Source organism: Streptomyces sp. R33 (assembly GCF_041200175.1).
In the GTDB taxonomy this organism is placed as follows: Bacteria; Actinomycetota; Actinomycetes; order Streptomycetales; family Streptomycetaceae; genus Streptomyces; species Streptomyces katrae_B.
This window is the reverse complement of sequence record NZ_CP165727.1, coordinates 6,468,275-6,524,248: the sequence shown is the minus strand read 5'-3', so window position 1 is coordinate 6,524,248 and position 55,974 is coordinate 6,468,275. Positions and strand designations below refer to the sequence as shown.

Sequence of the window (55,974 nt, the reverse complement as noted above, 5' to 3'; positions counted from 1 at the left end):
CGGCGTCCCCGTCTCCGGGTCGTCGATGATCTGGCAGCGCAGCCCGAAGACCTCCTCCACCAGCTCCGCCGTGACCACCTCGGCCGGCGGCCCCTGCGCGACGACCTCGCCGCCCCGCATCGCGATCAGGTGCGTGGCGTACCGGGCCGCATGATTCAGGTCGTGCAGCACCGCCACCAGCGTCCGCCCCTGCGTCTCGTGCAGCTCCGCGCACAGGTCCAGCACGTCGATCTGGTGCTGGATGTCCAGGTACGTGGTCGGCTCGTCCAGCAGCAGCAGCGGCGTCTGCTGCGCCAGCGCCATCGCGATCCACACGCGCTGCCGCTGCCCGCCCGACAGCTCGTCCACCGACCGGTCCGCGAGCTCGGCGACCCCGGTCGAGGCCATCGACTCGAGGACGATCCGCTCGTCCTGCGGCGACCACTGCCGCAGCAGCCCCTGGTGCGGGTAGCGGCCCCGCGAGACCAGGTCGGCGACGGTGATCCCGTCCGGCGCGATCGAGGACTGCGGCAGCAGGCCCAGCGTCTTGGCGACCTTCTTGGCCGGCATCGACCCGATGGCCTGCCCGTCCAGCAGCACCTGCCCGGCGGAGGGCTTCAGCATCCGCGACAGGGCCCGCAGCAGCGTGGACTTGCCGCACGCGTTGGGGCCGACGATCACCGTGAACGAGTGGTCGGGGATCTCCACCGACAGGTTCTCGGCGATGACCCGCTGCTCGTAGCCGAGGGTCACGTTCTGCGCGGTCAGCCGCTGCACGTGCGTACTCCTTGAGTTGCTCATATACGTGCTCGTGGATGTGCTCGTGGACCTGCTCATATGCGTCCCGCCCTGCGCTCGGTGACGAGCAGCCAGAGCAGGTAGACACCGCCGACCAGCCCGGTCACCACGCCCACCGGCAGCTGGTCGGCGCCGAAGGCGCGCTGCGAGGCCCAGTCGGACACGAGCAGCAGGACGGAGCCCATCAGCGCGCCGGTGAACAGGTTCGACCCGGGCGAGCGGGTCAGGCGCCGGGCCAGCTGGGGGGCGGCCAGGGCGACGAAGGAGATGGGCCCGGCGGCCGCGGCGGCCGCGGTGGTCAGCAGGACGGCCGCCAGCATCAGCAGCATCCGCGTACGTTCCACCCGTACCCCGAGGGCGTACGCGGCGTCATCGCCCATCTCCATCATGCGCAGTGCCCGGCCCTGCCCGAGGACCAGCGGGAACAGCACCGCGCAGGTCCCCAGCAGCGGCCAGACCTGGCTCCAGTCCCGGCCGGCGAGCGAGCCGGTCAGCCAGACCATCGCCCGGGTGGCCTCGACGAGCTGGGCCTTGGTCAGCAGGTAGTTGATGACGGCGACGAGCATCGCGGAGGCGCCGATGCCGACCAGCACCAGCCGGTAGCCGTGGATGCCGCGCTTGTACGACAGCAGGTAGACGAGGACGCCGGTGAGCAGCCCGCCCACCAGCGCGCCCGCCGCCACCTCGGTCGCTCCGCCCTTGAACAGGACGATCACGGTGAGCGCGCCGACCGACGAGCCGTAGCTGAAGCCGAGCAGGTCCGGGGAGCCGAGCGGGTTGCGCGAGACGGACTGGAAGACCGAGCCGGCCATGCCGAGCGCCGCGCCCACCAGCAGGGCGACCAGCACCCGCGGCAGCCGCAGGTCGTTGACGATGAAGTCGTGCGCCGGAGTGCCGTTGCCCAGCAGGGTCCGTACGACGTCCCACGGCGCGATCTCGAAGTCGCCGGTGCCGATGAGCACGACGCCCATCGCCAGCGCGGCCACGGTGAGCAGCAGCCCGACCGCCAGCGCACGCGGCTCCATCCGCAGGGACAGCCCGCCCGGGCCGCGCAGGGGACGGGATCCGGGCTTGTCCGCCCGAAGGTCGACGGTCACAGCTGGGCCATCCTCTTGCGCCGGACGAGGTAGATGAAGACGGGTCCGCCGATCAGCGCGGTGACGATGCCGACCTGGAGCTCGGCGGGCCGGGTGACGACCCGGCCGACGACGTCCGCGCCCAGCAGCAGCACCGGCGAGAGGACCGCCGAGTAGGCGAGCACCCACCGCATGTCGGGCCCGGTGATGATCCGCACCAGGTGCGGGATCATCAGCCCGATGAAGACGATCGGCCCGCAGGCTGCGGTCGCCGCCCCGCACAGCAGGGTGATCGCCACCATGGCGCCGATCCGGGTCCGCGTCAGGTGGGCGCCGAGGGCCCGGGCGGTGTCGTCGCCCATGGCCATCGCGTTGAGCGGCCGGCCCAGCGACAGCGCGATCACCGCGCCGACCAGCAGGAAGGGCGCGACCTGGCGGACGGTGTCCATGTTCGCGGAGGCCAGCGAGCCCACGGTCCAGAAGCGCAGCTTGTCCAGCGCCTTGCTGTCCATCAGCTGAACGGCGTTGATGTAGCCGACCAGGGCCGCACTGGCCGCCGTACCGGCGAGCGCGAGGCGCACCGGGGTCGCGCTCCGGCTGCCGCCGAGCACGTACACCACGACGGAGACGACGGCGGCGCCGAGGAAGGCCCACCACACGAACTCGCTGAGCGAGGAGGCCCCGAGGAAGGTGATCGCCGAGACCACGGCGGCCGCGGCGCCCGCGTTGACCCCGAGGATCCCCGGCTCGGCCAGCGGATTGCGGGTCAGCGCCTGCATCACCGCGCCGGACAGGCCGAGCCCGAGCCCCACCATCAGCCCGAGCAGGGTGCGCGGGACCCGCAGATCGCGCACCACCACGTCGGAGGGCGTCCCCGCGTAATGGAACAGGCCGTGCCAGACCTGGTCGAGGGGCATTTGCTTGGCGCCCACGGCGATGCTCGCCACCGCGATCAGCGCCAGCACCGCAAGGGCGCCGAGCAGACCGGCGGCGCGCGCCGCATGGCGCGGGCGGGCGGCGGCGACCGGCGCCGCGCTCTGTTCAGGGGGACTCTCGACCAACACGGAGGTTAGGTTAGCCTACCCTGCATCCGATCTGGCCTGCAGGATCCGCCTACAACCCGATCCGGGCCAGCGCCTTCCCCGCGTCCAGCGCACACGAGCCGTCCCCCGCCTGCGTCCAGGCCGCCGCGCACAGCGCCCGCAGCCCGTCGACCGGATCACCCTCGCCCCGCAGCTCCAGTACGCCCTCGCCCGCCACCGCGCTCCAGCCCCCGCAACGGAAGTCCTCCCCGGCCGCCACGACCTCCGGCTGGCCCGTCAGCAGCCCGCGCAGATCCCGGTCCACGTACGTCGGCCGGTGCCGCGGCGCGGCCCGCAGCAGCTGCGCCGCGTCCGTCACCCCGGTCAGCACCAGCAGCGAGTCCACCTCCCCGTTGAAGGCCCCCTCGATGTCCGTGTCCAGCCGGTCCCCGACCACCAGCGGCCGCTCCGCCCCGGTCCGCAGCACCGTCTCCCGGTGCATCGGGGGCAGCGGCTTGCCCGCCACCTGCGGCTCCGCGCCCGTGGCGATCCGTACGACCTCCACCGCGGCCCCGTTCCCGGGCCCGATCCCGCGCGCCCCCGGAATCGTCAGATCGGTGTTCGACGCGTACCACGGCACCCCGCGGTGGATCGCGTACGAGGCCTCCGCGAACCGCGACCACGGCAGGTCCGGGCCCCCGTACCCCTGGACCACCGCAGCGAGGCCCTCCTCGTCCGCGGACTCCACCGGTACGAGCCCCCGCTCGCGCAACGCGACCCGCAGCCCCTCGCCACCGATCACCAGCACCTTCGACCCCGGCTCCACCTGCTCCGAGATCAGCCGGGCCACGGCCTGCGCCGAGGTGATCACCTCGCCCGCCTCGGTCGGGATCCCCAGCTCGCCCAGGTGCTCGGCAACCGCGCCGGGAGTGCGCAGCGCATTGTTCGTGACGTACGCGAGGTGCATCCCGCCGGCCCGCGCCGCGGCGAGGGACTCCGCCGCGTACGCGATGGCCTCACCGCCCGCGTACACGACGCCGTCCAGGTCCAGCAGGGCCGTGTCGTACGCCTGGTGCAGGCTGCGCTCGCTGCCCGCCGGACTCGTCCTGCTCTGCCGGGTCATCCTGTCGGCTCCCTGTCCGTTCGGTCCTCGATCGGCCTCGTTGCATTTGCGCCGAGGTCTTGCTCACCCGATCATCCCGCATCGCGAGACGCGTCTTACCATGCACCAATGACCACATCAGGTACTGCGGACGACGGGCTGCGTCTGATCCCCTTCCATGGACTGCGCTACGTCCCGGAGCGTGTCGGCAGCCTGGCCGCCGTCACCTCACCGCCGTACGACGTGGTCGTACGGCCCGACGGCGTCGACCACCTCGAGTCCGCCGACCCGCACAACATCGTCCGCCTGATCCTTCCGCAGGCCGACACCCCCGCCGCGCGCAACGAACAGGCCGCACGCACCCTGCACGACTGGCTCGCCAAGGGCATCCTCAGCGCCGACCCCGAGCCTGCGCTCTACGTCTACGAGCAGCGCAAGGGCGGCCTGCTCCAGCGCGGCGTCATCGGCGCCCTCGCCCTCACGCAGCCCGACGCCGGCATCGTGCTCCCGCACGAGGACGTCATGCCGGACGTGGTCACCGACCGGGCCGGCCTGATGCGTGCCGCATCGGCCAATCTCGAGCCCCTCCTCCTCACCTACCGCGGCGACGATCCCGCGGCCGGCGCCGCGGAGGTCGTCGAGCGGACCGCCGGGGGCCCGCCCCTGCTGGCCACCACCACCGAGGACGGCTTCCGGCACCGGCTCTGGGCCATCACCGACCCCGCCGACCTGGCCGCCGTCACCGCCGACCTGGGCCACCGCCAGGCCCTCATCGCCGACGGACACCACCGCTGGGCGACGTACCTGCGCCTCCAGGAGGAGCACCAGTCCCCCACCGCCTGGGACTTCGGCCTCGTCCTCCTCGTCGACACGGCCCGCTACCCGCTCCAGGTCCGCGCCATCCACCGGATGCTGCGCCGCCTCCCGCCCGCGGACGCCCTGGCCGCAGTCCAGGGCCGCTTCCGGGTGCGCCCGGTCGACGGCCCGCTGCCGCTCGCCCTGGAGGCCCTCGCCGACGCCGCGGAGCGGGGCAACGCCTTCCTCCTGACCGGCGACGGCACCTTCCACCTGGTCACCGACCCGGACCTGGACCTCCTCGAGCGCACCGTACGCCGCGACCGCCCCGAGGCCTGGCGCCGGCTGGACGCGACCGTCCTGCACGCGACGCTGCTCGACGCCCTGTGGCAGATCCCCGACACCCCCGACCAGATCACGTACATCCACGACGCGGCGGCCACCGTCGCCATGGCCGAGCGGCACGGCGGCACCGCGGTCCTGCTGCACCCCGTACGGGAGGAAGTCGTCCGGGACCTGGCCCGCCAGGGCGTCACGATGCCCCGCAAGTCCACCTCGTTCGGCCCGAAGCCGGCCACCGGCCTGGTGCTGCGCAGCCTGGACTGACCGCGGACGCGAAAAAGGGCGGCACCCCCGGAGGGGTACCGCCCTTTCTCATGCGAGCCGATTCAGCACTCAGGCCTTGTCGCCGGCCTGGCCCTGCTCGTCGTCCCGGTCCTCGTCCTCGACGACGACGATCTCGTCGGTGACGTCGACGTCGGCGTCCGCCTCGGAGCGCTCGAGGGGCTCGTACTCCTCGTCGTCCTCGTCGTAGTACTCGGCCTGGTCGGACGCGCGCTCGGCAGCGGCCACCTCGGCGTCGTCCTGCCCGTCGTCCTCGTCGTCGATCTCGTCCGGCTCATCGCTGTCGAGCGCGTCGACGAACTCGACCCCGTCCAGCTCGGCGAGCCGGTCGGAGGCGTCCATCGAGCCGTCCTTGTCCGCCTCGACGGTCTTGGCGAACCATTCGCGCGCCTCGTCCTCACGGCCGGCCGCCAGCAGGGCGTCGGCGTAGGCGTAGCGCAGACGCGCCGTCCACGGCTGGACGGAGTGGGAGGCCAGCTCCGGGCTCTGCAGGGTCACGATGGCGGCTTCGAGCTGCCCCATGTCCCGCCGCGCACCGGCGGCGACCAGACGCATCTCGACCTGGCCGGCCTTGTCCAGCTTCTGCACCTCGGGCTCGCCGGCCATGGCCAGCGCGCGCTCGGGGCGGCCGAGGCCGCGCTCGCAGTCGGCCATCACGGGCCACAGCTCGACGGATCCGGTCATGCGCTTGGCGGCGCGGAACTCCGCGAGCGCCTCGCTGTACTTCTGCGTGGCGTACGCGGCGAAGCCGGCGGCCTCGCGCACGGCGGCGACACGGGAGGCCAGGCGCAGGGCGATGCGCGAGTACGCGTACGCCTGCTCCGGGTCCTCGTCGATCAGCCGGGCCACCATGACCAGGTTCCGGGAGACCTCCTCGGCCAGCCCCTTGGGCAGGCTCAGGAGCTCCTGGCGCACATCGGCGTCGATCTCGAGACCGGTGACGTCCTCGTCGATCGGAAGCCGCTTGACCGGGTCCCGGTCGCGGTCCGCACGGTAGTCGCGGTCGCCGCCGCGGTCGTCACGGCCGCCGCGGTAGCCACCGCGGTCGCCGCCACGGTCATCACGGCCGCGGAACCCGCCGCGGTCGCCACCGCGGTCGTCGCGGCGCGGGTAGGACGGACGGTCGCCACCGCGGTCGTCACGACCACCGCGGAAACCACCACGGTCGTCGTCCCGACGCGGGTACGAAGGACGCCCACCACGGTCGTCATCACGGCGCGGGTAGGACGGCCGGTCGCCCCGGTCGTCGCGACGGAAACCGCCGCCGGCGGGACGGTCACCGCGGTCGTCGCGGCGCGGGTAGCTCGGGCGGTCACCGCCGCGGTCGTCACGACCACCGCGGAAACCACCACGGTCGTCGTCCCGGCGCGGGTACGAAGGACGCCCACCACGGTCGTCATCACGACGGGGGTACGAGGGACGCTCGCCCCGGTCGTCGCGACGGAAACCGCCGCCGGCGGGCCGGTCACCGCGGTCGTCGCGGCGCGGGTAGCTCGGGCGGTCCCCGCCACGGTCGTCACGACGCGGGTAGGACGGACGGTCGCCACCACGGTCGTCACGACCGCCACGGAAACCACCACGGTCGTCATCGCGACGGGGGTACGAGGGACGCTCGCCCCGGTCGTCACGGCGGAAACCGCCGCCACCGCCACCGGAGGGACGGTCACCGCGGTCGTCGCGGCGCGGGTAGGACGGACGGTCCCCGCCACGGTCGTCACGACGCGGGTAGGAGGGACGGTCCTCGCGGCCGCGGAAGCCGCCGCCGGTCGGGCGGTCGCCACGGTCGTCACGGCGGAAACCGCCGCCACCGCCACCGGAGGGACGCTCGCCGCGGTCGTCGCGGCGCGGGTAGGACGGACGGTCGCCACCACGGTCGTCACGACCGCCACGGAAACCACCACGGTCATCGTCCCGACGCGGGTACGAAGGACGCCCACCACGGTCGTCATCACGACGCGGGAAGCTCGGACGGTCGCCACCGCGGTCGTCACGGCGGAAACCGCCGCCACCGCCACCGGAGGGACGGTCACCGCGGTCGTCGCGGCGCGGGTAGGACGGACGGTCGCCACCACGGTCGTCACGACCACCGCGGAAACCACCACGGTCGTCGTCCCGGCGCGGGTACGAAGGACGCCCACCGCGGTCGTCATCACGACGCGGGAAGCTCGGACGGTCGCCACCGCGGTCGTCACGGCGGAAACCGCCGCCACCGCCACCGGCGGGACGCCCACCGCGGTCGTCACGGCGGAAACCGCCGCCGCCACCGCCACCGGCGGGCCGGCCACCGCGGTCGTCGCGGCGGAAGCCACCACGGTCACCGCCACGGTCGTCACGGCCCCCGCGGTAGCCGCCCCTGTCACCGCCGTCGTTGCGCCGAGGCTCGCGCTCCGGACGATCGTCGGGAGAGTTGGACATGGGTGTGACTCCTGTCTTCGGGGTACCGCTAGTCATTCTCGCGCAACCAACCCATGGCCGCGCTTCGGCGTAAAGAGATGAAAAACAAAAAGGACCCTTGGTCCAGCGTTGAACGCTGGACCAAGGGTCCTTTGAAAGATTGTTCGGCGGCGTCCTACTCTCCCACAGGGTCCCCCCTGCAGTACCATCGGCGCTGAAAGGCTTAGCTTCCGGGTTCGGAATGTAACCGGGCGTTTCCCTAACGCTATGACCACCGAAACCCTATCGGTTTCGAGCGAACAAGCACACTTTGTAGTTGTGTTCCAGCTCTAGAAACCAGCAACTGTTCGTTGCTTCAGAACTAACACAGTGGACGCGAGCAACTGAGGACAAGCCCTCGGCCTATTAGTACCAGTCAGCTCCACCCGTTACCGGGCTTCCACATCTGGCCTATCAACCCAGTCGTCTACTGGGAGCCTTACCCTCTCAAGGAGGTGGGAATACTCATCTTGAAGCAGGCTTCCCGCTTAGATGCTTTCAGCGGTTATCCCTCCCGAACGTAGCCAACCAGCCATGCCCTTGGCAGGACAACTGGCACACCAGAGGTTCGTCCGTCCCGGTCCTCTCGTACTAGGGACAGCCCTTCTCAATATTCCTACGCGCACAGCGGATAGGGACCGAACTGTCTCACGACGTTCTAAACCCAGCTCGCGTACCGCTTTAATGGGCGAACAGCCCAACCCTTGGGACCGACTCCAGCCCCAGGATGCGACGAGCCGACATCGAGGTGCCAAACCATCCCGTCGATATGGACTCTTGGGGAAGATCAGCCTGTTATCCCCGGGGTACCTTTTATCCGTTGAGCGACGGCGCTTCCACAAGCCACCGCCGGATCACTAGTCCCGACTTTCGTCCCTGCTCGACCCGTCGGTCTCACAGTCAAGCTCCCTTGTGCACTTACACTCAACACCTGATTGCCAACCAGGCTGAGGGAACCTTTGGGCGCCTCCGTTACCCTTTGGGAGGCAACCGCCCCAGTTAAACTACCCATCAGACACTGTCCCTGATCCGGATCACGGACCGAGGTTAGACATCCAGCACGACCAGAGTGGTATTTCAACGGCGACTCCACCCCAACTGGCGTTGGGGTTTCAAAGTCTCCCACCTATCCTACACAAGCCGAACCGAACACCAATATCAAACTGTAGTAAAGGTCCCGGGGTCTTTCCGTCCTGCTGCGCGAAACGAGCATCTTTACTCGTAGTGCAATTTCACCGGGCCTATGGTTGAGACAGTCGAGAAGTCGTTACGCCATTCGTGCAGGTCGGAACTTACCCGACAAGGAATTTCGCTACCTTAGGATGGTTATAGTTACCACCGCCGTTTACTGGCGCTTAAGTTCTCAGCTTCGCACGCCCGAAAGCGCACTAACCGGTCCCCTTAACGTTCCAGCACCGGGCAGGCGTCAGTCCGTATACATCGCCTTACGGCTTCGCACGGACCTGTGTTTTTAGTAAACAGTCGCTTCTCGCTGGTCTCTGCGGCCACCCCCAGCTCACGGAGCAAGTCCGATCACCAGTGATGGCCCCCCTTCTCCCGAAGTTACGGGGGCATTTTGCCGAGTTCCTTAACCATAGTTCACCCGAACGCCTCGGTATTCTCTACCTGACCACCTGAGTCGGTTTAGGGTACGGGCCGCCATGAAACTCGCTAGAGGCTTTTCTCGACAGCATAGGATCATCCACTTCACCACAATCGGCTCGGCATCAGGTCTCAGCCTTATATGAGGGACGGATTTGCCTACCCCTCGGCCTACACCCTTACCCCGGGACAACCACCGCCCGGGCTGGACTACCTTCCTGCGTCACCCCATCGCTTACCTACTACAAGTCTGGTTCGTCGGCTCCACCACTTTCCTTTCCCCGAAGGGTCCGGAACGGCTTCACGGACTTAGCATCGCCTGATTCGATATTGGGCGTTTCAAAGCGGGTACCGGAATATCAACCGGTTGTCCATCGACTACGCCTGTCGGCCTCGCCTTAGGTCCCGACTTACCCTGGGCAGATCAGCTTGACCCAGGAACCCTTAGTCAATCGGCGCACACGTTTCTCACGTGTGTATCGCTACTCATGCCTGCATTCTCACTCGTGAACCGTCCACAACTAGCTTCCGCTGCTGCTTCACCCGGCACACGACGCTCCCCTACCCATCACAGCGGGCGTTGGCCCTATTGCTGCAATGACACGACTTCGGCGGTACGCTTGAGCCCCGCTACATTGTCGGCGCGGAATCACTTGACCAGTGAGCTATTACGCACTCTTTCAAGGGTGGCTGCTTCTAAGCCAACCTCCTGGTTGTCTCTGCGACTCCACATCCTTTCCCACTTAGCGTACGCTTAGGGGCCTTAGTCGATGCTCTGGGCTGTTTCCCTCTCGACCATGGAGCTTATCCCCCACAGTCTCACTGCCGTGCTCTCACTTACCGGCATTCGGAGTTTGGCTAAGGTCAGTAACCCGGTAGGGCCCATCGCCTATCCAGTGCTCTACCTCCGGCAAGAAACACACGACGCTGCACCTAAATGCATTTCGGGGAGAACCAGCTATCACGGAGTTTGATTGGCCTTTCACCCCTAACCACAGGTCATCCCCCAGGTTTTCAACCCTGGTGGGTTCGGTCCTCCACGAAGTCTTACCTCCGCTTCAACCTGCCCATGGCTAGATCACTCCGCTTCGGGTCTAGAGCGTGCAACTCAATCGCCCTATTCGGACTCGCTTTCGCTACGGCTTCCCCACACGGGTTAACCTCGCTACACACCGCTAACTCGCAGGCTCATTCTTCAAAAGGCACGCAGTCACGACGTTGCATGCAAGCATGCAACGCGACGCTCCCACGGCTTGTAGGCACACGGTTTCAGGTACTATTTCACTCCGCTCCCGCGGTACTTTTCACCATTCCCTCACGGTACTATCCGCTATCGGTCACCAGGGAATATTTAGGCTTAGCGGGTGGTCCCGCCAGATTCACACGGGATTTCTCGGGCCCCGTGCTACTTGGGAGATGAGCAAGCAAGCCGCTGATGTTTCGTCTACGGGGGTCTTACCCTCTACGCCGGACCTTTCGCATGTCCTTCGACTACATCAACGGTTTCTGACTCGCCGACCGGCCGGCAGACCGATCAAGCTCATTCCCACAACCCCGCATGCGCAACCCCTGCCGGGTATCACACGCATACGGTTTGGCCTCATCCGGTTTCGCTCGCCACTACTCCCGGAATCACGGTTGTTTTCTCTTCCTGAGGGTACTGAGATGTTTCACTTCCCCTCGTTCCCTCCACACTGCCTATGTGTTCAGCAGCGGGTGACAGCCCATGACGACTGCCGGGTTTCCCCATTCGGACACCCCCGGATCAAAGCTCAGTTGGCAGCTCCCCGGGGCCTATCGCGGCCTCTCACGTCCTTCATCGGTTCCTGGTGCCAAGGCATCCACCGTGCGCCCTTAAAAACTTGGCCACAGATGCTCGCGTCCACTGTGTAGTTCTCAAACAACGACCAGCCACCCATCACCCCACCAGACAAGCTGGCGAGTTCACTGGGGCCGGCACTGAAGACAAGACCATACGGCCGTACCTTCAGGACCCAACAACGTGCCAAGCACCAGTCAGTCTTCCGTCTCCTCTTTCCACGCCGAAGCAGTACTCGAGAACCATCAGACCGTCTGGTGCCAACTAATCAACGTTCCACCCATGAGCTGACCGTGCAGAACGTTTGTCTGCAATCGGTACTGTGCTCCTTAGAAAGGAGGTGATCCAGCCGCACCTTCCGGTACGGCTACCTTGTTACGACTTCGTCCCAATCGCCAGTCCCACCTTCGACAGCTCCCTCCCTTACGGGTTGGGCCACCGGCTTCGGGTGTTACCGACTTTCGTGACGTGACGGGCGGTGTGTACAAGGCCCGGGAACGTATTCACCGCAGCAATGCTGATCTGCGATTACTAGCGACTCCGACTTCATGGGGTCGAGTTGCAGACCCCAATCCGAACTGAGACCGGCTTTTTGAGATTCGCTCCACCTCACGGTATCGCAGCTCATTGTACCGGCCATTGTAGCACGTGTGCAGCCCAAGACATAAGGGGCATGATGACTTGACGTCGTCCCCACCTTCCTCCGAGTTGACCCCGGCGGTCTCCTGTGAGTCCCCATCACCCCGAAGGGCATGCTGGCAACACAGGACAAGGGTTGCGCTCGTTGCGGGACTTAACCCAACATCTCACGACACGAGCTGACGACAGCCATGCACCACCTGTATACCGACCACAAGGGGGGCACTATCTCTAATGCTTTCCGGTATATGTCAAGCCTTGGTAAGGTTCTTCGCGTTGCGTCGAATTAAGCCACATGCTCCGCCGCTTGTGCGGGCCCCCGTCAATTCCTTTGAGTTTTAGCCTTGCGGCCGTACTCCCCAGGCGGGGAACTTAATGCGTTAGCTGCGGCACCGACGACGTGGAATGTCGCCAACACCTAGTTCCCAACGTTTACGGCGTGGACTACCAGGGTATCTAATCCTGTTCGCTCCCCACGCTTTCGCTCCTCAGCGTCAGTAATGGCCCAGAGATCCGCCTTCGCCACCGGTGTTCCTCCTGATATCTGCGCATTTCACCGCTACACCAGGAATTCCGATCTCCCCTACCACACTCTAGCTAGCCCGTATCGAATGCAGACCCGAGGTTAAGCCTCGGGCTTTCACATCCGACGTGACAAGCCGCCTACGAGCTCTTTACGCCCAATAATTCCGGACAACGCTTGCGCCCTACGTATTACCGCGGCTGCTGGCACGTAGTTAGCCGGCGCTTCTTCTGCAGGTACCGTCACTTTCGCTTCTTCCCTGCTGAAAGAGGTTTACAACCCGAAGGCCGTCATCCCTCACGCGGCGTCGCTGCATCAGGCTTTCGCCCATTGTGCAATATTCCCCACTGCTGCCTCCCGTAGGAGTCTGGGCCGTGTCTCAGTCCCAGTGTGGCCGGTCGCCCTCTCAGGCCGGCTACCCGTCGTCGCCTTGGTGGGCCATTACCCCACCAACAAGCTGATAGGCCGCGGGCTCATCCTTCACCGCCGGAGCTTTCAACCCCCGCCCATGCAGGCAGGAGTATTATCCGGTATTAGACCCCGTTTCCAGGGCTTGTCCCAGAGTGAAGGGCAGATTGCCCACGTGTTACTCACCCGTTCGCCACTAATCCACCCCGAAGGGCTTCATCGTTCGACTTGCATGTGTTAAGCACGCCGCCAGCGTTCGTCCTGAGCCAGGATCAAACTCTCCATGAATGTTTACCGGTAATCCGGTGCACACACACGTTGAGCGGGCCAGTCATGGTCGGAATATGACCGACTGACCACTGCGTCCTCGCTGTGTTGTTGCCTGCAAGCATCACCCGAAGGCGACCTCACAGGTCTTTTTCAAAGGAACCTCATCCACCGAAGTGGACGGGGTATCAACTTCTGGCGTTGATTTTTGGCACGCTGTTGAGTTCTCAAGGAACGGACGCTTCCTTTGTACTCACCCTCTCGGGCTTTCCTCCGGGCTTCGTTCTTCGTTTCCAACTCTACCAGATCATTTCCGTTGTCGTTTCCGACTTGGATTTGAATTCCGGTGGCCGTTGGGGGCCTTTGCCTTTCGGCGTTCCACTACTTTAGCGCTTATCCCTTGCGACTCATAATCGAGCCAACGGATTCGAATTCGGGCATGCCGAAATCGACCCCGCCAGGGGTACGTCGTAGGTAGTGGGTTGGCCGCTCCGGGGGTCTGCTGATGGCAGTGCCCCGTTCAAGCGGCTCGGGCTACGTTAGGCGTCCGCCAAGGGCGAGTCAAGTTGAGCGGCGGCGTGGCGCGTGGGCGCGATACGGGCTCACCGTCGGGTCGTGGGTGATCCAGTAGCGGTAGGGGTGGCCCGCGCCGGCTCCGCCGACTCCCGTGCGCGGGCCGTTGCTCACCAGGTCGGGTGAGGTGGCGGTGCCCGTCAGGAGTGCCAGGGGGGATTCCGGGCCGGCGCAGAGGTCGGCGCCGTCCAGGGAGCGGTCCACCGCCAGGGCCGTGGCCAGGCGGGCCGGGCCTTTGGCCAGTTCCTTGTCGCTTCTGGCGGAAACTCGACGTTTGCGGGCCAGGTCGGCGCCCACGGTGATCTCACCCGCCCGCAGCAGTACCCCGCTCGCGTGGCCCGGCGGGCCGCACACCAGGTTGAGGCTGAACCACATGCCGTAGATGAAGTAGACGTACGCATGTCCGGGCGGACCGAACATCGACGCGTTGCGCAGGGTACGCCCCCGGTAGGCGTGGGAGCCCGGGTCGGCCTCGCCCTCGTACGCCTCCACCTCCGTGATGCGCAGTTCCATGGGGCCCTCGGGCGTACGGCGGACCAGGATCCGGCCGAGGAGGTCCGGGGCCACCGTCAGGACCGGCCGGTCGAAGAAGGACCGGGCCAGGGGCGTACGGTCGGGGCGCGCGCTCATCCGGTCGAGCGTAGTGGAACGCGCGCGCCTGCAACCGGGGCCTAAGGTTCCGCGTTTGTCAGTGTGTACTCGTAAGCGGTAGTCGCACGAGCCTTCAAGGGGAGTCAGAGCATGGGGTTCAAGAAGCTGTTCGCGGCGCTGGGTGCCGGCGGTGCTTCGGTGGACACGGTCATCACCGAGCCGAACGTGGTGCCGGGCGGGATCGTCCAGGGCGAGGTCCGCATCCAGGGCGGGTCCGTGGAGCAGCAGATCGAGGGCCTGTCCGTCGGCCTGCAGGCGCGGGTCGAGGTGGAGGGCGGCGACCAGGAGTACAAGCAGGACATCGTCTTCACCAAGCAGCGCCTCGGCGGTGCCTTCCAGGTCCAGCCGGGCGCCCTGCACGTGGTGCCGTTCGGGCTGGAGATCCCGTGGGAGACGCCGATCACCCACTTCGGGGGTCAGCACCTGCACGGGATGAACATCGGGGTCAGCACCGAGCTGGAGATCGCGCGTGCGGTGGACGCCGGCGACCTCGACCCGATCAACGTGCACCCGGTGCCGGCGCAGCAGGCGATCCTGGATGCCTTCCGTCAGCTCGGCTTCGGTTTCCGCAGTGCGGACATGGAGCGCGGGCACATCCGCGGGACGCGCCAGACGCTGCCGTTCTACCAGGAGATCGAGTTCCTGCCGCCGTCGCAGTACCGCGGGCTGAACCAGGTCGAGCTGACCTTCGTCTCGGACGGCCGTGAGATGGACGTCGTCCTGGAGATGGACAAGAAGTCCGGGCTGTTCTCCGAGGGCAGTGACACGTACCGCTGCTTCCAGGTGGGTCTGCAGTCGTACCAGGAGACCGACTGGGCGGCTTACCTCAACCAGTGGATCGCGTCCGTGGGTTCGCAGCGCAACTGGTTCTAGGCTCGGGCCCGGTACCGGTCCGGTACTGGTTCGCGATCAGGAGGTTCAGCAGTGGCCGAGCAGAAAAGGGCACCTCTTCCGCACGACTTCCACCCTCAGGTGCACGCGTTCTCCGTGGAGAGCGTGGACCTCGAGCCCGGTGGGGAACTGGGTGACGCCCAGGTCCTGCGGGGCGGGAACATCTCGCCGCACCTGCGGTGGGAGGGGTTCCCGGAGGGGACGAAGAGCTTCGCGGTGACGTGCTTCGACCCGGACGCCCCGACGGGCAGCGGGTTCTGGCACTGGGTGCTCTTCGATCTGCCGGCCTCGGTCACCGAGCTGCCGGCCGGGGCGGGGAGCGGGAAGTTCGAGGGTCTGCCCGCCGGGGCCGTGCACGTACGGAACGACTACGGCACGAGCGACTTCGGCGGGGCTGCTCCGCCGGCCGGTGAGCGGCACCGGTACGTGTTCACCGTCTATGCGGTGGACCAGGAGAAGCTGGGCCCCGGTGCGGACGCCTCGCCGGCGGTGGTCGGATTCAACCTGCGCTTCCACGCGTTGGGTCGGGCGCAGCTGATCGGTGAGTACGAGGGTCCTGCGAGCTGATCGTTCGCCGTGCGTTTGCCCGGTCCTGGTCTAAAGGCGACCAGGACCGGGCATTTTTATTGCGTTGTCCCGCGTGGCGCGCGCGGCCAGAGTGGTTGCGGGCCCTGCCGCCGGTGTGGTTGCGGGCCTGCACACGGGAGGTGGGCGAGATGCGGGACACGCTGGTGCTGAATGCGAGCTTCGAGCCGCTGTCGACGGTGACGCTGAACCGGGCGGTGGTCCTCGTGCTCCAGGACAAGGCCGTCGTCGAGCAGTCGCATCCGGAACTCCGTGTGCGCGGCGCCTCCATGGATCTTCCGCTGCCCCGGGTGATCAGGCTGTGCCGGTACGTACGGGTGCCGTTCCGAAGACATGCCCCCTGGTCACGGAGGGGGGTGCTGGTCCGGGACCAGCACCGGTGCGCGTACTGCGGGAAGCGCGCGACGACCGTGGACCACGTGCTGCCTCGGGCCCAGGGCGGTGGGGACACGTGGTTGAACACGGTGGCCTCCTGTGCCGAGGACAATCACCGCAAGGCGGCCCGGACTCCGGAGGAGGCGGGGATGCCGCTCCTGCGGAAGCCGTTCGTACCGTCTCCGGCGGACGCCATGCTGCTGGCCCTGGGGGTGGGGGGCCGCGATGCGCTGCCCGACTGGCTGGAGCGGACCGCCTAGTACGGCCGGTCCGGCTGGTTCCGCCGCATGATCGCCGGGGCGCTGGGCGGCGTAGAGGCGCTACGTCGCTCAGCGCAGCAGCAGCTGGACGATCGCGATGACGCCGACGGTCACGATGACCGCGCGGAGCACGGTCGGCGACAGCCGGCGGCCGACCTTGGCGCCGACCTGGCCGCCGAGGGTGGAGCCGACGGCGATCAGGAGCACGGCCGTCCAGTCGAAGTCCGCGACGAAGAGGAAGAAGACGGCCGCGATGCCGTTCACGAGGGCGGCGATGACGTTCTTGACTGCGTTGATGCGTTGCAGGTCCTCGTGGAGCAGCAGGCCCATCAGGCCGATGTAGAGCACGCCTTGCGCGGCGCCGAAGTAGCCCCCGTACGCGCTGGAGAGCAGCATTCCGGAGAGCAGGGCGGGGCCGCCGTCGGGGTGTCCGGTGTCTCCTCCGGCGGCTTCCTGGCGCTTGCGCAGGGCCGCGGCGAGCCGGGGCTGGAGGATGACGAGCACGAGGGCGAGTCCGATGAGGACGGGCACGATCGTGTCGAACGAGTCCGACGGCAGGGTGACGAGCAGGACGGCGCCCGCGAGTCCCCCGACGAGGGAGACGGCGCCGAGCCGGATGATGCGGCCGCGCTGGCCCTGGAGTTCCTTGCGGTAGCCGATGGCCCCGCTGATGGAACCGGGCACCAGGCCGAGGGTGTTGGACACGTTGGCGGTGACCGGCGGGAGTCCGGTGGCGAGCAGCACCGGGAAGGTGATGAGCGTGCCGGAGCCGACGATGGTGTTGATGGTGCCGGCGCCGATGCCGGCCGCGAACACCGCTGCTGATTCCCAGATGGACATGGACATGGACTGGGCCATCCCCTTTGCATGAGTGAGTCGCCTCCCCGCCATGAAGGTCGAGGGGCCTCACTGATCATGCAGGAGGGGATGCCGGTCCGCAGCGGTCGGGGGGTCAGTCGATCGGGGGCTGCTCGCGCCGGTCCGTGCCGTTCGCGCCGCTGCCGGCACCGGTCCCGTCGACTCCGGCGGGCTTGCCGGCGTTCTGCGGGTTGAAGCCGGAACCGCCGCCCATGGGGCCGAAATTGCCCATGGCTCCGGACAGGCCCTTGAGCGCGTCTCCGATCTCGCTGGGCACGATCCAGAGCTTGTTGGCGTCGCCTTCGGCGATCTTCGGGAGCATCTGGAGGTACTGGTAGGCGAGGAGCTTCTGGTCGGCGTCGCCGGCGTGGATGGACTCGAAGACCGTACGGATGGCCTGCGCCTCGCCCTCGGCGCGCAGGGCCGCGGCCTTGGCCTCACCCTCGGCGCGCAGGATGGAGGACTGCTTCTCGCCCTCGGCGCGCAGGATCTCGGACTGGCGGACACCTTCGGCCTGGAGGATCGCGGCGCGCTTGTCGCGGTCGGCGCGCATCTGCTTCTCCATCGAGTCCTGGATGGAGGTCGGCGGCTCGATCGCCTTGAGCTCGACGCGGTTGACGCGGATGCCCCACTTGCCGGTGGCCTCGTCGAGGACTCCGCGCAGGGCCGCGTTGATCTCCTCGCGGGAGGTCAGCGTCCGCTCGAGGTCCATGCCGCCGATGATGTTGCGCAGGGTGGTGACGGTGAGCTGCTCGATGGCCTGGATGTAGCTGGCGACCTCGTACGTCGCGGCGCGGGCGTCGGTCACCTGGTAGTAGATGACCGTGTCGATGTTGACGACCAGGTTGTCCTGGGTGATGACCGGCTGCGGCGGGAACGGCACGACCTGCTCGCGCAGGTCGATGCGGTTGCGGATCGAGTCGATGAACGGGACGACGATGTTGAGGCCCGCGTTGAGGGTGCGCGTGTAGCGGCCGAAGCGTTCGACGATGGCGGCGCTGGCCTGCGGGATCACCTGGATCGTCTTGACCAGTGCGATGAAGACCAGAACCACCAGAATGATCAGGACGATGATGATCGGTTGCATGCGGTTCCCCGTGCCCTTCCGGCTGTCTGTGCTGCCCCGTTGGGCGAGTCTCGCAGACCTCGCCGCCGCGGGTCGGCTCCTTGGCTCACAAGCTCACATCACGACCGCGGTGGCACCGTCGATCTCCACGACGTCCACCTGCTGGCCGGGTTCGAAGCTGCTGTCCGCGTCGAGGGTGCGGGCGGACCAGATCTCGCCGGCAAGTTTGATCCGGCCTCCGCTGCCGTCGACGCGTTCGAGGACGAGCGCGCTTCTGCCCTTCAACGCGTCGATTCCGGTGCGGTGTTGGGGCCGCTGCTCGCGGTGGTGGTTCGCGATCGAGCGGACGACGGCGATGAGCGCCACCGAGACGAGGACGAGCGCGCTTCTGCCCTTCAACGCGTCGATTCCGGTGCGGTGTTGGGGCCGCTGCTCGCGGTGGTGGTTCGCGATCGAGCGGACGACGGCGATGAGCGCCACCGAGACGATGACGAAGACCAGGACTTGGGCGACGACTCCCCCGCCGAACGCCGCCGTGACGGCGGCCGCGACCGCGCCGACGGCGAACATGCCGAACTCCGGCATCGCCGTCAGGACGAGCGGGATGCCCAGTCCGACCGCGCCGATGAGCCACCACAGCCACGCGTCGATGTCCACATGGTCATGGTAGGTCGGGCGGGCGCGGTCGGGACAGGGTGCGACCGTGCCCGTACCGGCGGTGCCTGCCCGGGCTCGGGCGGACGCCCCCGGCGCAGCGGGAGGTCCTAGCGCAGCGGGAGGCCCTGGGCGGTCCAGCGGTCGTGGTCGTTGCGCTCGACGACGAGCGGGAGGCCGAAGCAGAGGGACAGGTTGCGGGAGGTCAGCTCGAGTTCGATGGGGCCCGCGGTGACGACCTTGCCCTGGCGGATCATCAGGACGTGGGTGAAGCCGGGGGCGATCTCCTCGACGTGGTGCGTGACCATCGCCATGGACGGCGCGAGCGGGTCGCGGGCGAGGCGGCCGAGGCGGCGTACGAGGTCCTCGCGGCCGCCGAGGTCCAGACCCGCGGCGGGCTCGTCGAGAAGGAGCAGCTCGGGGTCGGTCATCAGGGCGCGGGCGATCAGGGTGCGCTTGCGCTCGCCCTCGGAGAGGGTGCCGAACTTCCGGTCGAGGTACTCCGTCATGCCGAGGCGGTCGAGGAAGGCGCGGGCGCGCTGCTCGTCGATCTCCTCGTACTCCTCCTGCCAGGTCGCCGTCATGCCGTACGCGGCGGTGAGGACGGTCTGCAGGACGGTCTGGCGCTTGGGGAGCTTGTCGGCGAGCGCGATGCCTGCGACGCCGATGCGCGGGCGCAGCTCGAAGACGTCGCTGCCGGGCTTGCCGAGGGTGCTGCCGAGGATGGTGGCGGAGCCCTTGGTGGGGAAGAGGTAGCTGGAGGCGAGGTTCAGCAGCGTGGTCTTGCCGGCGCCGTTGGGGCCGAGGATCACCCAGCGCTCGCCCTCCTTCACCGACCAGGAGACCTGGTCCACCAGAGCCCGGCCCTCGCGGACCACGGATACGTCCACCAGCTCCAGAACATCGCTCATGAGCGTGTTGTCTCCCCTTGCAGTCTCGGTTTCGTCTGTGCACCGGTAGGCGCAGCCCCAGGGGAAAACCTACGCCACTCGGCGAGGGGTCCGGGCGCCAGGTGGGCCGCGGGGCCGGATCCGGGATGATCCGTAAAGTGGGGGAATGCTTTTCGAACCACGTTCAGGGCGGCTGGCCGCCTGGGGGAACGCACTGCTGGCCGGACTGGTCTCGCCCGACGAGGCCGTGTTGTCGATCGTGGGCGAGGACGCCGTGCACCGGGTGGAGGGGCTGCCGGGCGAGTCGGGTCCGGTGGGCCTCACGCTGGCGCTCGGGCGGATGCGGGCGCTGGGGGTGACGGGGCTGCGGGTGGCGCTGCCGGCGCCGGGGCATCCGCTGGGGCTGAGCGGGCCGGCGGAGTTCAATGCGCGGGCGCTGGACGCCGAGGAGGCGGTGCTCGCGGTGGGCGCGGCGCTGGGTCTGGTGCCGGAGGTGGCGGAGGCCGGACCGGAGGGGGACCTGCACGTCTCGGTGACGTGGCACTGCCTGCCGGTCCGGGAGGCCCCGCCGGCGGACGTGCCGTCGCTCGGTGAGGCGGAGCGGGAGCTGGCGGAGGCGCTGCGCGAGGCGACGGTGGTGCTGACCCGGCTGGACGTGGCGGGGTCGGGGCCGGTGGCGGAGGCTGCGCTGTCGGCGTACCGGGCGCGGGCGGAGGCCGGGCGGGAGGTGCTGGCGCCGGGGTATCCGGCGCGGGCGGTGCGGGTGCTGTCGCTGGCGCAGCGGGTGGACCTGCTGGTGTCGCTGGCGTACGAGCACGGGCCGGGCGGTGCGGTGGCCGCCTCGGAGATGGCGGCGAGGGCGGAGGCGCTGCGTCCGGTGGAGCGGGTGGCCCGTCGGGCGCTGGTGGCGGCGTACAACTCGGCGGTGGAGGAGCGCGAGCGGGGCTGAACGCACCGCGGCCCCGCTTCCCGGGGAGAGGTGGGGGAAGCGGGGCCGGTGCAGGGGGGTCAGGCGTTGACGCCCGTGTTGCCCCAGGCGCCGTTCAGCAGGCCGATCACCGTGACGGTGTTGCCGACCACGTTCACCGGGACGTGGACGGGGGCCTGGATCAGGTTTCCGGAGACGACGCCGGGCGAGCCCGCGGCCTCGCCCTCGGCCGACGCGCCGCCGTGCGCCGAGGAGACGCCGGCGCCCGCGGCAAGGAGGCCGCCCGCGATCATGGTGACGGCAGTCGCCTTCTTGATGTTCTTCACGTTCTTCGTCCTCCAGTACGTCTGCCGCGGCCAGCCGCCGTGGCACGTCATGAAGAACGGTCATCCGACGAACGGGATACGCCATGTGGGCGACATCCACCCGACCGTATGAATTCGTGATCGGAGCTGGACGGTCCGTTTCCGTCCCGGTCCGGCCCGGTTCAGTCGGTGATCCCGTGCCTGACCGCCCACAACGCCGCCTGGGTGCGGTCTGCGAGGTCCAGCTTCATCAGGATGTTCGAGACGTGCGTCTTGACCGTCTTCTCGGACAGCACCAGCGCACGGGCGATCTCGCGGTTGGAGCGGCCGTCCGCGATGAGGGACAGGACCTCCCGCTCCCGCTCGGTCAGGGAGCCGCCGCGGCTCGAGGAGGGCTGTTCGTCCTGGGAGAGCAGGGCTTCGGCCACCTCCGGCTGGAGCAGCACGTGCCCGGCGTGGACGGAGCGGATCGCCCCGGCCAGGGCGTCGGGGTCGATGTCCTTGTAGACGTATCCGCAGGCGCCGCCCCGCAGGGCGGGCACGACCGTCCGCTGCTCGGTGAAGCTGGTGACGATCAGCACCCTCGCCGGGTTCGCCAGCGCGCGCAGCCTGCGCAGGGCCTCGATGCCGTCGGTGCCCGGCATCTTGATGTCCATCAGGATCACGTCGGGCCGCAGCTCCTCCGCGCGGGCCACGCCCTCCTCTCCGTCGGCGGCCTCCCCGACCACCTCGATGTCGTCCTGGACCTCCAGGAACGTGCGCAGGCCGCGGCGGACCACCTGGTGGTCGTCCACGAGCAGGACGCGGATGGGCGTGTCAGCCACCGGGGACCTCCATCTCGATCGTGGTGCCCGTACCGGGCTCCGAGTGCACGGTGAGGCGGCCGCCGACGCCGCTCGCCCGGTCCCGCATGGAGACGAGGCCGAGGTGGCGCCCGGCCGAGCGGATCGAGGAAGGGGAGAAGCCGCTTCCGTTGTCCGTGACGGTCAGGACGGCTCCCGCGGCCCGGCGGGCGAGGGTGACCTCGACGCGGTCGCCGCCCGAGTGCCGCAGGGCGTTGTGGAGGGCCTCCTGGGCGACCCGGAGCAGCGCCTCCTCCTGGGTCGCCGGCAGGGCCCGTACGCCGTCACAGGCGAAGGTGACGTGCGCGGTGTGGGCGCGGTCGAGTACGTGGACCTGGTCGCGGAGGGTGGCGACGAGGCCGTCCTCGTCGAGGGCGGCCGGGCGCAGCTCGGTCACGGCGGCGCGCAGCTCGTCGGCGGCCTCCGCGGCGAGGGCGGCGACCTGCTGGAGCTCGCCCTTGGCTCGGGCCGGGTCGCGGTCCACGAGGGCGGCGGCGGCCTGGGCGGTCAGGCGGAGCGAGAAGAGCTTCTGGGCCACGGCGTCGTGCAGCTCGTGGGCGAGGCGGGAGCGCTCCTCGGCGATGGTGAGCTCGCGGCTGCGCTCGTAGAGCCGTGCGTTGGTGAGGGCGATCGCCGCGTGCTGGGCGAGGAGGGCGAGGAGCTCCTCGTCCTCCTCGGTGAAGCCGCCCGGTCTGCGTTTGTTCGCGAGGAAAAGGGCGGCGAGGGTCTCCTCGCCGTCGCGGACGGGCTGTCCGAGGAAGTCGGACATCTCGGGGTGGGCGGTGGGCCAGCCCTCGAAGCGCGGGTCCTTGCGCACGTCGGCCAGCCGCTCGGGGCCGTCCTGGTGGAGCATCGCGGCCAGGATGCCGTGCTGGCGGGGCAGCGGGCCGATGCGGCGCCACTGCTCCTCGGTGATGCCGTCCACGACGAACTGGGCGAAGCCGCCGTGGTCGTCCGGGACGCCCAGGGCGGCGTACTCGGCGTCGAGCAGCTCGCGGGCCGAGACGACGATGGTGCGCAGGACGTCGCGGACCTCCAGGCGGCGGCTCATGGCGAGCAGCGCGGTGCTCACGGCGGCGAGGCCGCCGCGGGGTCCTCCGAACACGGGACTACCGGTCATGGGCTCACCGTACTAGCGGCTCTGACCTGCGGGATCGGGCTCAGGCCCTAGGGCTGGGGGCGGTGTGTCGTCCTCCTTGGGGAGGGGGTCGCCGGGGCCTTCTGGGCCTTGGGGATGAGGGGCGGCGGGGGTTTGTGGTCCTCAGGGTGGAGAATTCCGTTACACAACGCATTGCTTGAGCAACGCATGGTGAGACTGTTACGTGGCCGATGTGAGCCCGCGCATAGGACCCACGTCACTTACGAAGACGCCTAGTGGACGTGTGAAGACGTTGTAAGCACTGCTGCGCCTAGCGTGCGGCCCGGAATTCCGGGCTCGTCGGCGCCCCCTGATCCACTAAGCGGGATCGTACGTCACACCTTTGCCACAAGATTTTGCCGCCGCTAAGAATTGCTCCCGTCGCACAGCACCGCGGATCCCGGATCCGAACGGTGCTTGCCTGCGGCTCCCGCTATTCGAAGAGGTTGCTACGCATGTCCAAGACCAGCACCCCCGGCCAGATTCGTCGTCTGACGAAGGCGCACAAGATGTCCTTCGCCGCCGTTGCCACCATCGGCGCCGCCGCCCTGGCCGCCACCCTCGTCCCCGCCGGCACCGCCGACGCCGGTACGACCGTGGCCGCTGCCCCCGTGGCGTGGACCCAGGCCGTCGAGGGTGTCCAGGCCAAGACCGTGCAGCACCTTTCCATGCAGTCCAAGCTGGCCACGGACGCCGCGAAGCTCGAGGCCGCGGTGAAGGCCAAGGCCGCCGCCGCCGCGAAGGCGAAGGCCGACGCCGAGGCCGCAGCCAAGGCGAAGAAGGACCGCGAGGCGAAGGCGGCCGCCAGCCGCTCCACCGTCCGCAAGCCGGTCTACGCGAACAACCTTGACGGCTGGATCAAGGAGTCGCTGGCGATCATGAAGGCGCACAAGATTCCGGGCACGTACAACGGCCTGTACAAGAACATCATGCGCGAGTCGAGCGGCAACCCGCGGGCGATCAACAACTGGGACATCAACGCCCAGAACGGTGTGCCCTCGAAGGGTCTGCTCCAGGTCATCAAGCCGACCTTCCTCGCGTACCACGTCCCCGGCACCCCGCTGGACCAGTACCACCCGGTCGCCAACATCGTCGCCGCGGCCAACTACGCCGCCGACCGCTACGGCTCGATCGACAACGTCAACAGCGCCTACTGAGGGCCGCTGGCATAGCAACCCCAGCACCCCCATGCGCCTCAGGGCGGCACCCGGTATCCGGGTGCCGCCCTGAGGCGTTTCTCGTGGCGGGGAGGGTGCGCGCAGCGGTGCCGGCTAGTTGCGCATGACCTCGGGCTCGTGGCGGCGCAGCAGCTTCTGCACGGCGAAGCCGCAGGCGACGCCGATGAGCAGCAGGATCGTGATGTTCACGCCCCACTGTGCGATCGAGTGCTCCCACAGCGGGTCGGTGTTGGTCGGGTTCTGCTGGTCCCACGGCGGCATGAGCTTGCCGAGGTCGAGCGTGGTGCCGGCGGCGGCGACCGCCCAGCGCGACGGCATCAGCCAGGCGAACTGCTCCAGGCCGGGCGAGTCGTACACCTGGAACAGGATGCCGGTGAACACGACCTGGACGATCGCGAACATGACCAGCAGCGGCATGGTCTTCTCGGCGGTCTTCACCAGCGAGGAGATCACGAGGCCGAACATCATCGACGTGAAGCCGAGCGCGGTGACCGACAGGCACAGCTCGACGGCCGGCGGCATGAGCAGGCCCTCGGTGGGCAGGTCGCGCGGGGCGAAGCCGATGGCGCAGATGACAGCGCCCTGGATGGCCGTGATGAAGCCGAGGACGATCACCTTCGACATGAGGTACGCCGACCGGGACAGACCGGTGGCGCGCTCGCGCTCGTAGATGACCCGTTCCTTGATCAGCTCACGGACCGAGTTCGCGGCGCCCGAGAAGCACATGCCGACGCAGAGGATCAGCATGATCGTGCCGGCGTCGCCGTTGAACCGGGACGGCGGCTTCGGCGGCGCGAGGCCGAACGTCGCGGGGATGACCGTGGAGACCACGCCCAGGACCGCGGGCAGGATCAGCATGAGGGCCATGAAGCCCTTGTCGGACGCGATCACCGAGACGTACCGGCGGATCAGGGTCCACAGCTGGTCGCCCCAGCCCTGCGCCTTCGGCGGCATCATCTGCTGCATCGGCGGCATCGCGACCTGCTGCGGGGCGACCGAGTCGAGATCGGCGGCGTACAGCTGGTAGTGCTGCGAGCCCTTCCAGCGGCCGGCCCAGTCGTAGTCGCGGTAGTTCTCGAAGGCCGAGAAGACGTCCGCCCACGTGGTGTAGCCGAAGAAGTTCAGCGCCTCGTCCGGCGGGCCGAAGTACGCGACCGAACCGCCCGGAGCCATGACCAGCAGCTTGTCGCACAGCGACAGCTCGGCCACCGAGTGGGTGACGACCAGGACCGTGCGGCCGTCGTCGGCGAGGCCGCGCAGCAGCTGCATGACGTCGCGGTCCATGCCCGGGTCGAGGCCGGAGGTGGGCTCGTCCAAGAAGATCAGAGACGGCTTGGTGAGCAGCTCCAGCGCCACGGACACGCGCTTGCGCTGACCGCCCGAGAGCGCGGTGATCTTCTTGTCCTTGTGGATGTCGAGCTTGAGCTCGCGCAGGACCTCGTCGATGCGGGCGGCGCGCTCGGACTCGGCGGTGTCGCCGGGGAAGCGGAGCTTGGCCGCGTACTTGAGGGCCGTGCTGACCTTCAGCTCCTTGTGCAGGATGTCGTCCTGCGGGACCAGGCCGATGCGCTGGCGGAGCTCCGCGAACTGCTTGTACAGGTTGCGGTTGTCGTAGAGGACGTCGCCCTCGTTGGCGGGCCGGTAGCCGGTCAGCGCCTTGAGCAGCGTGGACTTTCCGGAGCCGGAGGGGCCGATGACGCCGATGAGCGACTTCTCCGGGACGCCGAAGGTGACGTCCTTGAGGATCTGCTTGCCTCCGTCGACCGTCACCGTGAGGTGGCGGGCCGAGAAGGAGACGTCACCGGTGTCGACGAACTCCTCGAGCCGGTCGCCGACGATCCGGAACGTCGAGTGGCCGACGCCGACGATGTCGTTCGGGCCGAGCAGCGCGGTGCCGGACTTGGGCAGCGGCTGGCCGTTGACGTAGGTGCCGTTGTGGCTGCCGAGGTCGTGGATCTCGAAACGGCCGCCCGTGGAGCGGAACTCCGCGTGGAGGCGCGAGACCTGGAGGTCCGAGACGACGAGCTCGTTCTCCAGCGCACGGCCGATCCGCATGACGCGGCCGACGGCGATCTGGTGGAACGTCGTCGGGCTGCGGTCACCGCCGTACGCGGGTGCGGCGCCCTGCGCGGGCACGCCCGCGCCGCCGCCCTGCTGCTGCTGCGGGAAGTGCGGCTGCTGCGGCTGCTGGTGGGCGGCCGCCTGCTGCGGCTGCTGCTGCCAGGCCTGCTGCTGCGCCTGGGCAGGCGCCTGGTACGCGGGGGCGGCCTGCTGGGCCGGGGCCTGGTAGGCCGGAGCGGCCTGCTGGGCCGGGGCCTGGTAGGCCGGGGCCGCCTGCTGCGGTACGGCCTGCTGCGGCGCTGCGGCTGCGCTCAGATTCAGCCGCGGGCCGTCGGTGGCGTTGCCCAGGTGGACCGGCGTGCCCGGCACGAGCTCGGTCTGCTGGACCCGCGCGCCGTGCACGTAGGTGCCGTTGGTGCTGCCGTGGTCCTCGATGCCCCAACCCCGGCCGTTCCAGGCGATGGTGGCGTGCCGCCACGACACCCGGGCGTCATCGATCACCACGTCTCCCTGGGGGTCACGCCCCAGCGAGTACGACCTGGACGGATCGAGCGTCCAGGTCCTTCCATTCAATTCCAGTACGAGTTCCGGCACTCCAGCCCCACTTAGGTCCCCCGAGAATCCCCCTGGCGTCAGGGAGTCCGACGTCAGGGAGTCTAGGGATGGCGAACATCCGGGGGAACTATTTCAGGCCTGGGGCCACATGTGGAATCGGGGCCTTCCCGGGGCGTCTACGCCTGCCCGTTGACGGGGTCGAAAGTCACCCGGAGAGTGAGATACGGGACTTCTCGACCCACCGCATACGCTCGACACGCATCGGGGGCACGCATGCGCCGCATTCGCTGGGGAGACGTGGTCCTCTCGGGCATCGCCGCCACCGGCTGGGCCTTCGTCGTGATGGCCGGGGTCGCCGCGCTGGGGCTCCATCTGCTCGGCGCCGACACCACGGGAGGCTCGCTCGGGGCGATGACGGCCGCCGTGGTGGTCCTCGCGATCGGCGGGACGGTGACCCCGTCGTGGGACGTGTCGGTCCTCGGGGTCACCGGCCCGGGTGCGCAGACCTCACTGGACGTCATGCCGCTCGGGGTGGGGCTGGCCGGGGCGCTGGTCCTCGCCCGGATCTTCCTGCGCTCGGTGCGGACCGGGGCGGGGACGGGTGAACTCGCAGCCCGCACGGCCTCGGTGGCGGTGCTGTTCGTCGCCGCGGCGGCCGGGCTGGCCCGGGCCGGGCACGACGTGGTCACCCTGGACGGGCCGCAGCTGCCGAGGACCCCGCCGCAGGTGGTGGTCCCCGGGATCGGCGACATCGGCGGGCTGCTCCCGGACCGCATCGGGGACCTGATCGACGCCGAGGCCCGGGTGGGGTTCTCGGTGGAGTCGGGTCCGACGCTGCTGGGCGCGGCGGTGTGGGTGCTGGCCGTACTGGCGGTGGCACTGCTGGCTTCGCGGCGCGGCCCGGCGGCGTTCGCGCGGCTGCGGCCCGCGGTGTCGGCGCTCGTGGTGGCGTTGCTGATGGCGGTGGCGGCGGGGCTCGCCGCGGCGGTGTGGGCGGCGCTGGGGGACGAGCATCCGCGGCGGGTGCTGGGTACCGCACTGCTGGGGGCGCCCAACGGGGCCTGGACGGGGATGCTGCTGGGGATGTTCGTGCCGGTCGACGGGCGGGCCACGGGCGCGCCGGGCCGGCTGCTGCCGGATCCGCTGGACGATCTGCTAGGCGGCTCGGCGCACGAGCCGGTGACGGTGGCCCGGCTCGCGGAGTACGACGGTCGGGCCTGGCTGCTGGTTGCGGGGGTGGGGCTGCTGCTGCTCGGCGCCGGAGTGCTGGCCGCCGTACGGACTCCGGCCCGCGGGATCCCGGGGTGCGCGGTGCGGCTGTCAGCCGTGACCGGGGTGGTGCTGGCGGTGCTGGTGTGGCTGACGGGGGTGTCGGTCGGGGGTCCCCCCGCCCTGGCAGGGGGAGGCTCGCTATCGGTGCTCGGCATCGACGCGGTGGGCGCCGGGGTGGAGCTGCGGGGCGAGGCGCCGTACGCGCTGCTGCTCGGGGCGGCCTGGGGCGCGGCGGCGGGCGGGGCGGGGGCGCTGCTGGCGCGGCGCCGGCGCCCGCTGCGGCCGGTCCCGGCGCCGCCGGGGGCCGGGCCCGATGCGCCGACGGCCCCGTACCGGCCGCCGCCGGGGCGGCCGTACCCGTACGCGAGCCCCGGGCAGAACCCGTACCCCGACCCGTACGCCGAGCCCGACGGCTCCTGGGACGTCACGATCACCCGGCTGCCCCGCAGGCCCTCCGGGCGCCCGGCTCCGCACCACCGCCCGCCGTTCACCCCGCCCCCGCCGCCACCGCTCGGGCCCCCGGACTGAGGCGCCGGGAAAAGGGACGGGCCGTACCAAATCGAACACGGTCGGCCGGCCGACCGCCCCGAGGGCCCCTGACACCTGCCCGTCGGTTTCCGTTCACCCCGCCGCCGTCCCCCGGGCGCCCGTACCGGGCAGCGCCGGGGAGCACTCCGCCGGAGAATGGTTCCGGCAGGTGGGACGGGGGTCCAAGCACGGAGAGCGGGAAGATACGGTGAGGGCACCATGAGCGCTTCGCAGACCTCCGACGTCCCCACCCTCCTCGTCAAGATCTTCGGCAAGGACCGTCCCGGGATCACCGCCGGGCTGTTCGACACCCTCGCCGCCTACTCCGTCGACGTCGTCGACATCGAGCAGGTCGTCACCCGTGGCCGCATCGTCCTGTGCGCCCTCGTCACCAAGCCCGCCGCCGGCACCGAGGGCGAGCTGCGGGCCACCGTCCACAGCTGGGCCGAGTCGCTCAAGATGCAGGCCGAGATCCTCTCCGGTACCGGTGACAACCGGCCGCGCGGCAGCGGCCGTTCGCACGTCACCGTGCTCGGGCACCCGCTGACGGCCGAGTCCACGGCCGCCATCGCCTCGCGGATAACCGCGACCGGAGGCAACATCGACCGCATCTTCCGGCTCGCCAAGTACCCCGTGACGGCCGTCGAGTTCGCCGTGTCCGGCTGCGAGACCGAGCCGCTGCGCACGGCCCTGGCCACCGCCGCCGCGCACATCGGCGTCGACGTGGCCGTGGTCTCGGCCGGCCTGCACCGCCGGGCCCAGCGCCTGGTCGTCATGGACGTGGACTCGACCCTGATCCAGGACGAGGTCATCGAGCTGTTCGCCGCGCACGCCGGCTGCGAGGCCGAGGTCGCCGAGGTGACCGAGCGGGCCATGCGCGGCGAGCTGGACTTCGAACAGTCGCTGCACGCCCGGGTGAAGCTGCTGGCCGGGCTGGACGCCTCCGTCGTGGACAAGGTCCGCTCCGAGGTGCGGCTCACGCCGGGCGCCCGGACCCTGATCCGCACCCTCAAGCAGCTCGGCTACCAGGTCGGCGTGGTCTCGGGCGGGTTCACCCAGGTCACGGACGATCTGCAGGAGCGGCTGGGGCTGGACTTCGCCTCGGCCAACACCCTCGAGATCGTCGACGGGAAGCTGACCGGCCGGGTCACCGGCGAGATCGTGGACCGGGCGGGCAAGGCCCGGCTGCTGCGCCGCTTCGCCGCGGAGGCAGGTGTACCGCTGGCCCAGACGGTGGCCATCGGCGACGGCGCCAACGACCTGGACATGCTGAACGCGGCCGGGCTGGGCGTGGCCTTCAACGCCAAGCCGGTGGTCCGCGAGGCCGCGCACACGGCGGTGAACGTGCCGTTCCTGGACGCGGTCCTGTACCTGCTCGGGATCACCCGCGAAGAGGTCGAGGCCGCGGGTCTGACCTGAGCCGCCTCCGTAGTACGAGGACGGGCCCCGGCGCGGATCGATCCGCGCCGGGGCCCGTTCACATCGGGCGTACGTACGGGTGCTCAGTGGTCCTCGGGGGTCCAGAAGTCCAGCAGCGTGCCCACCCCGGGCTCCACGGACTTCCAGGAGCCGGTGAAGGAGACGACGGCGAACGCGGCGGTCGGGAACCCGGTCCGGGTCATCCGGGCCAGGGTGTCGCCCTCCGCGCGGCCGGCGAGGGCGTCGGCGAGGGCGTGCATGCCCGGGTTGTGGCCGATGACGAGGAGGTCCTTGACCTCGTCGGAGGTCTCGTTCAGCAGGGCGATGAGCTCGCCCGGAGAGGCGTCGTACAGCCGCTCCTCGTACGAGGTCCGCGGCCGGTGCGGCATCTCCTGGACGGCGAGCTTCCACGTCTCACGGGTGCGGGCGGCGGTGGAGCAGAGGGCCAGGTCGAAGGCGATGCCGGTCTCGGCCAGCTTCAGCCCGGCGGCCGGTGCGTCCTTGCGGCCTCGTTCCGCCAGCGGGCGCTCGTGGTCGGGCACCTCGGGCCAGTCGGCCTTGGCGTGCCGGAGGAGGACGATCCTGCGGGGTGTGTCGGCGCTCATGGCTCCCAGCTTCGCACGGATCGGGCCATGGGGCGCAGGGTGTTGAGGGGCTGCGCCCCGGGCGCGGGGCGGCTCCCGGCGCACGCCGGCGCGGGCGCCGCGCGGCCCCTCGGGGCGCACCCCGGTCAGCCGACGGCGCGCAGGAGCTGTTGGGTGACCTGGAGGAGCGCGGAGGCCTCGCCGGAGGCGGCGTGGGCCTCGGCGGAGCCGGCGAGGAGCAGCAGCAGGAGGCCGAAGGCGAGCGCGGGCAGGGCCAGCGCCCACCAGTGCAGCCGGGCGCTCGCGCCGTGGACCCGGGGACCGGGGCCGGGGACGTGCGGGGGAATCGTGGGGGCCGACATGGCCGCCTCCGTGGGTGCGCGGGTGGGACTGGCTCGCTCTCCTCGAATCTATGGATCCGAAGGCGCGGGGCCCATCCGGGGCACACCCCACTCGACCCTGAACCTGTCCCCCTAAGGGTTGGTGGGGTTAACCCCACCACCGGCCCCGTCAGGGGGAGACGACGGTCGCGATGACGGAGATGATCACGGTCACGACGAGCATGGCGCCGAGCACCATGCCGAGCTTCTTGTGGCTGTTCTGCGGGTTCGGTTCGAGTACGGGCGACATGCCGCTCAGTCTCGCATGCCGCATTCGTCCTCGATCGTGCGGTCCCGGCCCGCCAGGATGCCCAGCGCGATCTGCGGGACCAGCAGGCCCGCCATGAGGGTGAGGGGCAGGTCCCAGCCGCCGCTGTGCTGGTAGAGCGTGCCGATGAGGAGCGGTCCGGGGATGGAGATGAGGTAGCCGATGCTCTGGGCGAAGGCGGACAGCTTGACGACGCCGGCCGGGGACTTGGCGCGCAGCCCGATCAGCGTGATGACGAGCGGGAAGGCGCAGTTGGAGACGCCGAGCAGGAGTGCCCAGGCCCAGGCGCCGGCGGCGGGGGCGAAGTGGAGCCCGCTGTACCCGACGAGGCCGAAGACGCCGAGGGCGGCGGCGATGGCCCCCTGGTTCTTCATCCGGCCGGCCAGGTTCGGGATGACGAACGCGAGCGGGACGCCCATGACCATGGTGACGGCGAGCAGGACGCCGGCGGTGCCCGCGGAGACCCCGGCGTCGCGGAAGATCTGCGGGAGCCAGCCCATGGTGATGTACGCGCCGGTGGCCTGGAGGCCGAAGTAGCAGGCCAGGGCCCAGGCGGTCCGGCTGCGGACGATCTTCGGGCCCGTGTCCGCCCGTACGTGCGCGGCCGGCTCGGCGGCGGCCCGCTTCTCCCGCCGGGCGGCCGCCGCGACGGGCAGCCAGGGCACCACCGCGGCCACCGCGAGGACGGCCCACACGAGCAGGCCCGTACGCCAGCTGCCGCCGAGGGCGGAGGTCATGGGGACGGTCGCGGCGGCGGCGAGCGAGGTGCCGACGGCCAGGGCCATGGAGTACAGGCCGGTCATGGTGCCGACGCGGTCCGGGAACCAGCGCTTGACGATGACGGGGAGCAGCACGTTGGTCAGGGCTATGCCGGCCAGGGACAGGGCGCTGGCGGCGAGGAAGCCGGCGGCGGCGTGGGTGAAGGGCCGGATCAGCAGGCCGGCCGCGACGGCGGCCATGCCGGCGCAGACGACGGCGGCCGGGCCGAAGCGGCGGGAGAGCCGGGGCGCGGTGACGCCGAAGACGGCGAAGCAGAGGGCGGGGACGGAGGTGATCAGTCCGGCGACGGTGCCGCTCATGCCGAGGCCGGTGCGGACCTCCTCGAAGAGGGCGCCGAGGCTGGTGATGGCGGGCCGCAGGTCGAGGGCGGCCAGCACGATGCCGACGATGAGGACCGGGCCGAGCCAGGCGGGTTCGGGGCGCGCCGGAGCGGCGGGGCGGGCCTGTGCGGGTACCGTGCGCGTGCCGTGGGGCCGGTCGATGGTCTGGATTTCTTCGTCGGGCATTACACCATCATAGAATCATGGGATGATTGGTTGTCACCCCCCAGTCCGGACCTCCGAGAGGACCCCGCCCGTATGCCGCTGACCTCGCCCCGTCGATCCGCGCTGGTCGACCAGGTGATCGCCCAGCTCAGGAACCAGATCACGTCCGGCGAATGGCCCGTCGGATCCCGCATCCCCACCGAGCCGGAGCTGGTGGAGCTGCTGGGCGTCGCCCGGAACACCGTCCGGGAGGCCGTCCGGGCCTTGGCGCACAACGGACTGCTGGACATCCGGCAGGGCTCGGGCACGTACGTGATCGCCACCAGCGAGCTCGCCGGGGTGATGCACCGCCGCTTCGCGGGCGCCGACCCGCGGCACATCGCGGAGCTCCGCTCGACGCTGGAGTCCTCCGCGGCCCGGCTGGCGGCGGAGCGGCGGACCGAGCGGGACCTCGTACAGCTGGACGCGCTGCTGGCGCGGCGCGAGGAGGCATGGGCGAGCGGGGACGCGGAGCGGTTCGTGGCGGCGGACGTGGCGCTGCACATGGCGGTGGTGGCGGCCTCGCACAACGAGGTGCTCATCGAGCTGTACGCGGACCTCGGCGACCTGGTGGCGGACTGGCTGCGCACGGACGTCGGCACGGAGCTGGATCCGGCGTCTCACCTGGACCACGCGCGGCTGATCGAGGCGATCCGGCGCGGGGACGGGGACGCGGCGGCGTCGGAGGCGGCGGGCTACCCGTTCGCGTGCCTCGGCCGGAAGTAGCACGGCCGGGGCGGCCGGGTCCGAGGGCGGGCCGATGGCTTCGCGAACCGGCCCGCAGGGTCACGGCCGCTGGTGCGTGACCCAGGCCGAGCGGACTTCCTTCCAGCAGCGGCCGACGAGCTCGATGCGGCCGGCCGGCCCGACGGCCACGGCGGCGCTGTCCGAGTCCAGGTCCCACCACCGGTCGCATTCCACGTGCAGCCGGAGCAGGTCGGTCTCCGGATAACCGTTGTGGCAGGTCGCCCTCACCTGCGAGCCGTCGATCAGGGTGTCGCAGTCGGCGCCGTACAGCTCATGGGCCGCGGGCGGCTGCGGCCGTGCGGGCGGCTCTGCGGGAATCTCGTCGAGGTCCACGACGGCGGGGGCCGCCGCCTCGGGCCCGGGGGCCGGGTCTCCCCCCTCGGGCTGCGCGAAGGCTCCCGGGATCAGGAGGCCCGTCAGGACCACCGAGGTGACCAGCAGCGATACCGCTCGGCTCCGCCTCCCACGCATGGCCACACCTCCTCCCCGCCGGAGCCGGGAAGATCCCGACCCGGTCAGTTTGCAGGCATCTGTCCCGGTTTTCGACTCGGGAAGATCCGGTCGGAGGGCGGAAATCTGATCGAGCGCCCGGCCGGAATCCCGTCCCCACCGGCACGTACGGCGGCGGCCGCGCCCCCCGGAAGGGAGACGCGGCCGCCGCCGTACGGATGTACGAGTGCCTCGCTCAGGCACCCATCGCGTGCAGGCCGCCGTCCACGTGGACGATCTCGCCGGTGGTCTTCGGGAACCAGTCCGACAGCAGGGCGACGATGGCCTTGCCGGTCGGCTCCGGGTCGCTCATGTCCCACTCCAGCATCGAGCGGGAGTTCCAGACGTCCGCCAGGTCCGAGAAGCCCGGGATGGACTTCGCGGCCATCGAGCCGAGCGGGCCGGCCGAGACCAGGTTGCAGCGGATGTTCTCCTTGCCCAGGTCGCGGGCGAGGTAGCGGCTGGTGGCCTCCAGCGCGGCCTTGGCCGGGCCCATCCAGTCGTACTGCGGCCAGGCGAACTGCGCGTCGAAGGTGAGGCCGACGACGGCCGCGCCCTCCGCCGGGAACAGCGGCTTGCAGGCCATCGTCAGCGACTTCAGCGAGAACGCCGAGACGTGCATGGCGGTCGCGACCGACTCGAACGGGGTGTTCAGGAAGTTGCCGCCGAGGGCGTCCTGCGGCGCGAAGCCGATGGAGTGCAGGACACCGTCGAGGCCGCCGAGCTCGTCGCGGACGAGGCCCTCCAGGCGGGCCAGGTGCTCGTCGTTGGTGACGTCGAGCTCGATCACCTTGACCGGCTTGGGCAGCTTCTTGGCGATGCGCTCGGTCAGCGTCGGGCGCGGCCACGCGGTGAGGATGACCTCGGCGCCCTGTTCCTGGGCCAGCCTGGCGGCGTGGAAGGCGATGGACGACTCCATCAGCACCCCGGTGATGAGGATGCGCTTGCCGTCGAGAATTCCGCTCATGGTGATCAGTGACCCATGCCCAATCCGCCGTCAACGGGAATGACGGCTCCTGTGATGTACGCGGCGTCGTCGGACGCCAGGAAGCTCACGGCTGCCGCGATCTCCTCGGGCTGCGCGTAGCGGCCCAGGGGCACCTGGCCCACGATGCCCGCACGCTGCTCGTCGGTGAGCACCTTCGTCATGTCGGTGTCCACGAAACCGGGGGCCACGACGTTGAAGGTGATGTTGCGGGAGCCGAGCTCACGGGCGAGCGAGCGGGCGAAGCCGACCAGCGCGGCCTTGGAGGCTGCGTAGTTGGCCTGGCCCGCCGAGCCCAGCAGCCCGACGACCGAGGAGATCAGGACGACGCGGCCCTTCTTGGCACGGAGCATGCCACGGTTCGCGCGCTTGACCACACGGAAGGTGCCGGTGAGGTTGGTGTCGACGACGGAGGCGAAGTCCTCCTCGGACATGCGCATCAGCAGCGTGTCCTTGGTGATGCCGGCGTTGGCCACCAGCACCTCGACCGCGCCGTGCGCGTCCTCGATCTCCTTGTAGGCCTGCTCCACCTGGTCGGAGTCGGTGATGTCGCAGCGGACCGCCAGTACGCCGAGCGCGGTGAGCTCCTGTGGCGGCTCACCCGACCGGTACGTGATCGCGACCTTGTCGCCGGCCTGCGCGAAGGCTCGGGCGATGGCGAGGCCGATGCCCCGGTTTCCTCCGGTGACGAGAACCGAGCGGCTCAACGGATCACCCTTTCGACTAGCGGTCTGATTACCAAAAACCTATAGGTCCGGCCGCCCGTGCGCAGAATCGATCTCCGACAGGGCCTCGGTACGGGGTCTGTCGAGTCCCTACAGAAAGATGTAGGCACAAGCGCCCCGAGCGCGACATGATCGAGGCGACCTGCCCCGACTCCGGGAGGACTTCCGTGCCCCATTCCATCGACGCGGCCTTCACCGCGCTGCCCCTTCGGGCGCTCGCCGACGCGGCGCTCGCCCGGGCCCGCGCGCTGGGCTGCGACCATGCCGACTTCCGGCTCGAGCGGATCCGCAACGCCTCGTGGCGGCTGCGGGACGCCAAGCCCTCCGGCGGCTCCGACACCACCGACCTCGGGTACGCGGTCCGCGTGGTGCACGGCGGCAGCTGGGGGTTCGCCTCCGGTGTGGACCTGACCATGGACGGCGCCGCCAAGGTGGCCTCGCAGGCCGTGGCCATGGCGAAGCTGTCCGCCCAGGTCATCAAGGCCGCCGGTTCCGACGAGCGGGTCGAGCTCGCGGACGAGCCGGTGCACGCCGACAAGACGTGGATCTCCGCGTACGACGTGAACCCCTTCGAGGTGCCGGACGCGGAGAAGGCGGCCCTGCTCGCCGACTGGAGCTCACGGCTGCTGGCCGCCGACGGGGTGGCGCACGTCGACGCCTCGCTGCTCGCCGTGCACGAGAACAAGTTCTACGCCGACACCGCCGGCACCATGACCACGCAGCAGCGCGTGCGGATCCACCCGCAGCTCACCGCCGTCGCCGTGGACGCCACCACCGGCGAGTTCGACTCGATGCGCACCATCGCCCCGCCGGCCGGGCGCGGCTGGGAATACCTGACCGGCACCGGCTGGGACTGGGATGCCGAGCTGGAGCAGATCCCCGTACTGCTCGCCGAGAAGATGCGGGCGCCGAGCGTCGAGGCCGGGCGCTACGACCTGGTCGTGGACCCGTCGAACCTGTGGCTCACCATCCACGAGTCCATCGGCCACGCCACCGAGCTCGACCGGGCGCTGGGCTACGAGGCGGCGTACGCGGGGACCTCCTTCGCGACGTTCGACCAGCTCGGCACGCTCAAGTACGGCTCCTCGATCATGAACGTGACCGGTGACCGCACCGCCGAGCACGGGCTCGCCACCGTCGGCTTCGACGACGAGGGCGTCCAGGCCCAGAGCTGGGACCTGGTCAAGGACGGCACCCTGGTCGGCTACCAGCTGGACCGGCGGATCGCGAAGCTCACCGACCTGGGCCGCTCCAACGGCTGCGCCTTCGCCGACTCCCCCGGGCACGTGCCCGTCCAGCGGATGGCGAACGTCTCGCTCAAGCCGGATCCGGGCGGGCTGTCCACCGAGGACCTGATCGGCGGGGTGGAGCGCGGCATCTACGTCGTCGGCGACCGCTCCTGGTCGATCGACATGCAGCGCTACAACTTCCAGTTCACCGGGCAGCGGTTCTTCCGGATCGAGAACGGCAGGCTGGCCGGGCAGCTGCGCGACGTCGCCTACCAGGCCACGACCACCGATTTCTGGGGCTCTATGGAGAAGGTCGGCGGGCCGCAGACGTATGTGCTGGGCGGCGCCTTCAACTGCGGCAAGGCCCAGCCGGGCCAGGTCGCGGCGGTCTCGCACGGCTGCCCGTCCGCGCTGTTCCGCGACGTGAACATCCTGAACACCACGCAGGAGGCCGGCCGATGAGCCGTACGAGTCCCCACGAGATCGTCGAGCGCGCGCTGGAGCTGTCCACCGCCGACGGCTGCGTCGTCATCGCCGACGAGGAGTCGACGGCCAATCTGCGCTGGGCGGGCAACGCGCTCACCACCAACGGCGTCACCCGCGGCCGGACCCTGACGGTCATCGCGACGGTCGACGGCAAGGAGGGCACGGCCTCGGGGGTCGTGTCGCGCTCCGCCGTGACCACCGCGGACCTGGAGCCGCTGGTCCGGGCCGCCGAGGCCGCCGCACGGGGCGCGGGCCCGGCGGAGGACGCCCAGCCGCTGGTCACCGGCACCCCGTCCTCGCCGGACTTCACCGACGCCCCGGCCGAGACGAGCTCGGCGGTGTTCGCGGACTTCGCCCCGGCCCTGGGCGAGGCCTTCGCCCGGGCCCGCGCGGGCGGCCGGGAGCTGTACGGCTTCGCCAACCACGAGCTGGTCTCCACGTACGTCGGCACCTCGACCGGGCTGCGGCTGCGCCACGACCAGCCGAACGGGACCCTGGAGCTCAATGCGAAGTCCCCGGACCGGCAGCGCTCGGCCTGGGCCGGCCGCTCCACCCGGGACTTCAAGGACGTGGACCCGACCGTGCTGGACGCGGAGCTGGCCGTCCGCCTGGGCTGGGCGGAGCGGCGCTTCGACCTGCCCGCCGGCCGGTACGAGACCCTGCTGCCGCCGACGGCCGTGGCCGACCTGCTGATCTACCAGATGTGGTCCGCGGCGGCCCGGGACGCGGTGGAGGGCCGGACGGTCTTCTCCAAGCCCGGCGGCGGCACCCGGCTCGGCGAGAAGCTGTCCGAGCTGCCGCTGACGCTGCGCAGCGACCCGAACGCGCCGGGCCTGGAGTCCGCGCCGTTCGTGATCGCGCACAGCTCGGGCGACGACGCCTCGGTCTTCGACAACGGCCTGCCGGTCCCGGCGACCGAGTGGATCCGCGACGGGCAGCTGGCCCGGCTGACCACGACCCGGCACAGCGCGGCCATGACCGGGATGCCGGTCTCGCCCGGCTTCGGGAACCTGATCCTCGACGGCGGCGGAGACAAGTCGCTGGAGGAGATGGTGGCGGCCACCGAGCGGGGCCTGCTGCTGACCTGCCTCTGGTACATCCGCGAGGTCGACCCGGCGACGCTGCTGCTCACGGGTCTGACCCGGGACGGCGTGTACCTGGTGGAGAACGGCCAGGTCGTCGGCGAGGTGAACAACTTCCGGTTCAACGAGTCGCCGGTGGACCTGCTGTCGCGGGCTTCGGAGGCGGGCCGGACCGAGAAGACCCTGCCGCGCGAGTGGAGCGACTGGTTCACCCGGGCCGCGATGCCCGCGCTGCGGATCCCGGATTTCAACATGAGCTCGGTCAGCAAGGGCGTCTGATCCACCTAGACTGAATCCTTGGCGCGACGCAAACCATTCGAAGGAGTCGAGAAACCGTGACGGACATCGTCGACGAGTTGAAGTGGCGCGGGCTGTTCGCCCTGTCCACCGACGAAGAAGCGCTGCGCAAGGCGTTCGCGGACGGTCCGGTCACCTTCTATTGCGGCTTCGACCCGACGGCTGCCTCGCTGCACGTGGGACACCTCGTACAGGTGCTGACCGTACGCCGGCTCCAGCAGGCCGGGCACCGGCCGCTGGCGCTGGTCGGCGGGGCCACCGGGCAGATCGGCGACCCGCGGCCGACCGCCGAGCGGACGCTGAACGACCCGGAGACCGTCGCCAACTGGGTGGGCCGGCTGCGCGCCCAGATCGAGCCGTACCTGTCCTTCGAGGGCGAGAACGCGGCGGTCATGGTGAACAACCTGGACTGGACGGCGGGCCTGTCCGCCATCGAGTTCCTCAGGGACATCGGCAAGCACTTCCGCGTCAACAAGATGCTGACGAAGGACTCGGTCGCCAGGCGGCTGGAGTCCGACCAGGGCATCAGCTACACCGAGTTCAGCTACCAGCTGCTCCAGGGCATGGACTTCCTGGAGCTGTACCGGCGCTACGGCTGCACCCTGCAGCAGGGCGGGTCCGACCAGTGGGGCAACCTGACGGCCGGTCTCGACCTGATCCACCGCCTGGAGCCGCACGCGCAGGTGCACGCGCTGGCGACCCCGCTGATGGTCAAGGCGGACGGCACCAAGTTCGGCAAGACCGAGGGCGGGGCCGTCTGGCTGGACCCGGAGATGACCACCCCGTACGCGTTCTACCAGTTCTGGCTGAACGTGGACGACCGGGACATCTCCACCTACATGCGGATCCTCTCCTTCAAGTCCCGCGAGGAGCTGGCGGAGCTCGAGGCGCAGACGGCCGAGCGGCCGCAGGCGCGCGCCGCCCAGAAGGCACTGGCGCAGGAGCTGACCGCCCTGGTGCACGGCGCCGACCAGTGCGCGGCCGTGATCGCCGCGTCGAAGGCGCTGTTCGGCCAGGGCGAGCTGGCGGACCTGGACGAGGCCACGCTGGCCGCGGCCCTGTCCGAGCTGCCGCACGCGAAGGTCGCCGAGGCCGGCCTGGTGGTCGACCTGTTCGCGGAGACCGGGCTGGTGGCGAGCAAGTCGGCCGGCCGCCGGACCGTGAAGGAGGGCGGTGCCTACGTGAACAACGCGAAGGTCACCGCCGAGGACGCGGTCCCCGCCAAGGAGGACCTGCTGCACGGGCGCTGGCTGGTGCTGCGCCGCGGCAAGAAGAACCTGGCGGCGGTCGAGGTCACGGGCTGACGCCCGGGGCCTGACACCCGAGCGCGGCGGAGGGGCCGGTGCGGACACCACGTCCGGCCGGCCCCTCCGTCGTGCCGCCCTCAGGTCATCTGCTTGCTGCCGCCCTTGAGCGATTTGTAGACCATTTCACCGAGAGCCACGATCAGCACCGCTCCGGCAAGTTGCAGCAGGTGGCGGGTCCAGTCGATGCCCTTGGTCTCCCCGACGCCGATCCACACCGCGACGGCGTTGCCGAGGACGGCGCCGGCGATGCCGAACAGGGTGGTCAGCCAGAGGGGCTGATGCTGCTTGCCCGGCAGGACGGCGCGGGCTATGAGGCCCAGCACGAAACCGACGATGATCGCCCACAACCATGACATGTCGAGCCTCCTCGTGGCGCGTTGTGCGCATGTGGGCCCAGTCTCAACCCGTCCGGCGTACTGCGCATTTCGGACGGCCCCGTTCGGGGGACACCCCCTCTCCTCGCCACGGGACCGGCGGCGTACGGTGGGAGGATCCGGACCGGGGAGTGTCCGGCCGGCGGATCGGGCGGTGGAGCGTGGAGCGGAAGAAGCGGAACGGGGCCGAGGTCTTCCGGATCACCGGAGCCCGGATGGGCCTCGACGAGGACGTACGGGGACGGCAGCGCCGGTACGTCATCTCGATGTCGATCAGGACTCTGTCGGTCCTGGCGACGGTGATCCTGTGGAACGTGGAACGTCATGTGGCGATCGTGACGCTCATCGCGGGCGCGCTGCTGCCGTACGTGGCCGTGGTCATCGCCAACGCGGGGCGCGAATCGACCCCCTCGCTGCCCTCGCACTTCATCCCGTCACCTGTGCGTCCGGCACTGAACACGGGAAACCTCAATAAAAGCTCAGATCAATCATGAAGTTCCGGTGCACCGCACCGGGTCCTGCGTGACATACTGCCTACGCGCTCCGCATCCCCCGTCGGAGCGACGGACCGACGCCGGGCAGCTCCCCCCGTGGCTGCTCGGCGTCGCCTTTCCGTGACAGGGGTTTGTAGGGTTGAGGCGTGAACTCCCCTGACTCCCCCGAATCCGCCGGCTCCACGCCTTCCGTGGACGCGCCCACCTGTTCGGCCAAGGGCTGCCGCGACGCGGCCGTCTGGGTCCTGGCGTGGAACAACCCGAAGCTGCACACCCCGGAGCGCCGCAAGACCTGGCTGGCGTGCGGGGAACACCGCGAACACCTCTCCCAGTTCCTGGGGGTCCGCGGTTTCCTCAAGGACGTCGTGAAGCTCGACGAGTGGGTCCAGCCGGAGGGCTCTGAGCGGCTCTGACCGCCCGGGCGCCTCGAGGCGCCCGGGCCGGGGCCCTCAGCCGCCGATCGCGGACATCGGGCGGTCGGGCTGCAGGAAGGACGGGTCGTCGAGACCGGACCCGGCCTTCTTGCCCCACATCGCCACCTTCCACAGGCGGGCGATCTCCTCGTCCGGGGCGCCGGAGCGCAGGGCTGCGCGCAGGTCCGACTCCTCGGTGGCGAAGAGGCACGTACGGACCTGGCCGTCGGCGGTGAGCCGGGTGCGGTCGCAGGCGCTGCAGAAGGGCCTGGTCACCGAGGCGATCACGCCGACGGTGGCCGGGCCGCCGTCGACCAGCCAGCGCTCGGCCGGGGCGGAGCCGCGCTCCTCGGCGCCTTCCTCGGTGAGCGCGAAGCGGGTGCGCAGCGACGCGAGGATGTCCCCGGCGGTGATCATGCCGTCGCGCTTCCAGCCGTGCTGGGCGTCGAGCGGCATCTGCTCGATGAAGCGGAGCTCGTACTCGTTCTCCACGGCCCAGGCGAGCAGGTCGGGGGCCTCGTCGTCGTTCAGGCCGGGCATCAGGACGGCGTTGACCTTGACGGGGGTCAGACCGGCCTCGCGGGCGGCGGCCATGCCGTCGAGGACGTCGCGGTGCCGGTCACGCCGGGTGAGGGTCTTGAAGACCTCGGGCCGCAGGGTGTCCAGCGAAACGTTCACGCGGTCCAGGCCGGCGGCCTTGAGCGCCTGTGCGGTGCGCTTGAGGCCGATGCCGTTGGTGGTCAGGGACATCTTGGGGCGGGGCTCCAGGGCCGCGCACTGCTCGACGATCCCGACCAGGCCGGGGCGGAGCAGCGGCTCGCCGCCGGTGAAGCGGACCTCGGTGATCCCGAGCTGCGTGACGGCGATCCGGATCAGCCGGACGATCTCGTCGTCGCTCAGCAGGTCCGATTTCCCGAGCCACTGCAGACCCTCCTCGGGCATGCAGTACGTGCACCGCAGGTTGCACCGGTCGGTGAGTGAGACGCGCAGGTCAGTGGCCACGCGGCCATAAGTGTCGAGAAGCATTCAGGCCCCCTCCCCTGTCCGGTTCGTAGAGGTTCGCGCCACCTCGGAGAAACGCCTGGCGCCGTAATCGAGCCTACGCGACGCGTGTGCGGCGTAGGGATGCCCAAATGAACGAGACGCGGCGTGGCCGCGTCGTAGGGAAGTACGACGCGGCCACGCTGTGTGTCCGGCCCATGTCACAGGAGCACGGTCTCAGTGCGCGCCCGTTCCGGTAAGGGAGCGCACCTCGAGTTCCGCGAACTTCTGGGGGTCGGCCTTCTCCTTCGACAGGACGGTTCCCAGCCAGCCCAGCAGGAAGCCGAGCGGGATGGAGACGATGCCCGGGTTCTCCAGGGGGAACCAGTAGAAGTCGGCGTCCTTGAACATCGAGGTGGGCTTTCCGGAGACGACCGGCGAGAAGAGCACCAGGACGACCGCGGAGACGAGGCCGCCGTAGATCGACCAGAGCGCACCCCGGGTGCTGAACCGCTTCCAGAAGAGGCTGTACAGGATGGTCGGCAGATTGGCGGAGGCGGCGACCGCGAAGGCGAGGGCGACGAGGCCGGCGACGTTGAGGTCGCGGGCCAGGGCCCCGAGGCCGATGGCGACGGCGCCGATCACGACCGTGGACCAGCGGGCGGCCCGGACCTCCTCCTGTTCGGTGGCCTTGCCCTTGCGGATGACGTTCACGTACAGGTCGTGGGCGAAGGACGAGGAGGAGGCGAGGGTGAGCCCGGCCACCACCGCGAGGATGGTGGCGAACGCGACCGCGGAGATCACGGCGAGCAGGACGGCGCCGCCGGTGGAGCCCGCGCCGCCGCCGAGTTCCTGGGCGACCAGCGGGGCCGCGGTGTTTCCGGCCTTGTTGGAGGCGATGATGTCGGTGCGCTTGAGCAGGGCTGCGGCGCCGAAGCCGAGGGCGATGGTCATCAGGTAGAAGGCGCCGATGATGCCGATGGCCCAGTTCACGGACTTGCGGGCGGCCTTGGCCGTGGGAACCGTGTAGAAGCGGATCAGGATGTGCGGCAGGCCGGCGGTGCCGAGGACCAGGGCGATGCCGAGCGAGATGAAGTCCAGCTTCGTCGTCGCGTCCTTGCCGTACTTGAGACCGGGCTCCAGGAACTTGGTGCCCTGGCCGCTGTTCTCGGCCGCCTTGCCCAGCAGGTCGGAGATGTTGAAGTTGAACTTCAGCAGCACCAGGAAGGTGATGAGCAGGGCGCCTGCGATGAGCAGCACGGCCTTGATCATCTGGACCCAGGTGGTGCCCTTCATGCCGCCGATCGTGACGTAGAGGATCATCAGTACGCCGACCAGCGCGACGACGGCGACCTTGCCTCCGTCGCTGGTGATGCCGAGGAGCAGCGAGACGAGCACGCCGGCGCCGGCCATCTGGGCGAGCAGGTAGAAGATCGAGACGACGATGGTCGAGGTGCCGGCGGCGGTGCGGACGGGCCGCTGGCGCATCCGGAACGCGAGGACGTCGCCCATCGTGTAGCGGCCGGAGTTGCGCAGCGGCTCGGCGACGAGCAGCAGGGCGACCAGCCAGGCCACGAGGAAGCCGATGGAGTAGAGGAAGCCGTCGTAGCCGAAGAGCGCGATGGCGCCGGCGATGCCGAGGAACGACGCGGCGGACATGTAGTCGCCGGAGATGGCGAGGCCGTTCTGGAAGCCGGTGAACTGGCGGCCGCCCGCGTAGAAGTCGGCGGCGCCCTTGGTCTGGCGGCCGGCCCAGATGGTGATGATGAGGGTGGCGACGACGAACAGCCCGAACAGGGTGATGATCAGCGGCCGGTGCTCGGTGGCCCCGGCGGCGGTGTTCGCCGCGAGCCGGAGGGCGAGGGTGTCTCTCATTCGCCGGCCTCCATTCGCGCCTTGATCGCCGCACCCTTGGGGTCGAGCTTCGAGGCGGCGTGCCGGGAGTACAGCCAGGCGATGAGGAAGGTCGTCGCGAACTGGGCGAGGCCGAGCACGAGGGCGACGTTGATGTTGCCGAAGAGCTTGGTCCCCATGAAGCCGCCGGCGTAGCTGGACAGCAGGACGTAGAGCAGGTACCAGGCGATGAAGGCCACGGTGAGCGGGAAGGCGAAAGAGCGGTAGGAACTGCGCAGTTCGGCGAATTCGGCGCTCTGCTGGACGGCTGTGAACTCTTCGGCCGTGGGACTCGCCGTGGGTGTTCCCGCGCTGCCGTGCGGCGGCGCTGCTTCGGTGGTCACGGGGGGTTCTCCTTGTGACGCGGGTGCGGTGGGGACGACGGACAAAACAACCTCCGTGTGGGGGGACGGTGGCGCTGAGTCCCCCTGCCCAACGGCACGGCCGGCGCGGCGGGACGGTTCAACACCCGTTGATTCTTCCGAAACTGATTTCTCGAACTGATGGCGCAAAGACGAACGGCGGCACTAGGTTCACCTGTCATGAACCCGTCGTCCTGCGCGACCACGCGCGGACGGCTCTTTCACGGATGATGTGGAGAACCCATGGCTCATCTGGGACCTGGCCGCCGGCGCATTGCCGTACCGGTCGGCCTGGCGCTCACCGCCTCGCTCGCCTTCCTGCCCTCGGTCGCGGCCTCCGCCGCCCCGCTGGGCAATACGGCGGGTACGGCGGCCGCGGCGAAGCCCGACACCACCGGCCCCAAGCTGTCGTACGTCGCGAACCTGAACACGTACGCCACGGTGAAGGCCGCGCAGAAGGCCATCGAGCGGGCCGGCGGAACGGTGGTGACGTCCTATGAGCAGATCGGGGTCGTCGTCGCACACTCCCAGAACCCGGACTTCGCCAAGCAGCTGCGTGCGCAGCGCGGCCTGTTCGTGTCGGTCGGTGCCACCCGGACGGCCCCCCTCCAGCCGGTGCAGACCACCGAGGAGGGCACGACGCAGAAGCTGAGCACCGCGGACGCCGCAAAGGCGGCATCGGCCGCTACGGACGGTCAGGAGCCGCTGGAGCCCAACCAGTGGGACCTGCGGGCGATCAAGGCCGACCAGGCGCACAAGATCAACGATGGCAGCCGGGACGTCACGGTGGGCGTCATCGACACGGGTGTCGACGACACCCACCCGGATCTCGCGGCGAACTTCTCCAAGGGCCAGTCGGCCAACTGCGTCGGCGGCGTCGCGGACACCACCGAGGGCGCGTGGCGCCCGTACGCCGACGGCAGCGACCACGGCACGCACGTGGCCGGCACCATCGCGGCCGCGCGCAACGGCGTCGGCATCTCGGGCGTCGCGCCGGGCGTGCAGGTCGCCGCGATCAAGGTGAGCGAGCCGGGCACCAGCCTGTTCTTCACCGAGGCGGTCGTCTGCGGCTTCATGTTCGCCGCCGAGAAGGGGATCGAGGTGACCAACAACAGCTACTACGTCGACCCGTGGCTCTACAACTGCAAGGCGGACGACGACCAGAAGGCGCTGGTGGAGGCCCTCGGCCGGGCGACGAAGTACGCCGAGCGCAAGGGCGTGCTCAGCGTGGCCTCGGCCGGCAACTCGAACCACGACCTGGCGTCGAACGCGATCGTCGACGACACGAGCCCGGACGACGGCACCCCGGTCCCGCGCACGATCGACCCGCACGTCTGCCTGGACCTGCCCACCCAGCTCCCGGGTGTGGTCACGGTGAGCGCGACCGGCGACAAGGGCTTCAAGTCGTACTACTCCAGCTACGGGCTGGGCGTGGTCGACGTCGCCGCCCCCGGCGGCGACAAGTGGCAGGTCCCGGCCACGCCGGACGCCAACGGCCGTGTGCTGTCCACCCTGCCGGGCGGCGGCTACGGCTACAAGCAGGGCACCTCGATGGCCGGACCGCACGTCGCGGGCGTGGCGGCGCTGCTCAAGAGCGCGCACCCGTCGGCCACGCCGTCGCAGCTCCAGGCCATGCTGAAGGCCCAGGCCACGAAGGCGGCCTGCCCGGAGAAGGTCTACGACGCGACGGGCGCGCTGGTCGACGCCGCCACCTGCCAGAGCAAGTGGGGCCAGACCGGCTACTACGGCTACGGCGTGGTGGACGCGCTGAAGGCCGTGAAGTAGCAGCTCGGAACGCCTCATCGCTTGGACGCTTCACCGCTCGAGCGCTCGGACGGACGGAAGGGCCGGCCCGGGGATTCCCCCGGGCCGGCCCTTCCCGTCGTCACCGGCCCGTCAGGGCTTGATGAGCACCTTCAGCGCGCTGCGGTCGTCCATCGCGCGGTAGCCGTCCGGGACCTCGTCCAGGGACACGGCCCGGTCGAAGACGGGCGCCGGGTCGATCGCGCCGCTCAGCACGTCCTCCAGCAGCTCCGGGATGTACGCGCGCACCGGCGCGACGCCGCCGCGCAGGCTGATGTTGCGGTCGAACATCACGCCGAGGTCGAGGCCGGTGCCGCTGCCGTGCGGGACGCCGACGTAGCCGATGGCCCCGCCGTCGCGGGTGATGTTCACGGCGGTGCGCATGGACTGCTCGGTGCCCACGGCCTCGATGACCGCGTGCGCACCCTGGCCGCCGGTCAGCTCGCGCACGGCGGCCTCGGCGGCCTCGCCGCGCTCGGCGACGACGTCGGTGGCCCCGAACAGCTTGGCGATGTCCGTACGGACGGCGTGGCGGCCCAGCGCGATGATCCGGTCGGCGCCGAGGCGCTTCGCGGCGAGGACTCCGCACAGGCCGACTGCGCCGTCGCCGACGACGGCCACGGTGGAGCCCTTGCGGACGCCCGCGCCCAGGGCTGCGTGGTGCCCGGTGCCCATGACGTCGGACAGCGCCAGCAGCCCGGTGAGCAGGTGGTCGTCGGAGAGGGCCGCGGCGGGCAGCTTCACGAGGGTGCCGTCGGCGTGCGGGACGCGGACGGCCTCGCCCTGGCCGCCGTCGAAGCCGACGGAGCCCCAGAAGCCGCCGTGCACGCAGGAGGTGTACAGGCCCTCGGAGCAGTAGTCGCAGGTGCCGTCGGACCACATGAAGGGGGCGACGACGAGGTCGCCGGCCTTCAGGCCGGACACGGCCGAGCCGGTCTCCTCGACGACGCCGAGGAACTCGTGGCCGATCCGCTGGCCGGGCTGGCGCGCGGCCTCGCCGCGGTAGGCCCACAGGTCGCTGCCGCAGATGCAGGCACGCAGGACGCGGACGACGGCGTCCTCGGGGCGCTGGATCGCAGCGTCGGGCACCTCCTCCACGCGGATGTCGTGCGGGGCGTGGATGACGGTGGCGCGCATGGTGGTGCAGTCCTCCGGCTCGGGGTTGTTCAGCCTTGTACGACTGATGACCGTCCTACGGTACGCCTGCCTCGCGGGTGGTGGCGCCGGTGGCCAGCAGGTACTGGGCGGCCAGGTAGGTGGCCATGATCCAGAAGTCGGGGCGGGGCAGCTGGGGCCATTCGGCGACGCCGGTGGCGATGAGGGTGTCGGACAGCAGGAACAGCGCACCGCCGATGCCGGCCCGCAGGCCGAGGGCGCTGGAGCGGAAGGCCATCGCGGTCAGCAGCAGGCTGTAGCCGGCCACGGGGATCCGCAGGTCCACGGGCAGATCGGACCACAGCAGGGCGACGGTACCGAGGAGGGCCAGGGCGTAGGCGCCCCCGAGCAGCGCGTTCGCGGGCCGCTTGCCGAACAGGACGAGGTAGCAGACGTGCCCGACGGCGAAGGAGCCCATGCCGACGAGGAAGGCCGCCTCGGCGTCGAAGAGCAGGGCCAGGTCCCCGCCCCAGCCGAACAGCAGGGCGGCGACCAGCAGGCGGGGCGCGCCGCGCGTGATCACGTACCCGCCGAGCAGCGGCATCAGCAGCGGCTTGGCGATGACGTGCCCGAGGTGCCAGTCGGCCAGCAGGGACCCGAGGTCGGCGGCGGCGGCCACGGCGAAGGACGCGAGGGCGGTGCGGCCGAGCCGGTCCCGGCCGGGCACAGCCCGGTCGGCGGCCCAGGACGGGCCGGGTCGGCCGGTGGACTCTGCGGTGCTCACGCGGTGGTCTCCTGTACGGCGGCCTGTACGGCGGCCGGTTCGGCGGCGGGTGCCGCGGCCTCGGAGGCGGCCGCGGGGGCGGGGGCGGGGGCGGCCGTCGCGGTTGCGGCGGGGGCGGCCGGGGCGGTTGCAGCAGGGGCGGCCGGGGCGGCGGGCTGCCAGCCGGGGCCGCGGAAGACGCGTCCGGCGCGCTCGCGCCAGCCGGCGGCGGCGCGGACGTCGCGGGCGATGGCCGCGTACTCGTGGGTCGCGACCCGGAGCGGGTTGTAGGTGCCGATGTTCTTGGTGAGCCCGTAGACGGGCTTGTCGGTCTCGCCCACCCAGGAGCCGAACATCCGGTCCCAGATGATCAGGATCCCGCCGAAGTTGCGGTCCAGGTAGCCGCCCTGGGAGGCGTGGTGGACGCGGTGGTGGGAGGGGGTGTTGAAGACGTACTCGTAGGCCCGCGGCAGCTTGCCGATGCGCTCGGTGTGGACCCAGAACTGGTAGAGCAGGTTGATGCCGTAGCAGAACGGGATCGCGGCCGGATGCACGCCGAGGGCGACCATCGGCAGGTAGAACCACCAGGTGGTGGCGCTGGTCCAGGGCTGGCGCAGGGCGGTGGTGAGGTTGAAGTTCCGGCTGCTGTGGTGGACCACGTGGCACGCCCACAGGATGCGGATGACGTGGTGGAGCCGGTGCTGCCAGTAGTAGAGGAAGTCCTGGACCAGCAGCATCAGCAGCGCGGTCCACCACAGGAAGGGCACGCGCAGCGGGGTCAGTTCGTAGACCGCCGTGAAGACCGCGACGACCGGGAGCTTCCAGAGCAGGTCGAAGCCGATGCTGCCGAGGCCCATGGCGACGCTCGTCGCCGCGTCCTTGGCGTCGTAGCCGGCGGCGTCCTCGTCGGGATGGAGCCGGTAGCTCACCACCTCGATGACGGTGAGCAGCACGAAGGCGGGTATGGACCACAGCACGACATCGGGCAGGTTCGGCATGCCCGCACCATAGAGCGGGTTCGGGGGCGCCGCTAGGGGTTGTTACCGATCGGTATCCATCGGGGTTACCGGCGGTTCACGCGATGATGTCCGAGCCAAGGGGAGGGCAGGGGATGACGGGCTTCGAGACGGTTCTCTTACGGGTGGCGGGTACGGCGGCGGGGGCCCTGGTGAAGGCCCTGCTGAGCCGGTCCCCGGGGGCCGGGCTGGCGGTGGATCCGGCCGCCCCGGCCCCGCGCTGGCGCCGGCCGGCGGAGCTGGGGGCCGCGGAGGTGCGCCGCCTGGCCGAGACCCTGGCGAGCAGGCTGGCCGAGGCCACGCGCGGCCTGCCGGAACACGAGCGCCTTGCGGCGCTGGACGCGGTGGGCGACGCCTTCGCGGCGCTGGGCCCGCTGGATGCGCAGTCCCTCTTCGCGGCGGACCTGGACCCTGCGTTGCTGGCGGCTGCGGTTCCCGCGGCCTCGGGCCTGAGCGAACCGGCCGAGGCCCTCTACCGCGACCTGGTCCGGCTGTGCTGCGTGCACGCGGTGGAGTACGTGACGACCCTGCCGGGCTTCGGTGCGCGCGCGGACGTGGAACTGATCCGCCGCAGCGGCGAGCTGGCGCGTGCGGTGGAGCGGATGAAGGAACGCACGGACGGTGCGGCCTACGCCTTCGAGGAGCAGTACGCGCGCTACGTCGCCGAAACCCACAGCCGCCTGCAGCTGTTCGGCCTGACCCTCGGCCATGCCCGCCAGGAGTGGCCGCTGGACCTGGCCTACATCAGCCTCGCGGTGACGGGCGAGCAGCTGCTGGAGGAGCCGGGCCGCCACTCGGCGATGAAGGCCGAGTCGGCGCTGAGTGCTTCCGAGCGGGTACTGCTGTGCGGCCCCGCGGGTTCGGGCAAGAGCACCCTGGTGCAGTGGCTGGCCCTGAATGCGGCGAGACGCAGCTTCCGGCTCGGCCTGCGCCACTGGAACGCGCTCGTCCCCTTCGTCCTGCGGCTGCGCTCGTTCAACTCGCCCGAGGGCCTGCCGATGCCGGAGAACTGGCTGCGCGCCTCGGGCGTGCCGCTGCGGGCCCCGGACGGATGGGTCGAGAACCTGCTGTCCGAAGGACGGGCACTCGTCCTGGTCGACGGCGTCGACGAGGTGCCGTCCAAACTCCGCAACCGCACGGAGGAGTGGCTCAGATCCCTGCTCGCCGCCTATCCCCGGGCCCGCTACGTGGTGACCACCCGTCCGTCTGCGGTCCCGGAGGACTGGCTGACCGGGCAGGCCTTCTCCCTCCTCTCCCTGCTGCCGATGGAGCGTGCCGACGTCAGCGCGTTCATCACCCACTGGCACGACTCCGCCCGGGCCGAGTGCGGCTCCGAGGAGGAGCGGGAGAGCCTGGACCGGTACGAGAAAGCGCTGATCCAGTCCGTCGGCTCCCGCCGGGACCTCGGATGGCTGGCCTCGAACCCCCTCATGTGCGCCTTGCTGTGCGCCCTGAACCGGGACCGCCACATGCACCTGCCGAGGGCGCGCAAGGAACTGTACGACGCCGCCCTGGACATGCTCCTCGTGCGCCGGGACACCGAGCGGGACATCTCCGGTGTCGAGGGCGTGTACCTCAGCAGGGACGAGCAGACCCTGCTGCTGCAGCGGCTCGCGTACTGGCTCATCCGCAACGGCCAGGTGGAGGCGTCCTGCACGGAGGCCGAGGAGATGGTGGGCGAGTGGCTCGGCGCCATGCCCCAGGTACGGGCGCAGGCCGGCGCCGGGCAGGTGTTCCGCCACCTGCTGATACGCAGCGGGCTGCTCCGGGAGCCGGTGCCCGGCTCGGTCCACTTCGTGCACCGCACCTTCCAGGACTACCTGGGGGCCAAGGCGGCCGTGGAGGCGCGTGACTTCGGCGTGCTGGTGGGCAACGCCCACGAGGACGCGTGGGAGGACGTGGTCCGCATGGCGGTCGGGCACGCCCGCCCCGACGAGCGCGCACGCCTGCTGCGGCAGCTCCTGCGGCGGGCCGACAAGATCAAGCGGGACAACAGCCGGCTGGTCCTGCTGGCCGCGGCGTGCCTGGAGCACGCACCGGAACTGGACCCCGCGGTCTGGCACGAGGTTCAGGCGCGTACGGCGCACCTGCTGCCGCCGCACTCCGTGGGGCAGGCCGAGGAGCTGGCCAAGGCGGGCGAGCTGGTCCTGGAGCTGCTGCCCGGACCGACGGGCCTGGGCGAGCAGCAGGCCGCCGCCGTCGTCCGTACGGCCGCGCTGGTCGGTGGGGAGCGGGCGCTCCAGGTCATCGCCGGTTTCCGCAGGGACGACCGCTACGACGTGGTCCACGAGCTGTCCGACTCCTGGGGGCGGTTCCCCACCGACGCCTACGCGGACGCGGTCCTGGCCGACGCCCCCGTGCGCGTCGGGCACCTGCACGTGCGCACGCAGGAGCAGCTGGCCGTGCTCGGCCGGATGCCCCACATACGGCGGGTCCACCTCACGTGGAACGGCGCCGTCCCCGCGGAGATCTCCGGGCGGCGGGACCTGGAGTGGCTGGTCATGCACCGCAATCCGAGCCTGACCGATCTCGCACCACTGGCCGGCCATCCGACGCTGCGGCACCTCGGCGTGCTGGACTGCCCGGAGGTCACGGGCATCGAGGCGGTCGCCGAGCTGGCGGCGGACAGCCTGGCCTTCGGCTACCTGCGGGAGGGTCTCTCGCTGGCCCCGCTGGCGGCGGTCGACGGGCTCAAGTCCCTGGTCATCAGCTTCGAGCCGGCACAGCGGTGGATCGGGGACGTCCCGGCGGCCGAGGGGCTGACGTCCCTGGCCCTGTGGCAGGGCGTCCGCAGGATGACCCTCGACGGGATCGAGCGGTGGCCGGGGGTGAGGGACCTGACGATCGCGGGCAGCCTGCAGTACCGGCAGCTGGTCCGCTCGCTCCCGCTGCCGGGGCTCGCCTCCCTGCAGATCCGGCACGCCGCACCCGTGTCGGTCGCGGCTCTCGTGCCGTATCGGCACCTGACCGAACTCGTGCTGATCAGGTGCGTGTTCGAGGGGACGCTGGAGCCGCTGACCGAGCTGCCCGGGCTGCGGCTGCTCGTCCTGCGCGAGTGCCTCGGAACGCTGGACCTCTCTCCGTTCGCGGACGTGGACGGGCTGGTCATCGAGGTGGACCGGCGCACGAGCGTGGTCGGCACCGAGCGGATCCCGCCGGAGCGGCTCGTCTACAAGAGCTGAGCCGCCCCGGGCGGAAACCGGGGCTCACCAGACCCGGACCGAGCCCCCTCGGGCGAAGGCCGGGCTGGTGGCCTCGGGCGGGATCTGCGTCAACGGCTCGGCGATCTCCGAGACCAGCGGCCCGTGCTTCGCCGCCAGCGGGTCCAGCAACGCCAGGTCGAAGCCGTACACGCGGGCCGCGTTGCCGCCGACCATCGCGGCGACCTCGTCCTGCGGGAGGCCCGCGTACGCGATGCGCAGGCCCTCGCGGGAGAACGGGGTGGTGCCCTCGTCGTGGGGGTAGTCGCTGCCCCACATGATCTTGTCGAGACCGATCCGGTCCCGCAGCGGGACCTCGTGGGGGCGCATGAAGCTGGCCCCCACGAAGCAGTTGTCCCGCCAGACCTCGCTCGGGCCCTTGCCCATGGACTCCGCCAGGCCCGCGCCGAACTTGGACTCCGCCGTGGCCGCCCTGGCAGCCGCGTTCACCAGGCGGCCGTGGTAGTAGTCCAGCATCTCCATGACCGCCGGGATCCAGCCTGAGCCCTGCTCCGTCAGGACCAGCTTCAGGCCGGGGTGGCGGCGGAAGGCCCCGCCGAAGATGAGGTGCCACAGGGCGCGGTGCGAGAACCAGGTCGTCTCGACCATGAAGACGGCCCGGGCGGCCGGTTCGTCGCCGAGCGGCGGGGACGCCGAGCCGCCGTGGTGGTTGACCGGTACGTCCAGCTCGTCGCACACCGCCCAGATCGGGTCGTACGCGGCCGAGTACAGCTCGGGGACCGACGAGCCGGGCGGGACGCCGGGCAGCAGGATGCCCCCCGTCAGGCCGGCCTCCCTCGTGCGGCGGATCTCCTTCACCGCCGCGTCCACGTCGTTCAGCAGGATCTGGACCACGCCCGCCCGCCGGCCCGGTGCGTCCGCGCAGAAGTCCGCCAGCCAGCGGTTGTGGGCCTGGAGCCCCGCCCAGCGCATCGCGTACTCCGCGGCCGTCGGAGGCTGGGCCATCAGCGAGGCCTTGGGGAAGAACGGCGGGATCGTGTTCGGGAAGAGCACCTCGGCCACGATGCCGTCCGCCTCGAGCTCGGACAGCCGGCGCGCGGAGTTCCAGTTGCGGTCCGCGGTGTCCGCGAGGAGGTCCTCGTACGGGTTCACGTACGTGGCGGCCCAGGCGTCGAACTCCTCGTGGTACCGCTTCTCCAGGTACGGCTTGTAGTCCAGCAGGTCGGCGCCCGCGTGGCAGTCCGCCGAGATGACCGTGTAGCGGTCTGCCATCAGGACACCCCCAGGACGGGGAAGTCCTGGCCCGTCAGCCAGTGGCGGCCCGTCTCCCGCGAGCGGGACCAAGAGGCCTCCACGGAAGCCTGGTCGGCCGGCTGGCCCAGCTCCGCCGGGGTCGGGCCGATCCGGCGGGCGATCGGGGCCAGCTTGTCCGTGTCGAAGCCGAAGACGTCCGCCGCCGCCAGCCCCAGCATCCGGCGGGTCTCGCCGACCGGGATGTCGTGGAAGGTGTTCTTCAGCCAGGTCCGGGTGCCCGGCCAGGTCCCCTCGGGGTGCGGGAAGTCCGAGCCCCACAGGATGTTGTCCACGCCGATCTCGTAGCGCTGCGCGAGCTCGCGCCGCTTGGTGTTCGTCGCGCAGACGAACACCTGGCGGTCCAGGTACTCGCTCGGCGGGCGCCTCAGCTCCTCGAACGGCGACAGCTTCTTGCCGCCGTGCGCGCCGAGGTAGAGCCGGTCCATGAACCACAGCTGGTTCGGCAGCCACCAGCAGCCCGATTCGGCGACGCCGAACTTCAGGCCCGGGTGCCGCTCGAAGACCCCGGACCAGAGCAGGAACCACAGCGGGCGGGCCGGCCACCAGGTGACCTCGGAGACGAAGATGCCCAGGTGGTCGCCGTACTCGTGGCGGGGCGAGGACCCCGAGTGGGTGACGATCGGCATCTGCGTCTCGGCCGCGGCCGCCCAGACCGGGTCGTAGCGGCGGTCGTGGTACGGCGCCTTGTCCACCCACATAGCGGGGATCATCAGCGCGCCGAGCCCGGACTCCTTGGCCCGGTGGATCTCGGCGACGACCTTCGACGGCTCGCCCGTGATGGGCAGCAGGGCGACCCCGCAGTGCCGCTCTGGGGTCTCGGAGACGAACTCCGCCAGCCAGCGGTTGTGCGCCTGCGCCCCCGCCATGCCGAGCTCGGGGTCCTGGTCACCGGAGAGCCCGAGGCCCACCCCGAAGGGCGCGGCGGTCTGGCTGTCCACGGCGTCGGCGTCGGGGAAGACGACCTCGGCGGCCACCCCGTCGCCGTCGAGCTCCTTCAGGCGCTGGGCCGTTTCCCAGCCGCCCCTGAGGCCTTCCTCGTGGTCGTGGAACCACTTCTCGGCGAAGGCCTCGTTGCGGACCCCGAGCTTCGTGGCCTCGGCGCGGCGGGCGTCGCGCTGGCCGAGGAACTCGTCGAACTGGGGGTGGAAGCGGGAGTCGAGGTACGGGCGGTACTGCTCGGTCGGCAGCCCCGCGTGGCAGTCGGAGGAGATGATCAGGTACGGGTCTTCGTACGTACTGCTGTCGGTCAACGGTCTCTCCTCAGGCGAGTCAGTCGAGGATGAAGCTCTCCAGGTAGGCGGGGTTGGCGCGGTCGAGCATCGACTGCGACCGGGCACGGATCTGCCGGTCGCTGTGCTCGCTCGCCGGGAGCATCCAGAAGCGGTCGGCGCGGATCCCGTCGACGACGTGCTCGGCGACCTCCTCGACGGGGGTGAAGTTCACTTCGTGGCCGGCCTGCTTCATCGCGGCCTCGTACTGGTCGAGGCTGCGGTACGGGGTCTTGCGCGGCCGCTCCTTCGCGTACCGCTCGGGGCGGTTGCGGTGCGACTCCCACAGTCCGGTACGCAGCATGTGCGGGCCGGGGAAGAGGACGGAGGCGCCGACGGCCGCGCGTTCCGCCTTGAGGTGGGCGTACAGGGACTCGGTCATGGTGACCACGGCCGCCTTGGTGACGGCGTAGACGGAGGCGGTGGGCAGCGGGGCGATGCCGCCGTCGCCGGAGGAGGTGTTGACGACGTGGCCGGGGCCGCCTGCCGCGATCATGCGGGGGACGAAAGCCTGGATGCCGTGGAAGACGCCCCAGACGTTGACGGAGAAGGCCCATTTCCAGTCGTTGGGCTCGTGCTCCCACATCCGGCCCTCGGCGCCGGAGCCGACGCCCGCGTTGTTGCACAGCACGTGCACGGCGCCGAAGGCGTCGTACGCGGCGTCGGCCAGCGCGATCACGGAGTCGCGGTCGCTGACGTCGACGGGCCGGGCGAGCACCTGGGCGCCGTCGGCGGTCAGCTCGTCGGCGGCCTTGTGCAGGGCGCCCTCCTCCACGTCGGCGAGGACGACCTTCAGCCCCTCGGCGGCGAAGCGGCGGACCATGGCGAGGCCGATGCCACTGGCGGCGCCGGTGACGACGGCCACCTGTCCCGGTTCGAGCCGCATCAGACGCTCCCCTCGGGCGGGCCGTCGAGGATCTGCATCGGGTCGTCGTAGCGCTGGTGGATGTACGGGAGGAGGGCCTGGGCGCTGACCCGCTCGACGACGCGGCCCTTCTGGTCGGTGGTCTTCTCGCCGATGGTGATCTCCACGATCCG

General features: G+C 70.2%; 48 protein-coding genes, 3 rRNA genes and 1 pseudogene (2 of these 52 only partly in view). 16 read left to right on the top strand and 36 right to left on the bottom strand.

The annotated features are described in order from the left end of the window. From AB5J51_RS30025 to AB5J51_RS30010, 4 genes are all read right to left on the bottom strand, one after another. Positions 1 to 816 carry the 5' portion of an ABC transporter ATP-binding protein gene (locus tag AB5J51_RS30025; protein ID WP_199828009.1) on the bottom strand. The gene continues 66 nt to the left of window position 1, outside the view, so 816 of the gene's 882 nt are visible here — the first part of the coding sequence; the start codon lies at positions 814 to 816; its stop codon lies beyond the left edge, outside the window. Beyond that, entirely contained in the window at positions 813 to 1,802 is a 990-nt protein-coding gene (locus tag AB5J51_RS30020) for a FecCD family ABC transporter permease (protein ID WP_369780337.1), read from the bottom strand. Before AB5J51_RS30020 ends, AB5J51_RS30025 begins: the two co-directional genes overlap by 4 nt. 68 nt (positions 1,803 to 1,870) lie before the next feature. After that, positions 1,871 to 2,917 carry an iron ABC transporter permease gene (locus tag AB5J51_RS30015; RefSeq protein ID WP_206310801.1) on the bottom strand — a complete coding sequence of 349 codons (1,047 nt, stop codon included), beginning with the start codon at positions 2,915 to 2,917 and terminating at the stop codon, positions 1,871 to 1,873. 49 nt (positions 2,918 to 2,966) lie between these two features. Beyond that, positions 2,967 to 3,998, bottom strand: a complete 1,032-nt coding sequence (locus tag AB5J51_RS30010) for an HAD hydrolase-like protein (protein WP_369779074.1) — start codon at positions 3,996 to 3,998, stop codon at positions 2,967 to 2,969. 108 nt (positions 3,999 to 4,106) lie between these two features. Here AB5J51_RS30010 and AB5J51_RS30005 point away from each other — a divergent pair, with 108 nt between their 5' ends. Continuing rightward, on the top strand, positions 4,107 to 5,378 hold the full coding sequence (locus AB5J51_RS30005; RefSeq protein WP_053785929.1) for a DUF1015 family protein: 1,272 nt from the start codon (positions 4,107 to 4,109) through the stop codon (positions 5,376 to 5,378). Between the two features lie 69 nt (positions 5,379 to 5,447). Here AB5J51_RS30005 and AB5J51_RS30000 read toward each other — a convergent pair whose 3' ends face one another. The 6 genes and pseudogenes from AB5J51_RS30000 to AB5J51_RS29975 all read right to left on the bottom strand — a co-directional run bounded on the left by AB5J51_RS30000 (position 5,448) and on the right by AB5J51_RS29975 (position 14,290). Further along, a complete protein-coding gene (locus AB5J51_RS30000) occupies positions 5,448 to 6,311 on the bottom strand; it encodes a tetratricopeptide repeat protein (RefSeq protein ID WP_136226644.1) in 864 nt (287 codons plus the stop codon). A 753-nt stretch (positions 6,312 to 7,064) separates the two neighbouring features. Then, positions 7,065 to 7,787 (bottom strand): annotated as a pseudogene (locus tag AB5J51_RS29995) (hypothetical protein); the annotation flags it as partial. A 165-nt stretch (positions 7,788 to 7,952) separates the two neighbouring features. Next, positions 7,953 to 8,069: ribosomal RNA gene (gene rrf, locus AB5J51_RS29990) — 5S ribosomal RNA — on the bottom strand. A gap of 106 nt (positions 8,070 to 8,175) precedes the next feature. Continuing rightward, positions 8,176 to 11,299 (bottom strand): 23S ribosomal RNA (locus tag AB5J51_RS29985). A 284-nt stretch (positions 11,300 to 11,583) separates the two neighbouring features. Then, positions 11,584 to 13,108: ribosomal RNA gene (locus AB5J51_RS29980) — 16S ribosomal RNA — on the bottom strand. The 16S, 23S and 5S rRNA genes sit together here, the layout of an rRNA operon. A gap of 540 nt (positions 13,109 to 13,648) precedes the next feature. Then, positions 13,649 to 14,290, bottom strand: a complete 642-nt coding sequence (locus tag AB5J51_RS29975; RefSeq protein WP_053791006.1) for a DNA-3-methyladenine glycosylase — start codon at positions 14,288 to 14,290, stop codon at positions 13,649 to 13,651. Between the two features lie 111 nt (positions 14,291 to 14,401). On the opposite strand from AB5J51_RS29975, the gene AB5J51_RS29970 reads away from it, so the two are divergent. From AB5J51_RS29970 to AB5J51_RS29960, 3 genes are all read left to right on the top strand, one after another. Beyond that, positions 14,402 to 15,184, top strand: coding sequence for a sporulation protein (locus tag AB5J51_RS29970; protein WP_053791005.1), 783 nt, complete (start codon positions 14,402 to 14,404; stop codon positions 15,182 to 15,184). A 51-nt stretch (positions 15,185 to 15,235) separates the two neighbouring features. Beyond that, complete coding sequence (locus tag AB5J51_RS29965) at positions 15,236 to 15,769, top strand: YbhB/YbcL family Raf kinase inhibitor-like protein (RefSeq protein ID WP_053791004.1); 534 nt, start codon at positions 15,236 to 15,238, stop codon at positions 15,767 to 15,769. A gap of 149 nt (positions 15,770 to 15,918) precedes the next feature. Beyond that, positions 15,919 to 16,422, top strand: coding sequence for an HNH endonuclease (locus AB5J51_RS29960; protein WP_030300613.1), 504 nt, complete (start codon positions 15,919 to 15,921; stop codon positions 16,420 to 16,422). 69 nt (positions 16,423 to 16,491) lie between these two features. Here the strand turns inward: AB5J51_RS29960 and AB5J51_RS29955 are convergent, their stop codons facing one another. The 4 genes from AB5J51_RS29955 to AB5J51_RS29940 all read right to left on the bottom strand — a co-directional run bounded on the left by AB5J51_RS29955 (position 16,492) and on the right by AB5J51_RS29940 (position 19,911). After that, entirely contained in the window at positions 16,492 to 17,262 is a 771-nt protein-coding gene (locus AB5J51_RS29955; RefSeq protein ID WP_053791008.1) for a sulfite exporter TauE/SafE family protein, read from the bottom strand. A gap of 112 nt (positions 17,263 to 17,374) precedes the next feature. Continuing rightward, positions 17,375 to 18,367 carry an SPFH domain-containing protein gene (locus AB5J51_RS29950; protein ID WP_053791003.1) on the bottom strand — a complete coding sequence of 331 codons (993 nt, stop codon included), beginning with the start codon at positions 18,365 to 18,367 and terminating at the stop codon, positions 17,375 to 17,377. A gap of 93 nt (positions 18,368 to 18,460) precedes the next feature. Then, on the bottom strand, positions 18,461 to 19,003 hold the full coding sequence (locus tag AB5J51_RS29945) for an NfeD family protein (protein WP_369779073.1): 543 nt from the start codon (positions 19,001 to 19,003) through the stop codon (positions 18,461 to 18,463). A gap of 107 nt (positions 19,004 to 19,110) precedes the next feature. Next, entirely contained in the window at positions 19,111 to 19,911 is an 801-nt protein-coding gene (locus AB5J51_RS29940) for an ABC transporter ATP-binding protein (RefSeq protein WP_136227123.1), read from the bottom strand. A gap of 145 nt (positions 19,912 to 20,056) precedes the next feature. Here AB5J51_RS29940 and AB5J51_RS29935 point away from each other — a divergent pair, with 145 nt between their 5' ends. Further along, positions 20,057 to 20,839: a hypothetical protein gene (locus tag AB5J51_RS29935; RefSeq protein WP_136227122.1), complete on the top strand. Its 783-nt coding sequence runs from the start codon at positions 20,057 to 20,059 to the stop codon at positions 20,837 to 20,839. Positions 20,840 to 20,898: 59 nt separating this feature from the next. On the opposite strand, the gene AB5J51_RS29930 is transcribed toward AB5J51_RS29935, so the two are convergent. The 3 genes from AB5J51_RS29930 to AB5J51_RS29920 all read right to left on the bottom strand — a co-directional run bounded on the left by AB5J51_RS29930 (position 20,899) and on the right by AB5J51_RS29920 (position 23,070). Then, positions 20,899 to 21,144 (bottom strand): chaplin, encoded by a 246-nt coding sequence (locus tag AB5J51_RS29930; RefSeq protein ID WP_053791007.1) that lies wholly within the window; start codon positions 21,142 to 21,144, stop codon positions 20,899 to 20,901. Between the two features lie 161 nt (positions 21,145 to 21,305). After that, positions 21,306 to 21,947, bottom strand: coding sequence for a response regulator transcription factor (locus AB5J51_RS29925; RefSeq protein WP_053791000.1), 642 nt, complete (start codon positions 21,945 to 21,947; stop codon positions 21,306 to 21,308). Further along, on the bottom strand, positions 21,940 to 23,070 hold the full coding sequence (locus AB5J51_RS29920; protein ID WP_133899900.1) for a GAF domain-containing sensor histidine kinase: 1,131 nt from the start codon (positions 23,068 to 23,070) through the stop codon (positions 21,940 to 21,942). Before AB5J51_RS29920 ends, AB5J51_RS29925 begins: the two co-directional genes overlap by 8 nt. Positions 23,071 to 23,558: 488 nt before the next feature. Here AB5J51_RS29920 and AB5J51_RS29915 point away from each other — a divergent pair, with 488 nt between their 5' ends. Beyond that, complete coding sequence (locus AB5J51_RS29915) at positions 23,559 to 24,260, top strand: transglycosylase SLT domain-containing protein (protein WP_053790998.1); 702 nt, start codon at positions 23,559 to 23,561, stop codon at positions 24,258 to 24,260. Between the two features lie 114 nt (positions 24,261 to 24,374). Here the strand turns inward: AB5J51_RS29915 and AB5J51_RS29910 are convergent, their stop codons facing one another. Then, the gene (locus tag AB5J51_RS29910) at positions 24,375 to 26,936 is read right to left on the bottom strand and encodes an FHA domain-containing protein (RefSeq protein WP_369779072.1); all 2,562 of its coding nucleotides are present in this window, start codon (positions 26,934 to 26,936) and stop codon (positions 24,375 to 24,377) included. A 234-nt stretch (positions 26,937 to 27,170) separates the two neighbouring features. On the opposite strand from AB5J51_RS29910, the gene AB5J51_RS29905 reads away from it, so the two are divergent. Continuing rightward, a complete protein-coding gene (locus AB5J51_RS29905; protein ID WP_369779071.1) occupies positions 27,171 to 28,697 on the top strand; it encodes a streptophobe family protein in 1,527 nt (508 codons plus the stop codon). Positions 28,698 to 28,916: 219 nt separating this feature from the next. Beyond that, positions 28,917 to 30,116 (top strand): phosphoserine phosphatase SerB, encoded by a 1,200-nt coding sequence (gene serB / locus AB5J51_RS29900; RefSeq protein WP_133898414.1) that lies wholly within the window; start codon positions 28,917 to 28,919, stop codon positions 30,114 to 30,116. 83 nt (positions 30,117 to 30,199) lie between these two features. Here the strand turns inward: serB and AB5J51_RS29895 are convergent, their stop codons facing one another. The 4 genes from AB5J51_RS29895 to AB5J51_RS29880 all read right to left on the bottom strand — a co-directional run bounded on the left by AB5J51_RS29895 (position 30,200) and on the right by AB5J51_RS29880 (position 32,634). Further along, a complete protein-coding gene (locus AB5J51_RS29895; protein ID WP_133898413.1) occupies positions 30,200 to 30,721 on the bottom strand; it encodes a histidine phosphatase family protein in 522 nt (173 codons plus the stop codon). Positions 30,722 to 30,846: 125 nt separating this feature from the next. Further along, a complete protein-coding gene (locus AB5J51_RS29890) occupies positions 30,847 to 31,062 on the bottom strand; it encodes a hypothetical protein (protein ID WP_053790877.1) in 216 nt (71 codons plus the stop codon). A gap of 148 nt (positions 31,063 to 31,210) precedes the next feature. Next, complete coding sequence (locus AB5J51_RS29885) at positions 31,211 to 31,330, bottom strand: SGM_5486 family transporter-associated protein (RefSeq protein WP_267882186.1); 120 nt, start codon at positions 31,328 to 31,330, stop codon at positions 31,211 to 31,213. 5 nt (positions 31,331 to 31,335) lie between these two features. Further along, complete coding sequence (locus AB5J51_RS29880) at positions 31,336 to 32,634, bottom strand: CynX/NimT family MFS transporter (RefSeq protein WP_369779070.1); 1,299 nt, start codon at positions 32,632 to 32,634, stop codon at positions 31,336 to 31,338. Between the two features lie 72 nt (positions 32,635 to 32,706). Between AB5J51_RS29880 and AB5J51_RS29875 the strand changes: the two genes are divergently transcribed. Then, a complete protein-coding gene (locus tag AB5J51_RS29875) occupies positions 32,707 to 33,378 on the top strand; it encodes a FadR/GntR family transcriptional regulator (protein WP_369779069.1) in 672 nt (223 codons plus the stop codon). Positions 33,379 to 33,438: 60 nt separating this feature from the next. On the opposite strand, the gene AB5J51_RS29870 is transcribed toward AB5J51_RS29875, so the two are convergent. The 3 genes from AB5J51_RS29870 to fabG all read right to left on the bottom strand — a co-directional run bounded on the left by AB5J51_RS29870 (position 33,439) and on the right by fabG (position 35,580). After that, complete coding sequence (locus tag AB5J51_RS29870; protein ID WP_078988124.1) at positions 33,439 to 33,870, bottom strand: hypothetical protein; 432 nt, start codon at positions 33,868 to 33,870, stop codon at positions 33,439 to 33,441. Between the two features lie 214 nt (positions 33,871 to 34,084). After that, entirely contained in the window at positions 34,085 to 34,855 is a 771-nt protein-coding gene (fabI, locus tag AB5J51_RS29865) for an enoyl-ACP reductase FabI (protein WP_030300577.1), read from the bottom strand. 5 nt (positions 34,856 to 34,860) lie between these two features. Beyond that, positions 34,861 to 35,580: a 3-oxoacyl-[acyl-carrier-protein] reductase gene (gene fabG, locus AB5J51_RS29860; RefSeq protein WP_053790874.1), complete on the bottom strand. Its 720-nt coding sequence runs from the start codon at positions 35,578 to 35,580 to the stop codon at positions 34,861 to 34,863. 185 nt (positions 35,581 to 35,765) lie between these two features. On the opposite strand from fabG, the gene AB5J51_RS29855 reads away from it, so the two are divergent. From AB5J51_RS29855 to tyrS, 3 genes are read left to right on the top strand one after another with little or no spacing between them, the layout of a single operon-like run. Then, the gene (locus AB5J51_RS29855; RefSeq protein ID WP_030300574.1) at positions 35,766 to 37,289 is read left to right on the top strand and encodes a TldD/PmbA family protein; all 1,524 of its coding nucleotides are present in this window, start codon (positions 35,766 to 35,768) and stop codon (positions 37,287 to 37,289) included. Next, positions 37,286 to 38,674, top strand: coding sequence for a metallopeptidase TldD-related protein (locus AB5J51_RS29850; RefSeq protein WP_030300573.1), 1,389 nt, complete (start codon positions 37,286 to 37,288; stop codon positions 38,672 to 38,674). Before AB5J51_RS29855 ends, AB5J51_RS29850 begins: the two co-directional genes overlap by 4 nt. 56 nt (positions 38,675 to 38,730) lie before the next feature. After that, positions 38,731 to 39,996 (top strand): tyrosine--tRNA ligase, encoded by a 1,266-nt coding sequence (gene tyrS / locus AB5J51_RS29845; protein WP_369779068.1) that lies wholly within the window; start codon positions 38,731 to 38,733, stop codon positions 39,994 to 39,996. An 80-nt stretch (positions 39,997 to 40,076) separates the two neighbouring features. Here tyrS and AB5J51_RS29840 read toward each other — a convergent pair whose 3' ends face one another. Then, a complete protein-coding gene (locus tag AB5J51_RS29840) occupies positions 40,077 to 40,355 on the bottom strand; it encodes a GlsB/YeaQ/YmgE family stress response membrane protein (RefSeq protein WP_053790871.1) in 279 nt (92 codons plus the stop codon). Positions 40,356 to 40,534: 179 nt separating this feature from the next. Between AB5J51_RS29840 and AB5J51_RS29835 the strand changes: the two genes are divergently transcribed. Both AB5J51_RS29835 and AB5J51_RS29830 read left to right on the top strand, forming a co-directional pair. Next, positions 40,535 to 40,867 (top strand): DUF3099 domain-containing protein, encoded by a 333-nt coding sequence (locus tag AB5J51_RS29835; RefSeq protein WP_037636280.1) that lies wholly within the window; start codon positions 40,535 to 40,537, stop codon positions 40,865 to 40,867. 146 nt (positions 40,868 to 41,013) lie between these two features. Further along, positions 41,014 to 41,280 carry a hypothetical protein gene (locus AB5J51_RS29830; protein ID WP_053790870.1) on the top strand — a complete coding sequence of 89 codons (267 nt, stop codon included), beginning with the start codon at positions 41,014 to 41,016 and terminating at the stop codon, positions 41,278 to 41,280. A gap of 36 nt (positions 41,281 to 41,316) precedes the next feature. Here AB5J51_RS29830 and moaA read toward each other — a convergent pair whose 3' ends face one another. The 3 genes from moaA to AB5J51_RS29815 all read right to left on the bottom strand — a co-directional run bounded on the left by moaA (position 41,317) and on the right by AB5J51_RS29815 (position 44,498). Then, the gene (gene moaA, locus AB5J51_RS29825; RefSeq protein ID WP_136227117.1) at positions 41,317 to 42,306 is read right to left on the bottom strand and encodes a GTP 3',8-cyclase MoaA; all 990 of its coding nucleotides are present in this window, start codon (positions 42,304 to 42,306) and stop codon (positions 41,317 to 41,319) included. Between the two features lie 192 nt (positions 42,307 to 42,498). Beyond that, the gene (locus AB5J51_RS29820) at positions 42,499 to 44,136 is read right to left on the bottom strand and encodes a cation acetate symporter (RefSeq protein WP_053790868.1); all 1,638 of its coding nucleotides are present in this window, start codon (positions 44,134 to 44,136) and stop codon (positions 42,499 to 42,501) included. Next, positions 44,133 to 44,498 carry a DUF485 domain-containing protein gene (locus AB5J51_RS29815; RefSeq protein WP_053790867.1) on the bottom strand — a complete coding sequence of 122 codons (366 nt, stop codon included), beginning with the start codon at positions 44,496 to 44,498 and terminating at the stop codon, positions 44,133 to 44,135. The genes AB5J51_RS29820 and AB5J51_RS29815 overlap by 4 nt, the downstream gene beginning before the upstream one ends. Positions 44,499 to 44,759: 261 nt before the next feature. Between AB5J51_RS29815 and AB5J51_RS29810 the strand changes: the two genes are divergently transcribed. Further along, positions 44,760 to 46,301 (top strand): S8 family serine peptidase, encoded by a 1,542-nt coding sequence (locus tag AB5J51_RS29810; RefSeq protein ID WP_053790866.1) that lies wholly within the window; start codon positions 44,760 to 44,762, stop codon positions 46,299 to 46,301. Positions 46,302 to 46,412: 111 nt separating this feature from the next. Here the strand turns inward: AB5J51_RS29810 and AB5J51_RS29805 are convergent, their stop codons facing one another. Genes AB5J51_RS29805 through AB5J51_RS29795 form a run of 3 tightly spaced genes read right to left on the bottom strand, consistent with a single transcriptional unit; the run spans position 46,413 to position 49,175 of the window. Next, on the bottom strand, positions 46,413 to 47,456 hold the full coding sequence (locus tag AB5J51_RS29805; RefSeq protein ID WP_053790865.1) for a zinc-dependent alcohol dehydrogenase family protein: 1,044 nt from the start codon (positions 47,454 to 47,456) through the stop codon (positions 46,413 to 46,415). A gap of 55 nt (positions 47,457 to 47,511) precedes the next feature. Continuing rightward, a complete protein-coding gene (locus AB5J51_RS29800; RefSeq protein ID WP_369779067.1) occupies positions 47,512 to 48,198 on the bottom strand; it encodes a lysoplasmalogenase in 687 nt (228 codons plus the stop codon). After that, positions 48,195 to 49,175 (bottom strand): sterol desaturase family protein, encoded by a 981-nt coding sequence (locus AB5J51_RS29795; RefSeq protein WP_369779066.1) that lies wholly within the window; start codon positions 49,173 to 49,175, stop codon positions 48,195 to 48,197. The genes AB5J51_RS29800 and AB5J51_RS29795 overlap by 4 nt, the downstream gene beginning before the upstream one ends. 113 nt (positions 49,176 to 49,288) lie before the next feature. On the opposite strand from AB5J51_RS29795, the gene AB5J51_RS29790 reads away from it, so the two are divergent. After that, positions 49,289 to 52,375 (top strand): NACHT domain-containing NTPase, encoded by a 3,087-nt coding sequence (locus tag AB5J51_RS29790; protein WP_369779065.1) that lies wholly within the window; start codon positions 49,289 to 49,291, stop codon positions 52,373 to 52,375. Between the two features lie 24 nt (positions 52,376 to 52,399). On the opposite strand, the gene AB5J51_RS29785 is transcribed toward AB5J51_RS29790, so the two are convergent. The 4 genes in view from AB5J51_RS29785 to AB5J51_RS29770 are tightly spaced (at most 19 nt apart) and all read right to left on the bottom strand, a layout consistent with a single transcriptional unit that may run on beyond the window. Continuing rightward, positions 52,400 to 53,626 (bottom strand): amidohydrolase family protein, encoded by a 1,227-nt coding sequence (locus AB5J51_RS29785; RefSeq protein WP_053790253.1) that lies wholly within the window; start codon positions 53,624 to 53,626, stop codon positions 52,400 to 52,402. Further along, positions 53,626 to 54,918, bottom strand: a complete 1,293-nt coding sequence (locus AB5J51_RS29780; protein ID WP_053790252.1) for an amidohydrolase family protein — start codon at positions 54,916 to 54,918, stop codon at positions 53,626 to 53,628. The genes AB5J51_RS29785 and AB5J51_RS29780 overlap by 1 nt, the downstream gene beginning before the upstream one ends. A gap of 19 nt (positions 54,919 to 54,937) precedes the next feature. Next, on the bottom strand, positions 54,938 to 55,822 hold the full coding sequence (locus AB5J51_RS29775) for an SDR family NAD(P)-dependent oxidoreductase (protein WP_136227111.1): 885 nt from the start codon (positions 55,820 to 55,822) through the stop codon (positions 54,938 to 54,940). Beyond that, positions 55,822 to 55,974: the 3' end of an acetoacetate decarboxylase family protein gene (locus tag AB5J51_RS29770; protein ID WP_053790250.1), read on the bottom strand. 645 nt of this gene lie beyond the right edge of the window; only the last 153 of its 798 coding nucleotides appear in the window; the start codon falls outside the window, past its right edge; it ends in the stop codon at positions 55,822 to 55,824. The genes AB5J51_RS29775 and AB5J51_RS29770 overlap by 1 nt, the downstream gene beginning before the upstream one ends.

Excerpts from the sequence above, each read along its gene's own strand:
- AB5J51_RS30020 (WP_369780337.1), bottom strand. The coding sequence starts at position 1,802 with ATGGAGCCGCGTGCGCTGGCGGTCGGGCTGCTGCTCACCGTGGCCGCG.
- AB5J51_RS30010 (WP_369779074.1), bottom strand. The coding sequence starts at position 3,998 with ATGACCCGGCAGAGCAGGACGAGTCCGGCGGGCAGCGAGCGCAGCCTG.
- AB5J51_RS30005 (WP_053785929.1), top strand. The coding sequence starts at position 4,107 with ATGACCACATCAGGTACTGCGGACGACGGGCTGCGTCTGATCCCCTTC.
- AB5J51_RS29975 (WP_053791006.1), bottom strand. The coding sequence starts at position 14,290 with ATGAGCGCGCGCCCCGACCGTACGCCCCTGGCCCGGTCCTTCTTCGAC.
- AB5J51_RS29970 (WP_053791005.1), top strand. The coding sequence starts at position 14,402 with ATGGGGTTCAAGAAGCTGTTCGCGGCGCTGGGTGCCGGCGGTGCTTCG.
- AB5J51_RS29960 (WP_030300613.1), top strand. The coding sequence starts at position 15,919 with ATGCGGGACACGCTGGTGCTGAATGCGAGCTTCGAGCCGCTGTCGACG.
- AB5J51_RS29955 (WP_053791008.1), bottom strand. The coding sequence starts at position 17,262 with ATGTCCATCTGGGAATCAGCAGCGGTGTTCGCGGCCGGCATCGGCGCC.
- AB5J51_RS29950 (WP_053791003.1), bottom strand. The coding sequence starts at position 18,367 with ATGCAACCGATCATCATCGTCCTGATCATTCTGGTGGTTCTGGTCTTC.
- AB5J51_RS29940 (WP_136227123.1), bottom strand. The coding sequence starts at position 19,911 with ATGAGCGATGTTCTGGAGCTGGTGGACGTATCCGTGGTCCGCGAGGGC.
- AB5J51_RS29935 (WP_136227122.1), top strand. The coding sequence starts at position 20,057 with ATGCTTTTCGAACCACGTTCAGGGCGGCTGGCCGCCTGGGGGAACGCA.
- AB5J51_RS29915 (WP_053790998.1), top strand. The coding sequence starts at position 23,559 with ATGTCCAAGACCAGCACCCCCGGCCAGATTCGTCGTCTGACGAAGGCG.
- AB5J51_RS29905 (WP_369779071.1), top strand. The coding sequence starts at position 27,171 with ATGCGCCGCATTCGCTGGGGAGACGTGGTCCTCTCGGGCATCGCCGCC.
- serB (WP_133898414.1), top strand. The coding sequence starts at position 28,917 with ATGAGCGCTTCGCAGACCTCCGACGTCCCCACCCTCCTCGTCAAGATC.
- AB5J51_RS29895 (WP_133898413.1), bottom strand. The coding sequence starts at position 30,721 with ATGAGCGCCGACACACCCCGCAGGATCGTCCTCCTCCGGCACGCCAAG.
- AB5J51_RS29890 (WP_053790877.1), bottom strand. The coding sequence starts at position 31,062 with ATGTCGGCCCCCACGATTCCCCCGCACGTCCCCGGCCCCGGTCCCCGG.
- AB5J51_RS29885 (WP_267882186.1), bottom strand. The coding sequence starts at position 31,330 with ATGTCGCCCGTACTCGAACCGAACCCGCAGAACAGCCACAAGAAGCTC.
- AB5J51_RS29880 (WP_369779070.1), bottom strand. The coding sequence starts at position 32,634 with ATGCCCGACGAAGAAATCCAGACCATCGACCGGCCCCACGGCACGCGC.
- AB5J51_RS29875 (WP_369779069.1), top strand. The coding sequence starts at position 32,707 with ATGCCGCTGACCTCGCCCCGTCGATCCGCGCTGGTCGACCAGGTGATC.
- AB5J51_RS29870 (WP_078988124.1), bottom strand. The coding sequence starts at position 33,870 with ATGCGTGGGAGGCGGAGCCGAGCGGTATCGCTGCTGGTCACCTCGGTG.
- fabI (WP_030300577.1), bottom strand. The coding sequence starts at position 34,855 with ATGAGCGGAATTCTCGACGGCAAGCGCATCCTCATCACCGGGGTGCTG.
- AB5J51_RS29850 (WP_030300573.1), top strand. The coding sequence starts at position 37,286 with ATGAGCCGTACGAGTCCCCACGAGATCGTCGAGCGCGCGCTGGAGCTG.
- AB5J51_RS29840 (WP_053790871.1), bottom strand. The coding sequence starts at position 40,355 with ATGTCATGGTTGTGGGCGATCATCGTCGGTTTCGTGCTGGGCCTCATA.
- moaA (WP_136227117.1), bottom strand. The coding sequence starts at position 42,306 with ATGCTTCTCGACACTTATGGCCGCGTGGCCACTGACCTGCGCGTCTCA.
- AB5J51_RS29820 (WP_053790868.1), bottom strand. The coding sequence starts at position 44,136 with ATGAGAGACACCCTCGCCCTCCGGCTCGCGGCGAACACCGCCGCCGGG.
- AB5J51_RS29810 (WP_053790866.1), top strand. The coding sequence starts at position 44,760 with ATGGCTCATCTGGGACCTGGCCGCCGGCGCATTGCCGTACCGGTCGGC.
- AB5J51_RS29805 (WP_053790865.1), bottom strand. The coding sequence starts at position 47,456 with ATGCGCGCCACCGTCATCCACGCCCCGCACGACATCCGCGTGGAGGAG.
- AB5J51_RS29795 (WP_369779066.1), bottom strand. The coding sequence starts at position 49,175 with ATGCCGAACCTGCCCGATGTCGTGCTGTGGTCCATACCCGCCTTCGTG.
- AB5J51_RS29790 (WP_369779065.1), top strand. The coding sequence starts at position 49,289 with ATGACGGGCTTCGAGACGGTTCTCTTACGGGTGGCGGGTACGGCGGCG.
- AB5J51_RS29785 (WP_053790253.1), bottom strand. The coding sequence starts at position 53,626 with ATGGCAGACCGCTACACGGTCATCTCGGCGGACTGCCACGCGGGCGCC.
- AB5J51_RS29775 (WP_136227111.1), bottom strand. The coding sequence starts at position 55,822 with ATGCGGCTCGAACCGGGACAGGTGGCCGTCGTCACCGGCGCCGCCAGT.